Source organism: Pseudoalteromonas sp. AS71 (genome assembly GCF_038900275.1).
Classification (GTDB): Bacteria; Pseudomonadota; Gammaproteobacteria; order Enterobacterales; family Alteromonadaceae; genus Pseudoalteromonas.
Map to the genome: position 1 here is coordinate 57,672 of NZ_JBBMQZ010000004.1, position 57,671 is coordinate 115,342.

62 protein-coding genes and 1 pseudogene (2 of these 63 cut by a window edge) are annotated in these 57,671 nt (G+C 38.7%); 48 read left to right on the forward strand and 15 right to left on the reverse strand.

Annotation, left to right across the window (positions count from 1 at the left end):
* The 16 genes and pseudogenes from tssI to WNY98_RS04205 all read left to right on the forward strand — a co-directional run.
* Positions 1 to 1,166, forward strand: the 3' portion of a protein-coding gene (gene tssI, locus WNY98_RS04130) for a type VI secretion system tip protein TssI/VgrG (RefSeq protein WP_342877203.1). 712 nt of this gene lie to the left of the window's left edge; 1,166 of the gene's 1,878 nt are visible here — the last part of the coding sequence; its start codon lies beyond the left edge, outside the window; the stop codon is at positions 1,164 to 1,166.
* A 7-nt stretch (positions 1,167 to 1,173) separates the two neighbouring features.
* Positions 1,174 to 1,530, forward strand: a complete 357-nt coding sequence (locus tag WNY98_RS04135) for a hypothetical protein (RefSeq protein WP_342877204.1) — start codon at positions 1,174 to 1,176, stop codon at positions 1,528 to 1,530.
* A 35-nt stretch (positions 1,531 to 1,565) separates the two neighbouring features.
* On the forward strand, positions 1,566 to 1,856 hold the full coding sequence (locus WNY98_RS04140; protein ID WP_024595244.1) for a PAAR domain-containing protein: 291 nt from the start codon (positions 1,566 to 1,568) through the stop codon (positions 1,854 to 1,856).
* Positions 1,857 to 1,858: 2 nt separating this feature from the next.
* Complete coding sequence (locus WNY98_RS04145; RefSeq protein ID WP_342877205.1) at positions 1,859 to 2,887, forward strand: hypothetical protein; 1,029 nt, start codon at positions 1,859 to 1,861, stop codon at positions 2,885 to 2,887.
* On the forward strand, positions 2,884 to 3,735 hold the full coding sequence (locus tag WNY98_RS04150) for a hypothetical protein (RefSeq protein ID WP_197184750.1): 852 nt from the start codon (positions 2,884 to 2,886) through the stop codon (positions 3,733 to 3,735). The genes WNY98_RS04145 and WNY98_RS04150 overlap by 4 nt, the downstream gene beginning before the upstream one ends.
* Complete coding sequence (locus WNY98_RS04155; RefSeq protein WP_342877206.1) at positions 3,735 to 8,393, forward strand: RHS repeat-associated core domain-containing protein; 4,659 nt, start codon at positions 3,735 to 3,737, stop codon at positions 8,391 to 8,393. The genes WNY98_RS04150 and WNY98_RS04155 overlap by 1 nt, the downstream gene beginning before the upstream one ends.
* Positions 8,386 to 8,850: a hypothetical protein gene (locus WNY98_RS04160; protein WP_154946061.1), complete on the forward strand. Its 465-nt coding sequence runs from the start codon at positions 8,386 to 8,388 to the stop codon at positions 8,848 to 8,850. The genes WNY98_RS04155 and WNY98_RS04160 overlap by 8 nt, the downstream gene beginning before the upstream one ends.
* A 99-nt stretch (positions 8,851 to 8,949) precedes the next feature.
* Positions 8,950 to 9,431, forward strand: a pseudogene (locus WNY98_RS04165) (transposase); the annotation flags it as partial.
* A 163-nt stretch (positions 9,432 to 9,594) separates the two neighbouring features.
* A complete protein-coding gene (locus WNY98_RS04170) occupies positions 9,595 to 10,092 on the forward strand; it encodes a DUF6795 domain-containing protein (protein WP_197184751.1) in 498 nt (165 codons plus the stop codon).
* A 14-nt stretch (positions 10,093 to 10,106) separates the two neighbouring features.
* Complete coding sequence (locus tag WNY98_RS04175; protein ID WP_182716258.1) at positions 10,107 to 11,279, forward strand: lipase family protein; 1,173 nt, start codon at positions 10,107 to 10,109, stop codon at positions 11,277 to 11,279.
* Positions 11,280 to 11,396: 117 nt separating this feature from the next.
* Positions 11,397 to 12,170, forward strand: a complete 774-nt coding sequence (locus tag WNY98_RS04180; RefSeq protein ID WP_197184753.1) for a ChaN family lipoprotein — start codon at positions 11,397 to 11,399, stop codon at positions 12,168 to 12,170.
* Positions 12,171 to 12,187: 17 nt separating this feature from the next.
* Entirely contained in the window at positions 12,188 to 12,745 is a 558-nt protein-coding gene (locus tag WNY98_RS04185; protein ID WP_331459313.1) for a hypothetical protein, read from the forward strand.
* A 70-nt stretch (positions 12,746 to 12,815) separates the two neighbouring features.
* A complete protein-coding gene (locus tag WNY98_RS04190) occupies positions 12,816 to 13,082 on the forward strand; it encodes a hypothetical protein (RefSeq protein ID WP_342877207.1) in 267 nt (88 codons plus the stop codon).
* A gap of 90 nt (positions 13,083 to 13,172) precedes the next feature.
* A complete protein-coding gene (locus tag WNY98_RS04195) occupies positions 13,173 to 13,952 on the forward strand; it encodes a hypothetical protein (protein ID WP_342877208.1) in 780 nt (259 codons plus the stop codon).
* Positions 13,953 to 14,189: 237 nt separating this feature from the next.
* On the forward strand, positions 14,190 to 14,621 hold the full coding sequence (locus WNY98_RS04200; RefSeq protein ID WP_342877209.1) for a DUF6795 domain-containing protein: 432 nt from the start codon (positions 14,190 to 14,192) through the stop codon (positions 14,619 to 14,621).
* Positions 14,622 to 14,644: 23 nt separating this feature from the next.
* Positions 14,645 to 15,811, forward strand: a complete 1,167-nt coding sequence (locus WNY98_RS04205; protein ID WP_342877210.1) for a lipase family protein — start codon at positions 14,645 to 14,647, stop codon at positions 15,809 to 15,811.
* A gap of 14 nt (positions 15,812 to 15,825) precedes the next feature.
* Here WNY98_RS04205 and soxR read toward each other — a convergent pair whose 3' ends face one another.
* Positions 15,826 to 16,287: a redox-sensitive transcriptional activator SoxR gene (soxR, locus tag WNY98_RS04210; protein WP_342877211.1), complete on the reverse strand. Its 462-nt coding sequence runs from the start codon at positions 16,285 to 16,287 to the stop codon at positions 15,826 to 15,828.
* A gap of 77 nt (positions 16,288 to 16,364) precedes the next feature.
* Between soxR and WNY98_RS04215 the strand changes: the two genes are divergently transcribed.
* The 6 genes from WNY98_RS04215 (at position 16,365) to WNY98_RS04240 (ending at position 21,185) form a co-directional block, all read left to right on the forward strand.
* Positions 16,365 to 16,838, forward strand: a complete 474-nt coding sequence (locus WNY98_RS04215) for a flavodoxin family protein (protein WP_197184759.1) — start codon at positions 16,365 to 16,367, stop codon at positions 16,836 to 16,838.
* A 65-nt stretch (positions 16,839 to 16,903) separates the two neighbouring features.
* On the forward strand, positions 16,904 to 17,416 hold the full coding sequence (locus WNY98_RS04220) for a DsrE family protein (RefSeq protein ID WP_121954180.1): 513 nt from the start codon (positions 16,904 to 16,906) through the stop codon (positions 17,414 to 17,416).
* Between the two features lie 8 nt (positions 17,417 to 17,424).
* Complete coding sequence (locus WNY98_RS04225; RefSeq protein ID WP_342877212.1) at positions 17,425 to 18,060, forward strand: SGNH/GDSL hydrolase family protein; 636 nt, start codon at positions 17,425 to 17,427, stop codon at positions 18,058 to 18,060.
* Positions 18,061 to 18,136: 76 nt separating this feature from the next.
* The gene (locus tag WNY98_RS04230) at positions 18,137 to 19,675 is read left to right on the forward strand and encodes an EAL domain-containing protein (protein WP_342877213.1); all 1,539 of its coding nucleotides are present in this window, start codon (positions 18,137 to 18,139) and stop codon (positions 19,673 to 19,675) included.
* Positions 19,676 to 19,732: 57 nt separating this feature from the next.
* On the forward strand, positions 19,733 to 20,254 hold the full coding sequence (locus WNY98_RS04235; protein ID WP_342877214.1) for a hypothetical protein: 522 nt from the start codon (positions 19,733 to 19,735) through the stop codon (positions 20,252 to 20,254).
* A gap of 241 nt (positions 20,255 to 20,495) precedes the next feature.
* Complete coding sequence (locus WNY98_RS04240) at positions 20,496 to 21,185, forward strand: response regulator transcription factor (RefSeq protein ID WP_342877215.1); 690 nt, start codon at positions 20,496 to 20,498, stop codon at positions 21,183 to 21,185.
* A 155-nt stretch (positions 21,186 to 21,340) separates the two neighbouring features.
* Here WNY98_RS04240 and WNY98_RS04245 read toward each other — a convergent pair whose 3' ends face one another.
* The 4 genes from WNY98_RS04245 to WNY98_RS04260 are packed head-to-tail and all read right to left on the reverse strand — an operon-like array spanning position 21,341 to position 24,471.
* Positions 21,341 to 22,114: a CsgG/HfaB family protein gene (locus WNY98_RS04245; protein WP_342877216.1), complete on the reverse strand. Its 774-nt coding sequence runs from the start codon at positions 22,112 to 22,114 to the stop codon at positions 21,341 to 21,343.
* Positions 22,114 to 22,539: a curli assembly protein CsgF gene (locus tag WNY98_RS04250; protein WP_024598529.1), complete on the reverse strand. Its 426-nt coding sequence runs from the start codon at positions 22,537 to 22,539 to the stop codon at positions 22,114 to 22,116. The genes WNY98_RS04245 and WNY98_RS04250 overlap by 1 nt, the downstream gene beginning before the upstream one ends.
* Positions 22,529 to 22,927, reverse strand: coding sequence for a curli production assembly/transport protein CsgE (locus WNY98_RS04255; RefSeq protein WP_024598530.1), 399 nt, complete (start codon positions 22,925 to 22,927; stop codon positions 22,529 to 22,531). The genes WNY98_RS04250 and WNY98_RS04255 overlap by 11 nt, the downstream gene beginning before the upstream one ends.
* Positions 22,928 to 22,968: 41 nt before the next feature.
* A complete protein-coding gene (locus tag WNY98_RS04260; protein ID WP_342877217.1) occupies positions 22,969 to 24,471 on the reverse strand; it encodes a curlin in 1,503 nt (500 codons plus the stop codon).
* Positions 24,472 to 25,052: 581 nt separating this feature from the next.
* On the opposite strand from WNY98_RS04260, the gene WNY98_RS04265 reads away from it, so the two are divergent.
* Positions 25,053 to 27,554, forward strand: a complete 2,502-nt coding sequence (locus tag WNY98_RS04265; RefSeq protein ID WP_342877218.1) for a S8 family serine peptidase — start codon at positions 25,053 to 25,055, stop codon at positions 27,552 to 27,554.
* Between the two features lie 91 nt (positions 27,555 to 27,645).
* Here WNY98_RS04265 and puuE read toward each other — a convergent pair whose 3' ends face one another.
* From puuE to xdhA, 8 genes are read right to left on the reverse strand one after another with little or no spacing between them, the layout of a single operon-like run.
* Positions 27,646 to 28,578, reverse strand: a complete 933-nt coding sequence (gene puuE, locus WNY98_RS04270; protein ID WP_342877219.1) for an allantoinase PuuE — start codon at positions 28,576 to 28,578, stop codon at positions 27,646 to 27,648.
* Between the two features lies 1 nt (position 28,579).
* Positions 28,580 to 29,791 carry a urate hydroxylase PuuD gene (locus WNY98_RS04275; protein ID WP_342877220.1) on the reverse strand — a complete coding sequence of 404 codons (1,212 nt, stop codon included), beginning with the start codon at positions 29,789 to 29,791 and terminating at the stop codon, positions 28,580 to 28,582.
* Positions 29,792 to 29,796: 5 nt separating this feature from the next.
* Positions 29,797 to 31,161, reverse strand: coding sequence for a guanine deaminase (gene guaD, locus WNY98_RS04280; protein WP_342877221.1), 1,365 nt, complete (start codon positions 31,159 to 31,161; stop codon positions 29,797 to 29,799).
* 2 nt (positions 31,162 to 31,163) lie between these two features.
* Positions 31,164 to 31,514 (reverse strand): hydroxyisourate hydrolase, encoded by a 351-nt coding sequence (uraH, locus tag WNY98_RS04285; RefSeq protein ID WP_342877222.1) that lies wholly within the window; start codon positions 31,512 to 31,514, stop codon positions 31,164 to 31,166.
* Entirely contained in the window at positions 31,511 to 32,011 is a 501-nt protein-coding gene (gene uraD / locus WNY98_RS04290) for a 2-oxo-4-hydroxy-4-carboxy-5-ureidoimidazoline decarboxylase (protein WP_342877223.1), read from the reverse strand. The genes uraH and uraD overlap by 4 nt, the downstream gene beginning before the upstream one ends.
* Positions 32,008 to 32,898 carry a xanthine dehydrogenase accessory protein XdhC gene (xdhC, locus tag WNY98_RS04295; RefSeq protein WP_342877224.1) on the reverse strand — a complete coding sequence of 297 codons (891 nt, stop codon included), beginning with the start codon at positions 32,896 to 32,898 and terminating at the stop codon, positions 32,008 to 32,010. The genes uraD and xdhC overlap by 4 nt, the downstream gene beginning before the upstream one ends.
* On the reverse strand, positions 32,891 to 35,230 hold the full coding sequence (xdhB, locus tag WNY98_RS04300; protein ID WP_342877225.1) for a xanthine dehydrogenase molybdopterin binding subunit: 2,340 nt from the start codon (positions 35,228 to 35,230) through the stop codon (positions 32,891 to 32,893). The genes xdhC and xdhB overlap by 8 nt, the downstream gene beginning before the upstream one ends.
* On the reverse strand, positions 35,217 to 36,725 hold the full coding sequence (gene xdhA, locus WNY98_RS04305) for a xanthine dehydrogenase small subunit (protein ID WP_342877226.1): 1,509 nt from the start codon (positions 36,723 to 36,725) through the stop codon (positions 35,217 to 35,219). The genes xdhB and xdhA overlap by 14 nt, the downstream gene beginning before the upstream one ends.
* 200 nt (positions 36,726 to 36,925) lie before the next feature.
* On the opposite strand from xdhA, the gene WNY98_RS04310 reads away from it, so the two are divergent.
* From WNY98_RS04310 to WNY98_RS04365, 12 genes are all read left to right on the forward strand, one after another.
* The gene (locus WNY98_RS04310) at positions 36,926 to 38,485 is read left to right on the forward strand and encodes an ABC transporter ATP-binding protein (RefSeq protein ID WP_342877227.1); all 1,560 of its coding nucleotides are present in this window, start codon (positions 36,926 to 36,928) and stop codon (positions 38,483 to 38,485) included.
* Positions 38,482 to 39,585: an ABC transporter permease gene (locus WNY98_RS04315; RefSeq protein ID WP_342877228.1), complete on the forward strand. Its 1,104-nt coding sequence runs from the start codon at positions 38,482 to 38,484 to the stop codon at positions 39,583 to 39,585. The genes WNY98_RS04310 and WNY98_RS04315 overlap by 4 nt, the downstream gene beginning before the upstream one ends.
* A gap of 3 nt (positions 39,586 to 39,588) precedes the next feature.
* A complete protein-coding gene (locus WNY98_RS04320) occupies positions 39,589 to 40,515 on the forward strand; it encodes an ABC transporter permease (protein ID WP_024600002.1) in 927 nt (308 codons plus the stop codon).
* Between the two features lie 72 nt (positions 40,516 to 40,587).
* A complete protein-coding gene (locus WNY98_RS04325; RefSeq protein WP_342877229.1) occupies positions 40,588 to 41,655 on the forward strand; it encodes a BMP family ABC transporter substrate-binding protein in 1,068 nt (355 codons plus the stop codon).
* 74 nt (positions 41,656 to 41,729) lie between these two features.
* On the forward strand, positions 41,730 to 43,106 hold the full coding sequence (locus tag WNY98_RS04330; protein WP_342877230.1) for a nucleobase:cation symporter-2 family protein: 1,377 nt from the start codon (positions 41,730 to 41,732) through the stop codon (positions 43,104 to 43,106).
* Positions 43,107 to 43,135: 29 nt separating this feature from the next.
* On the forward strand, positions 43,136 to 43,870 hold the full coding sequence (locus WNY98_RS04335) for a DUF5020 family protein (RefSeq protein WP_342877231.1): 735 nt from the start codon (positions 43,136 to 43,138) through the stop codon (positions 43,868 to 43,870).
* Between the two features lie 139 nt (positions 43,871 to 44,009).
* Complete coding sequence (locus WNY98_RS04340; protein WP_197184779.1) at positions 44,010 to 44,606, forward strand: RDD family protein; 597 nt, start codon at positions 44,010 to 44,012, stop codon at positions 44,604 to 44,606.
* A gap of 14 nt (positions 44,607 to 44,620) precedes the next feature.
* A complete protein-coding gene (locus tag WNY98_RS04345; RefSeq protein WP_342874993.1) occupies positions 44,621 to 45,085 on the forward strand; it encodes a hypothetical protein in 465 nt (154 codons plus the stop codon).
* Between the two features lie 21 nt (positions 45,086 to 45,106).
* Positions 45,107 to 45,592 (forward strand): hypothetical protein, encoded by a 486-nt coding sequence (locus WNY98_RS04350; protein WP_248280118.1) that lies wholly within the window; start codon positions 45,107 to 45,109, stop codon positions 45,590 to 45,592.
* Between the two features lie 75 nt (positions 45,593 to 45,667).
* Complete coding sequence (locus WNY98_RS04355) at positions 45,668 to 45,982, forward strand: hypothetical protein (RefSeq protein WP_342877232.1); 315 nt, start codon at positions 45,668 to 45,670, stop codon at positions 45,980 to 45,982.
* 11 nt (positions 45,983 to 45,993) lie between these two features.
* A complete protein-coding gene (locus WNY98_RS04360) occupies positions 45,994 to 46,413 on the forward strand; it encodes a hypothetical protein (protein ID WP_342877233.1) in 420 nt (139 codons plus the stop codon).
* Positions 46,414 to 46,585: 172 nt separating this feature from the next.
* A complete protein-coding gene (locus WNY98_RS04365; RefSeq protein ID WP_342877234.1) occupies positions 46,586 to 47,221 on the forward strand; it encodes a trimeric intracellular cation channel family protein in 636 nt (211 codons plus the stop codon).
* Between the two features lie 2 nt (positions 47,222 to 47,223).
* Here the strand turns inward: WNY98_RS04365 and WNY98_RS04370 are convergent, their stop codons facing one another.
* Both WNY98_RS04370 and WNY98_RS04375 read right to left on the reverse strand, forming a co-directional pair.
* Entirely contained in the window at positions 47,224 to 47,658 is a 435-nt protein-coding gene (locus WNY98_RS04370) for a GNAT family N-acetyltransferase (protein ID WP_342877235.1), read from the reverse strand.
* A gap of 114 nt (positions 47,659 to 47,772) precedes the next feature.
* Positions 47,773 to 49,239: a DASS family sodium-coupled anion symporter gene (locus tag WNY98_RS04375; RefSeq protein ID WP_342877236.1), complete on the reverse strand. Its 1,467-nt coding sequence runs from the start codon at positions 49,237 to 49,239 to the stop codon at positions 47,773 to 47,775.
* Positions 49,240 to 49,522: 283 nt separating this feature from the next.
* Between WNY98_RS04375 and WNY98_RS04380 the strand changes: the two genes are divergently transcribed.
* From WNY98_RS04380 to WNY98_RS04440, 13 genes are all read left to right on the forward strand, one after another.
* Positions 49,523 to 50,362: a DUF417 family protein gene (locus WNY98_RS04380; RefSeq protein WP_342877237.1), complete on the forward strand. Its 840-nt coding sequence runs from the start codon at positions 49,523 to 49,525 to the stop codon at positions 50,360 to 50,362.
* Positions 50,363 to 50,372: 10 nt separating this feature from the next.
* Positions 50,373 to 50,624 carry a Rho-binding antiterminator gene (locus tag WNY98_RS04385; protein ID WP_342877238.1) on the forward strand — a complete coding sequence of 84 codons (252 nt, stop codon included), beginning with the start codon at positions 50,373 to 50,375 and terminating at the stop codon, positions 50,622 to 50,624.
* 303 nt (positions 50,625 to 50,927) lie between these two features.
* On the forward strand, positions 50,928 to 51,575 hold the full coding sequence (locus WNY98_RS04390) for a hypothetical protein (RefSeq protein WP_182753787.1): 648 nt from the start codon (positions 50,928 to 50,930) through the stop codon (positions 51,573 to 51,575).
* A gap of 578 nt (positions 51,576 to 52,153) precedes the next feature.
* On the forward strand, positions 52,154 to 52,330 hold the full coding sequence (locus WNY98_RS04395) for a hypothetical protein (RefSeq protein ID WP_171972314.1): 177 nt from the start codon (positions 52,154 to 52,156) through the stop codon (positions 52,328 to 52,330).
* A gap of 270 nt (positions 52,331 to 52,600) precedes the next feature.
* Complete coding sequence (locus WNY98_RS04400; RefSeq protein WP_342877239.1) at positions 52,601 to 52,897, forward strand: GNAT family N-acetyltransferase; 297 nt, start codon at positions 52,601 to 52,603, stop codon at positions 52,895 to 52,897.
* Between the two features lie 664 nt (positions 52,898 to 53,561).
* The gene (locus tag WNY98_RS04405; protein WP_342877240.1) at positions 53,562 to 53,960 is read left to right on the forward strand and encodes a hypothetical protein; all 399 of its coding nucleotides are present in this window, start codon (positions 53,562 to 53,564) and stop codon (positions 53,958 to 53,960) included.
* 580 nt (positions 53,961 to 54,540) lie between these two features.
* A complete protein-coding gene (locus WNY98_RS04410; RefSeq protein ID WP_342877241.1) occupies positions 54,541 to 54,888 on the forward strand; it encodes a hypothetical protein in 348 nt (115 codons plus the stop codon).
* 254 nt (positions 54,889 to 55,142) lie between these two features.
* The gene (locus tag WNY98_RS04415; protein WP_342877242.1) at positions 55,143 to 55,376 is read left to right on the forward strand and encodes a hypothetical protein; all 234 of its coding nucleotides are present in this window, start codon (positions 55,143 to 55,145) and stop codon (positions 55,374 to 55,376) included.
* A gap of 566 nt (positions 55,377 to 55,942) precedes the next feature.
* Positions 55,943 to 56,299 carry a hypothetical protein gene (locus WNY98_RS04420; RefSeq protein ID WP_008168323.1) on the forward strand — a complete coding sequence of 119 codons (357 nt, stop codon included), beginning with the start codon at positions 55,943 to 55,945 and terminating at the stop codon, positions 56,297 to 56,299.
* Positions 56,300 to 56,375: 76 nt separating this feature from the next.
* Complete coding sequence (locus WNY98_RS04425) at positions 56,376 to 56,600, forward strand: hypothetical protein (RefSeq protein WP_007584351.1); 225 nt, start codon at positions 56,376 to 56,378, stop codon at positions 56,598 to 56,600.
* A gap of 87 nt (positions 56,601 to 56,687) precedes the next feature.
* On the forward strand, positions 56,688 to 57,005 hold the full coding sequence (locus WNY98_RS04430; RefSeq protein WP_170071257.1) for a hypothetical protein: 318 nt from the start codon (positions 56,688 to 56,690) through the stop codon (positions 57,003 to 57,005).
* Complete coding sequence (locus WNY98_RS04435; RefSeq protein ID WP_342877243.1) at positions 57,006 to 57,275, forward strand: hypothetical protein; 270 nt, start codon at positions 57,006 to 57,008, stop codon at positions 57,273 to 57,275.
* Positions 57,276 to 57,437: 162 nt separating this feature from the next.
* A protein-coding gene (locus tag WNY98_RS04440) for a hypothetical protein (RefSeq protein WP_342877244.1) crosses the window boundary here: on the forward strand, positions 57,438 to 57,671 show its 5' portion. 285 nt of this gene lie beyond the right edge of the window; 234 of the gene's 519 nt are visible here — the first part of the coding sequence; the start codon lies at positions 57,438 to 57,440; its stop codon lies off the right edge, out of view.

A 57,671-nucleotide genomic window follows, 5' to 3' on the forward strand; every position in this document is an offset into this window, starting at 1 on the left:
TTAAACAGCCATCTCGATACCCTGATGGCGAGCAAGCAAACCCTGAGCTTCCTACTCAATCGGTCTCTGAAATTTTTGAATACACGGGCGAGCAAGAGTGCCACCCGCGCGCAGCTAATTTAGCATCTGTACAGTTAGAGTCACTGCAAAGAGACATGAAGCTTTCCAGTGGGCGTAGTGATTGCCGCTCATTTACTGTAGGTAAGTTATTTAGCTTTAAAAAGCATGAAGACCCACGCCTTGAAGGTAAAACATTTGTTATTACCTCTATGATGACCTCAATTACAGTGCCAAACCAATCAGGTTCGCAGCAGTCATCGGTAGAGGAAGTTTATTCAAATCACTTTGAATGTGTCCCAAAAGAAATCCCTTACAGAGCACAAATAAATAAGAAAAAGCCTGTAATAAATGGGGTTCAAACGGCAATTGTAACTGGCGACAGCGCTGATGAAATTATGATTGACCAATTTGGCCGTGTAAAAGTGCAGTTTGATTGGGATAGAGAAGGCAAAAAAGATTCTAAAAGTTCGTGTTGGATCCGTGTTGCGCAAAATTGGGCGGGTAAAAAGTGGGGGGCGTTTTTCTTCCCTCGTGTAGGCCAAGAAGTTCTTGTGGACTTTATAAATGGCGACCCAGATCAACCCATAATAAGTGGGGCAGTGTATAACGCTGACTTAATGCCTCCGTACGCATTACCTGCTGAAAAAACACAAAGCGGTATAAAAACACGTTCTACAAAAGAAGGCGGGGCTGATAATTTTAATGAGCTTAGATTTGAAGATAAAAAAGGCAGTGAGCTGGTTTATCTTCAAGCAGAAAAAGACAAGCAACTGTATGTTAAAAACGATCAAAACGATAAAACAGATCACGACCATAATATTGAAATTGGCAACGACAGAAAAACAGATATTGCTAATAACGACAGCCTTAAAGTTGCTAAAAATCGTATTGCCGAAATGGGCGACAACGATACTTTAAAAGTTGGCAAAACATTAAATATAGAAGCTGGTGATGAAATTATTATTAAAACAGGTTCAGCACAAATTAAAATGAGTAGTAGTGGTAATATAACTATCGAAGGTACTAATATAGATATTAAAGGTAGTAATGTTAAAGTTGACGGCAGTGCTATAACTTTATCAGCCGGAATAATTAAATTAAATTAGTGCAAATATGGAAATAATAAACAGTTATTACACAGGGCTAAGAAACGGGATTAATAATAACGGATATGTTGTATATTGCCGTTATGGGTTGGCATATTTAATATGCTTACCAATTAATAGACCCGACGATCCATTGCTAAATCCAGCATTAAGTCATTTAAAAGCAATGAATGGTTATTACACTAGCCAGTTTTTAAATAATTTACACCCAGCATTAAATAGTGAAGATATTGTGTCGGGATTATATCAATATGCTATGCAAAGCCCAGTTGCACTTTCAGACTACTCTCAAAGTGAATTAATAGAGTCTTTATCGCTTTTAGTGGCGCACAGTAAGTTATTAATAATCCCTTTATTTGATTAGTTTATTATAAAAATATAAACAGACAAGGAGTCTTTATGGGTAAGCCCGCAGCTACAATTGGTCACATGCATGTGTGCCCTAAAACAACCGGCACAGTGCCGCATGTAGGCGGCCCTGTAGTTATTGGCTCAACTAATGTGTTAATTGGTGGTATGCCCGCTGCGCGTAAAGGCGACATGATGGTGTGTATTGGCCCGCCAGATAGCATTAAATCGGGTTCTGGCTCAGTTAAAATTAACGGTAAGCCAGCCGCTAGAATGGGTGATGACAGCTCCCATGGTGGTAAAATTGTTGTTGGCAATCCTACAGTGTTAATAGGTGGCTAACCTTGCTATCTACATACCTAAGTAATCATAAAGCGCAACTGCTAGCAATTAGTGAAGCACAATATTGCCCTTTTACATGCGTAGGTTTTATAAAAACGCTCAAAACAAAGTTACTAGAAGCTTGTTGGTTAACGGCTAAAAAAAATAACGTAACACAAAAATTCAGCCAGCCAGATTTAGCACAATTAATTGCTTTTTTACAAAGTGACACCAACATTGATTCCACAGCACAAGCATGTATTGAAGTTATGGCTAATTTGCCTCAAAACATTAACCTAGCGTTTATTAACGCTTTAATGAATGAGCCCACCTTACATAGCCTAACTAAATTAATTATTTATAAAGTGTTATTACAACAGCATAGCTTTAATTTAATCGCTTATATTGATTTAAAAACACTGGGCTTTGCATTAACCACTAATCAAGAGTCGCTTGAGCATTTGCAGCCTGCGTTGGATAAAAATTTTTTAGTAAGCAGCCAAACAAAAAATACCGATGTAATAAATACGTTTAAACACTTATGCAATGCTGGGCTTATTAATTCCCCGTTAATGTCGCTTTTTTTATTATCACTAAGTTGGGAACAAGTAAACGTAGTTGGCAACCATGCAAGTAACACCTTAACGGTTGATCAAACCATGCAGATATTACTGCAAAGTAGCTTTGCAAAACTTGTTCCTTTAGCTAATACCTTTTTAAATAAAGTTGAAGATCCAAGTGCCATTATTGCTTTAGTAAGACGTTTGCTTGGTGATAAGCTTGATTTATTGGTGAGTTTTGAAACGCAATTACAAGCGTGGCAAGGTGATGCGCTATCCCGCAGTGAATTTAAGCGCCAGTTACAAACTAACTGGCCAAAGTACGAAAGTGAGCTTTCACCTTTGCGCTTAATAGCTGGAAAGGCATTAAATATTAAGTTAAATGCGATAGAGATGTATGCTATGGATAGCTATAGCCAAGCTGTATTTAACTTATACAGCTATTATCAGCACGCTACAGCTAAAAAGCTAGATGCGAAGGCACCGCTATGAATGCTTTTAATATTAATATGGAGTGTTTTTTAGCACCATTTTCACAAGACATAGATGAGCTTTTATACGGCGAAGTATCAGTGTTAAATGAGTGTAAAGTATGGCAATCGTGGAATGCATGCATTTACGATTGCGTATTAAAGGCAAAAGAATTATTTGCAAAAGTTGAAGACCTACAAGCGCCTTTAGTTTGGTTGCTTCCTGCGCTTGAGTATCAAGGTGAGCTCAAGCAACTTTTAGCAAATAGTTTAAAGCAGTTATTTCCACAGCATGTAAGTCATATTTTGTTTTATGGCGCTACAGGCGCTAATGCAATGATTGAACTTGTACAGAAAAATCAGTGGGAGAAGGTGAATGTACTTGCAGTAGATGCAACATACAAAGCTAATATTAACAGTGAATATACCTATCAAGGTGTTGGTGGTGCATTTGCAACGGTTACAGCAGGTAAAGCGGGTTGGATGCAACAAAGCCACGAACTAGCTCCATCTGTAGATTTTATAAAGCATAATCAGTTAAGTGGGATGTTTTCTAACATTGCGCTTAATAGCAAAAAACAAATAGATTTTATATGTGCGCCAGGTAATGGCGTAAACCACGAAAGCGATGTGTGGTTAACAAATTTACAATTGCTCAGTAGCTTAATTAGTGAGCATACACATTATGAATTACCTAATTACAAATTGGGTAAAATTGGTGCGCTTGAAGGACTCGTCAATTTATATCAATTGACCTCAAGCCCAGCTATTGTAAATCACTTTAAACACGCGTTAGTGATTTCTCAAGAACAATCAAAATACCAAGCTGCAGCATCATACTTATGGATAAGTGAGGAAGTACACAACTAATGCAAAGTAATACAGTTGTTTTACAAGGAACGAGTTACCCCATTTGCCTAGTTGCTGGTGCTGCAAAAGCGCCTGCAGGCTACGAAGCTGTTGTAACTAATACCAACGAAAGTGCGAATCAATTGGTTGATCAAGTTAGTGAAACGCTCACGAATGATCCCTCTAAACGTATTGATACTATTAAGCTACTTATAAATATAGGTATTGGAGCTTCTAAAGCAGACGACCAACGTAAAACTGCTAACTCGCTTATTAAAGCAATTGCTGCAGGGACTATTAGGTGTTTCCGTGAAAAAGTTAAGTCTTCTATTCAAGTTAGTGATAATACTAATAGCAGCTCGGCAGGTAAAAATTCTAACAAAAAAACTAAAACAACAGCATCAGGTAAAAGCGCATCGCAAGCACCCGCTAAAAACACTGGCGGCGCCAGTAATAACACCGCAAGCGAAGAGCCCATTACAAACCAAGAATGCCGCTCAGATCCGGTTTCAATGCTTTCGGGCGAAGAAATCCTCCCGCTTATCGACTTTACCCTAGCAGGGAGTCGCCAATTAATATGGCGACGTTTGTATCGCTCATCTCATGCTGATGTGTGCACAACAATGGGTAATGGTTGGCGCCACGACTTTATGGCAAGCCTTAGTGAGCATTATTTGCCACCGCCAAAAGTGGGCCCTAAACAAAAAGGGACATACTGGTTAGAGTACCAAGACGAGCACGGCGCTAAACATAGATTTGAAAAGGTAAAACCTGGTCAATCGAGCTATCAGTTAAGTAGTAACCTTGCGCTACATTACCAAACAAATGGTAAGCAAGTACTTGTAACACCAGACGACCAACACCTTACGTTTAAACCAGGCGAAAGCGCGTGGCTGCTTGAAAAAATAATTAACGAAAAAGGCCAAAGCATCGCGTTTTATTACGATGCTAAAGAGCGCCTACACCGTATAGAAGTAAACAAAGTCCGTGGCTGTATAATTAGCTACAACGCGCAAGGTTTATTAAGCAAAATAGCAGCGTACTACACCGATAAAAACAACAAACAGCAATTGCTATCACCATTGCTTGCTAGCTATGAGTACGACGAAAACAAAAACCTTGTTCAGTCTACTAATCAGCAAAACGAAACTGAGCGCTACGCGTATAACGCCGCTAATTTATTAACAAAGCGTACCCGAGCCAGTGGCTTTAGCCATCACTTTGAGTGGGATAGTTACTCACCCAGCGCTAAATGTATAAAGCAGTGGGGCGATAACAACACCTATACCTACCAGTTTGAATATAACTTAGAGGCTGGTGAAACAACCTGTATAGACTCTCGCGGCCACAAAGAGCACTTTGTACATAACGCACAAGGTAAATTGGTAAAACATACCGACCCTAACGGCAATGTTTGGCAATATACATACAATGCGCAAGGCCAAAAGCTCAGTGAAATTAAGCCTGATAGCAGCACAACGCGCTATAGCTACACACCTTTCGGCCAGTTAGAAACATTAACGCAGCCAGATGGTAGCCAAACGCATTTTGCCTACAATCAACTTGGGCAACGTGTATTAACTACCCTACCTGATGGGCAAACCATTACGCGTAAATACAGTGTGGCTGGCTTATTACAAAGTGAAACCTTTGGTGATGGCCGCACCACATTATACAGCTACGATAAGCTCGGCCAGTTAACCCAGCATATTAATAAAAATGGTCAAATCACCAAATTTATTTGGAACGAGCAAGGCGAGCTTTTAGCAAAACACCATAACGATGAGTTAATACGTTACAGCTACGACAGCCTAGGCCGCGTAAATGCCACACTGAATAACGCAGGCTTACTCACTCAATATAAATACAATGAGCACGGCCAGCTTACACAAACCATTGCCTTTGATGAAAACGAGCCTGAAAATAAACAGCATCAATATTTTAGCTACGACGAAGCAGGGCGATTAATTAGCTCGCAAAACAGCAAAGGCGACACCACAGAGCAACATTTTGAAGGGCTAAGCCAACCACATTGTGTTATTCAGCCCGATGGCAGCGCACTGCATTTAACATACGACAAAGAGCGAAACTTAACAGCCATAGAGCGAAGCGACGGCCACGTATACCGCATAAGTTACGACGCGAACGAAAACCCAACACAAATAACCGGGTTTGATGGCACGCTCCAGCAGTATAAATACGATGCCTGTAACCGTTTAGCCTCAGTAACGCAAAGCAACAAACGCCATGTAAAAATAGAGCGCGACAGCCTTGGCCGTGTAACTGCGCAGCATGCAAGCCTTGCCAGTGACTCACATATCATTAATAACGCCAATTACTACAGCTACACAAAGCAAGGTAACATTGCGCGTGCACATAATGCGCAATCAACACTTAAACAACGCTTTGATAAAGGCGGGCGATTATTGTGTGCTGAGCAAGTTAATAACCAGCAACAAGCGCATACCCTAAAGTACAGCTACGACGAATACGGCAGAAGGCAAAGCCTTACGTTGCCAGACTCAACCACACTTAAGTACAGTTACAACCAGTTTGGCCAGCTAAGCGGTATTAACTTACAGCAAACCAACAGCAAAGAGCTTGAACTTGCAAAGCCGCTTGTAACATTAGGCTACGACAGCCAAGGTAATATTAAAACCCAGCAGTTTGGTAACAGCACTACCCTTACTCAGCAGTTTGATGTATTTAACCGTTTAACGCAGCAACAGCTTACACACCCAGCGCAAGCATTATTTGATACCTGTACGTACAATTACGACAGCGTAAACCAGCTGATTGCCCGTAAAAACGAAGGCGTAAGCAGCCAAAATATCAATTTTGAATACAACAGCTTGGGGCAGTTAATACAACAAACACTGGCAAGAACGGGTGCTGATACAACCACACACTACCAGTGGGATAGCTTTGGTAACCCACAAAGCCAAACAGTAAAATCAAACACAAGCGATGCAGACACTAGAGATATAAGCACGTGTGGTAAAGAAGCTAGCGATACAGCTAACAGCGACCAAGGTGCAAAACATAAGGCTGTAAATGCTGAGCATACAGTCAGCTCTTCTATTGATTTAACACGCGCCACGCATAGCGAATACAATGAGTTAGCGCCAAATAGTAGTGAAAGTAGTAGTAAAAATAGTAGCAACGTTGACTCAGTAGCAAACAATGAAAGTACTAACAACACCACAATAAACAGTGCCACCGACGCCGACCGCCTAACACAATTTGGCGACAGCGACTTTTACTACGACGAGTTCGGTAACCAAATACGCGAAACCGGCAAAGGCATTAAAACCCGCCGTGAATATAACGCATTTAACCAGCTAAGCTGTTTTAATAATAACGGCACGCTCACTCAATACGACTACGACCCACTCGGTCGTCGTATTGCTAAGCACACCGAGCACGGTAAAATTGACTACATTTGGGATAACGACCAGTTAATCGGCGAATGCCAGCACGGTGAATATACGTGGTATATCAACCTGCCAAACCAATTTCACCCAGTAGCACTGATTAAACAAGGTGAGGTGTACTACTACCACCTAGACCAACTTAACACCCCACGCTTTGTAACAAATAACAAATCAGAAGTCGTATGGGAAAACCAAGCCGATGTATATGGTTATGAAGAACCAGAAGCCGAGCCTGACACGAATAAAGAAAACACCTTCACTCAGCCAATTCGCTTTCAAGGGCAATATTTAGATGAAGAAAGCGGCTTACATTACAACCGTTATCGCTACTACAGCCCCAAGCAGCAACGCTTTATAAACCAAGATCCGATTGGGTTAGTGGGCGGCATAAATCACTATCAATATGCACCCAATCCTGTTAATTGGGTGGATCCATTTGGGTTAATGTGTGAAGAGGGTGAAAAGAGCTTAAAAAAAGCGTTAGATACAAGTGTAGCTTCTGGGTGCATAAGTCCAAAACTATCTGAAAAATTATTTAAAGCAGCTCAAGATGGGCAATTAACGCCTAAGGAAATTAAGGATAATCTGAATTCAATACCACAAGAGGAAGGTTTAAAGCCAGTAAGTATTTTTCCGATAGAATGGGCTGTTGAAGGCGTCGCTGATATTTTCGATGCTGTAATTACTATGGTTGATGAAGGTGTAACTGCCGCCGGTGCTGCAACATTAGCGGTAGAAGCTATTCCAGGTAAGTTTGCAGATGAAGCAATTGAACCAATTGTTAAAAAGCTTGGTAGCGGAACTGGAGCTTTAAAAGTTGGTGAAGCAACCACATACAGTAATCATAATAAGAGAGCAAAAGTAGGCGACGATCTTGAAGGTAATCATATTCCAGCTATTAAGCAGATTATAAAAGCTGAAGAGATAAAAAGGGAAAGAAAGCTAACGAAAGCTGAAAAATCTGAACTAAAGAGGTTAACTGGTGTTTTAGTGGAGCCTAAAGAAGTTCACGCTGCAGGAGCGACATTTAGAGGGAGAAATACAAAAGTAAGGATTAGTGAAGATGCCTCTGATTTAGAAAAAGCGGCTTTTAGAGATACTGAAACAACAAAGGGTGAGCTGCTCAAGCGAGGTTATAGTGAAAATGAGATTAATAATGAAATAACTAAACTGCATAACTATAATAAGTCTATAAATGTTTATGATAAAAAAGAACCTATTAAATTGAGTACCGATAATGATTGATTTTAATGTGATTAGTGAGATTGTAGAATCGACTTTAAAGAGTGGTATCGAAGAGCTATGCCATTCTATTTTTAAGGAAAAGCCGGAGTTTCATCACGATGATGATTTGGATGAGACTTACCTAATTATGAAAGATAGCGGAGTTTCGATCTTATATAATGAAGATGAAATTTTTGAATGTTTATTTTTTCATTTTGAAGGTGACTCAGATACTAAGGCGTGTCAATTAGAAGTTGTTTACCTTAATCAATTCTTTAGCCCATACAAAGTGAAAGAAACACTATTAGGGGCAAATTATAATTATATTAAAGAAATAATGATGTCTTCTGGTAAATATTTAAAAGTTAAAAGTGCTCTGGTTTTTGAAAAAGATAAGATTTACTTCAATGCGGAGTTTAATGAAGATAATGGACTTTCTTTATTAAGCGTTATGAGTGAAAAAAGCTTTCCTGGTTGATTTTTGATTCAAAAAGATATCCTAGATAACAAAGACACATATCTTAATTTTGAAGCAAGTACTTGGTCTTATCAGTGTGAAAAACAAGCAGGGTGTTTAATGGTATTCGCAAGTAAGCGTCAAGTAAGTTTGTTTGATACAAAATATTACCACTGTATCTAGCGTTGTGTTCGGCGTGCATTTTTATGTGGAGAAGAATATTTTACTGGCAATTCTTACGTGCATCGAAGAGGCTGGGTTGAAGAAAAGTTACTTATGCTTGCCAAAGTGTTTTGTATTGACGTGTGTGCTTATGCAGTAATGAGTAATCACACCCATTTAGTGCTGTATGTAGATGATAAAAAAATGACAAAGCGATTGTTATTCGCTGGCATAAGCTGTGCAAGGGCACCGAACTTACGCAAAAGGTCATGCAAGGTGAAGAGCTAAGTAAAGCTGAATCTATTTTTTAATCGAACGGTCAAACAGTATCGCGAGTAACTGAGAGGTATTATTTGGTTTATGCGTTGATTTAATGAAAACAAGATAGTAGAGCAAAAAATAAGGTAACGTTACAGGTTTCTTTTGGAAGCCAATTCAAATAGTAAGCACTATCCGATGAAGCTGCACTTGCTGCGAGTATGGCGCGCATTCAACATGCTATGGCTAATGAGGTAACGGTTGAAAGTCATTTACTTTCACGTTTTTAATTAGTGGTACTTATTTTAAATAATTAGAAATATAGGTAAGGAGGCCCAAACCACTATGTTTGGTTTAATAAAAAAATATGACGTACACATGTGCTCTGAAGTTAAAGGAATTATTACTTTAAACGGCAATCCCGTTGAAGGTGTTTTAATTAATCGCAGCCTTAAATTTGCACATAAAATTGAAAAAGAAGATCAGGTTATCACAGCTTCCGATGGCACGTTTAATATGCCAGAAGTTGTTGTTGAGTCAAAAATTCCCGGTGATATGTTTTCCCATGAAGTTACTTATCAACTTATTACTGCAATTCATGGCGGTGAAGAGTATGAGCTTTGGAATAGTGAGCTACGTGGTATTGATGAGCCCGACGAGTACAAACAAAAGCTAAACAGTCTAAACGCTGATTTAGTATCACCTAATGTGGATTTTATATTTCCTAACCATGCTCATGAAAACTTAGATTTTTATGGCTCGAGTATTTGTAGATGGAAAAGTGACTTTGAAATCTATGAAACTGAAGACGACGATACGGATTACTTTAAAGATTTTAAATAATAAAAGGATTTTACATGAAAATTTTATCTCCTAGCATAGCGGCACAACTGGCTGATTTTGCGTACAAAAGCATTGCGGTTTCGGCAGCTGGTGATCAGTCAAAAAAAATAAAGTCGAATCCAATTATTAGTAAGCATTTTGCATTTGATTCAAAAACATCAACACTAACAGGTGTAAGTGGCACAACAGCAGAGCATGTATTGAACCAATCTACTGGTTTTGGCTTTTTTGGTGTAGGCAAAGGTACCGGTAACCATGCGGGCGAGATTGTTATAGCAATACGGGGTACTGCTGGGCTTGCTGATGCGTTAACAGATTTACACTGTGGTGTTACCGTTGGCCCAAATTTAGCTCCGGTACATTCTGGATTTAATCGTACTTTTGAAACTATTAAACCGCAACTAGCAGCAATATTGAGTAAGGCAGGTGGGCGCCCTGTTCACTGTATTGGCCATAGCCTTGGTGGTGCTTTAGCAACGTTAGCAGCAAATTGGATTAAAGCTCAATATAAGGTGCCTGTAAAACTTTATACTTTTGGATCTCCAAGGGTGGGTCTTAACCCTTTCGCAATTAAAACAGAGACAAGATTAGATGGCATTTATAGGGCTGTTCATCGTAGCGACCCTGTAGCTATGGTTCCTGTTTGGCCGTTTGTACATGCGGGGAGCGAATATAGGCTAAGTACGTGTGTTTCATTAACGGGTGCGGCGCATAAAATGGCAGGTAATGCGCCAGGTTATATTAACACTGCAGCTAGTTACCCTGACTATAAAAGTATGCAGAAAGGCTCGATATCTAACTTAACGATGACACGTCTGAAGTACTATAACCGACATCATGCTTCTTTTAATGCACATTGGTCTGAAAAAATCACAAGTGCCCTTATCACTTTATTACGTGAGAGCGGTAAGTTAGCAAGTATTATGGGTCAAATAGGCACATCAGGTGTTTTAACTATTTATGATTTATTAGCTCGGTCAATTGTAGAGATTTCTCAAATGTCGATTAAGTTTGCTGAAGATAGTAAAGGGCTAATTGGGCATATACTTAACTTTGTAGGAAAGCCATTTGTTGCCGTTGATATAACTTATGCAGGTGTAAAAAAAGCTTTAACTTGGATGTTAGAAAAACTTAAAACACTAGTAATTGCTGCGGTCAAAGTTTCACCTCATATCGCCTTTGGCTAGTAATTAAATTAAGGCTCAGGTAACTACTGAGTCATTTTTATAAAGCGGGCCACAATTAGTAAATGTAAAATATCTAGTTTAAAAGCCCTTCGAAGTTATTAAACATAAGGAAATACAGTGAATAAAATAAACACGGATGTAAATTATAAAACAATGGCCGGTAATGCGCGCTTAGTGATGCTTGGTGAATCTAGCCATAGTGCTGCTGGGTACAAATATGAGGCTATAAAGGCTATTAGGCAGTTGAAAGCAGCGGGCTTTACACATTTTGCTATGGAAATGTTGCCCCGTTACATGCAGGAAAAAATAGACTTTTACCAAAGAACAGGTAAAGGCTTTGACAGCATACAACAGTTTTTCGATAAATACTGGTTTCATGGTTATTTTACGGCTCATGCATATGCTGAGCTTGTAAAGGCTTCTCGTGATTTAGGATTAAAAATTGTAGCGCTAGATGTTTATATCGAAACTATGGAGGTAATGGATAGTGTATGCCCATCAGCTAAAGCTCTTACTGGAAAATGTTTTGATGCACATACATTTAGAAATGCTCTTTGGGCTTATAATTTAGCTAGAATCCTTAAGAGTTCTAACCAAAATAAGATTGTTGCTTTCATGAGTCGATGGCATGCGGTTAAGAATTTAAAGTACCAAATAGGAGTTGATTCATTAATTAAAGAACATGGTATTCAAAATGTTCGCTTTATTGATTTTATCGGTGGTTTAGCTTGTTACAGTGACAGAAGTTGTGAGGGTATGTCTAGTCAGAACGAGGACTTGAAAGCGAAGTACTTTTACAAGGAAGGCTTCCCACATGAAAATACTGTTAAATCTTTCCAGGTACACTTACCCGAAAAACGTATAAATAGTGATGGGTCTTTCCAATGGTAAAAGGATTAACTTCGTTTGTGTTCGCATTATCTTTATTGACTTTTGTACATGCTAACGCATCTATGTTTCCTGATATAGATATTAATGATTCAAGTTTGACATCAGATACTGCTGCAAAGCAATGTGCAAAAAGTTTTATGCATGCCCCACATAAATTATTACTTTGGTGTGAAAAAGCCTATGTAATGGGTCACTGGGAGTCTTTGTATTATATAGGGATGTATACTGGGGATGGCTCTCGTTATTTAGATGAATTAAATACGCGAATGAATCAAGGTGAAGCTAATGCTATTAATACATTAGCTTGGCTATACCAAAGTGGTCGCTTTGTTAATAAAGATATAAGAGAAGCAGCACGTTTATATGAACTTTACTTGGCCCAAGAGAGTAACCAAGTAATCTTTCTTAAAGCTTCTACCCATTATGAATTGGCAACAATATATGAAAAGCTGGCTATGTGGGGAAAAGTAATAACCCATACACAATACGTCATAGATAATGCCGACAGAGATGGCCGCATAGCAGTTGCAAAAGATTTACAAAAGCAAGCCAAAGCCTCGTTAGCTGAAAATTAAACTTTAAATGTATTTACCTAGAAATATAAAGGAGCTATGAACGCCTAAGCTAAGGCGCTATAGAAATGATATGGAACAACAAAACCAACAAACATTAACTAACCTTGTTTACGATATATACGAAGACCCAACTTTAATAGAAGAGCATCAAGTGCTTATAAAACCTTTGCTGTGCGATTTAGTTGCTAGTGCGCCAACTGGGTTTGAAGGTATGGCGACGATGATTAATACCCATATTTCTAATGGGTTTAAATTCAAAAATCCTAAAATACAAAAATTTGAACTTGAGTCGGGGCTTTTAAAACTTAAAACGTATTTTCAAAAAATAAACCTATAACACCTACCTCTCTTTATTATTGAGCACCCACATATTTAATTTTAATGCAGCACGTGTGCTGCATTCGTTTCTTCTCATTAAGGATGATGTATGAGCCTTATCACCACGAGTATTTTAATGCTGTTTTTGCAGCCTTTATTTGTATATTTAGCTTTTTTTAAAGAGTCTGAGCGGAGTGCCCAAAACCGTTCACTTGATAACGAAGATGCTATGTATCTATTTATAGCACCAGGGTTAGCTGTATTTTATCCTGATGACTTTTGGCAGGCAGTACTTTATTTAGGAAGTGTATGCCTATTAGGTTTAATGCTTGCCATTATTGTAAAAAGCAAAGCTAAAAAACGATTAACAAGGGATGACGCTATCGGGTTTACTATTGCCAGCTTTTTATTTTTTTGGATTATAAAATTAATTATTGGTGGGCTAGGATATTTTTTTAGCGAAAATGCCGCGAATGCTTCAGCGCCTGTCATAGGTGAACAAACTTATTCATCAACTACAGGTGAGCTTTTAAACTGGGGGTATTTATATTATCAGTTTTGGCCAACGCTATACTTTTTACTCTTTATGTTAGCCACATTAGTTATAAAAATAATTGAGAGCCGGTTTAATAAACATTCATTTTCAGGCTCGCTCTTAATATTGGGCGCAGTTTTGGCAGGTGTATCACCTTTATTTGGGCATGCTTTTATTTTAGGCGTTATCGCAAACTTTTTTATATTTTTTGTTGTGTGCACGGCATGTATAGAAATTGATAAAAGGAGCGATCCTTCAGCTGGTGCTATTAGTTTTATATATGGTTTTTTGCTTGTGGGCGGTATCGCGTTTAGTAGTTTTGGTAAATTAATATATACGCTATTTTATAATTAAATTAGGATTGTTTTTTGATTAAAAAACATGCAGTATAATTGTACCTAATTAGTATGTTCCCCTACTTTTTTTAATATAAATATGGTTGGTGTAATTAATTGGCCATAAACATTAAGTAGCTTATAGCTAGGTCTTGGGAGAGTGTTTGCTTTGTTTTTATCGCGTTTAAAAATTTTTGTGTTGGTAATAGTCTCTATTACTGTTGTTTTTTTTACTACATCACAGGCTTGTGCGGATATGTTTGGCTTTTTTAATAAACAAGAATTTTATTTATCGGCTCCAGTAAAGGGGCAGTTATTAGATAATGGGCAGCCAGTTGCAAACACTAAAGTAATGCGCTCACTCACCTATGGCGATGAATACGTTGACGAAACCAAAACAGATGAACAGGGTTATTTTACTTTTACAGAAAAAACAATAAAAACAGGTAAGCCCTCTAATATGTTTGATAACGACTCGTTGGTTCAGCATATTTATTTAGAAAACGGCACGCCAGAAGGAATTGTTTTATGGTACACGCTTGTTTCAATTCATGAAAAAAGTGACACACTTAAAGAGCTTCTTGCACACTTGAAGTGCGATATTTCTAAAGAGCCGCAAACATACGATATTCCAATTAAAGAAGATACCAGCCACGCTTTTGCGATTTACACATCATGTAAACTTTAACTATTAATTTAAAGGGAACTTATATGAATACTTTGACGCCAACCCAAGCCGTACAATTAGCTAACCTTGCTTATAAAGCAAAAAGCATTAAAACCACTAACTTACTTCATCGTTCACTTCATGCATCTTTGCGCGACAATTTTAACTTTTCAGTTAACCCTGGCGCAGTACAAGGTGTAACGGGCGGTTTTTTCTCCCATTTATTTAATTTAAGTACGGGTTTTGCTTTAGTAGGGCATGGGCTTGGCGATTATCAGGGTGATTCAGTTATAACAATTCGAGGTACTAACTCGCTAAGAGATGGCTTAACTGATGGCCATTTTGGTTTAAGTGGAGGCTCAAACGGCAGTATGGTGCATGCTGGGTTTAATAAGACCTTTTACAGTATGAAGCCCGCGTTACAGGAGTTTGTTGAAGCTAATATTAAAGATAAAGTAACCGATTGTATTCATTTAGTTGGCCACAGCTTAGGTGGTGCATTAGCGACGCTTTCTGCCGATTGGATTAGAGCTGAATATTCAATACCTGTAAAGCTATATACGTTTGGCTCACCGCGCGTTGGGCTTGAAAACTTCTCTCGGGCTGCGACATCAAGAATTGATAAAATTTATCGCTGTACTCATGGTGCAGACCCAGTTGCTAAGGTACCTTTGTGGCCGTTCTCGCATGCACCTTATAGCGGTCAAGAAATACGCTTAGATAATGGGCAAGGTTTAAAAGGTGCTGCCCATACCCTCAATGGTACGCCTGGCTATATAAACACAGCCAATAGTAATAATTGGAATAACTTAACCATTCAAGCTAATCATTTTTTGAGTACCCCTGTGCGTCTAAAATTTGAAGATAGAAATCAAGCCTCTTTTACTTCTCACTGGGCTGATAAGCTAGGGGCTGCGTTAGTCACACTTATAAAAGATGCGGGCTATTACAGTGCAGTAGCAGCTCAAGCTGCTATTGGTACTGGGCTCACTTTTTACGATATGTTGGCGCGTACTTTAGATAAAATAGCTAAAGCGTCAGCCTCGTTTGCAACACAAACCTTAGGTTTACTAGGGCATATGTTAGTGTTTGCTGGCAAAGTAATTAGTAAAGCGGTGGAGCTTACATATAGCTTTATAAAATCGGTATTCGATTCAACCCTAGGTGCTTTATACCGAGCGGCGAGAGAGGGGCTAAGTGGCTTAGATTAACTTTAATCTAGCCCTCAATCTCGCTCTAACAAAATAGCACCACTTTGGTTTTCGCCTAAGTGGTCGTTTTTGTTATAAATAGGGCATTTACTCATAGATAAGCACCCACAGCCAATACATCCATCAACGCGATCGCGCAAACGCTGCATATATGCTATTCCCTCGTCCAGCTGTGCTTGCCATTGCTTTGAAAGGGCTGCCCAGTCTTTTTGCGTAGGTGTGCGCTGATCAGGTAATGTTGCCAGTGTTTGTTTAATTTCATCAAGGGTTATTCCCATTGCTTGTGCGGCTTTTATTACCGCTATACGGCGCAGTACATCTTTTTTATAGCGGCGTTGATTGCCGCCATTTCGCCAGCTACGTATTAGTCCTTTGGTTTCATAAAAATGCAGGGTTGATACTTTTACGCCGCTACGCTTTGCTACATAACCCACGGTTAAGTTGGCCTCTGTTAGTTTTTTTTGATCTATTGGCATTATTTTTAATTTCCGATTGACCTCAATATAACTTGAGGTTTTAAGCTTCTTTCAACATTAAAAAAGGAGCTAACTAAATGCAACAAAAACTTGAGCGTAGTACGGTTATTATTTATTCAAGCGCACGCAAAAATGGTAATACACAGGCGCACGTTAACGGATTTGCAGAGCAAAATAATGTGCGTGTAATATGTTTGGATGATTATAAAATAGCGCCGTACTGCTATAACAAAAACTATAATAATGATGACTTTTACGCTGTGTTTGAAGCACTTTTAACGTATGACCATTGGGTGTTTGCTTCGCCAGTTTATTGGTACAGCACCACAGTACAAATGAAATTATTTATTGATAGAATAACCGATTACATGGACGATGAAGCATTAAAACCTAAGCTTCGTAGTTTACGTAGTAAGCATTTTTCAGTGCTTTCGAATGCGTCATCAAGCGAAGCTCCCGCCTGTTTTGTCGAGCAGTTTAAAAATACGTTTAGCTATTTAGGTATGCAGTTTATTAACCACAACCATAAAAGTACCCAAAAGGTTGCTTAAATTGCAGCCTTTTTTGGTTGTCTCTGGTAGTTTAGTAATACGCTTAAAAAACAAAGGATAGTTTAATGAAATATTTACTATGGTTAGTACTAATTTTTAGCCCGTTTATTAATGCTAATGAGCAACCAATTAAAGGGTTTGGGAATTATTACAATGTTCCTCAACATGATGAAATAAATGACTCTACGGTATTTAAAATAGCCTTTGATGTTGCAGATGGCGCTAAAAAAGGTGAGCAGAACAATTCAATGAACTCACTTGCACGTTTTATTAATATGCATGTAGCACACGGTGTAAAGCCAGATAACATTCAATTAGCGTTAGTTGTGCACGGTAGTGCAAGTGTTGATGTGTTAGCTAATAGCGAATATAAAAAACGTTTTGACGCTGACAATAAAAACCAAGCGTTAATTGAGCAGCTACTTGCTAATAACACGAAAGTGTATGTTTGCGGGCAATCGGCTACTCACTTTAAAGTAACGCCAGAGCTTTTAATTGATGGCGTAAAAATGTCACTTTCTGCGATGACAGCACATGCTCAGTTACAACAACAAGGTTATACACTTAACCCATTTTAATGACTCAAATGATAAAAAATATACTCTGCTTTGGTGATTCTAATACCTGGGGATTAAACTCTATAACGGGTAAACGCTTTGGTGAAAATACCCGTTGGACATCGCTATTAGCTAAGAATTTAGAGTGTGCTTTTGCTATTATTGAGGCGGGGCAACCTAACCGCACGTTAGTGCATAACCCGCCTTTTGATGGTGTGCTGAGTGGTGTTAGCTATTTAAAGCCTTATTTAGAGGCGCATCGAATTGACTTTATTATTATTGCCCTTGGTACAAACGATCTTAAAAAACGTTTTAATTTAACTCCTAGTTTAATAGCAGATGGCTTGAATGATTTAATTAACTCAATACATAGTTATTATCAGAAAAGTAGTACTTTAAAATCACCTAAAATTATTATTGCTAGCCCACCTAAAATAAGAATTACCGAGCAGTATTCGCGTATTTATGAAGATGCAGATATAAAAGCAACAGAGCTCTCTAGTGCATTTAAAAGTGTTGCGGCTAATAATAAGTGCGCTTTTATTGATTTTAACTCGTTTATTAATATAACAGATGGTGATGGGATTCATTTTGATGATATCCAACATTTGGCAATAGGCTTTAAAATAACGCAATTGGTTCAAAACTCACTCAACAATTCTTGAATCTATCTATTTGAATTTAGTACGACTTATGTAATCATCTAAAAAAAGCGACATAAATTAACAACTTCGAGATGCTATGAAAAAGTACCAACAAAAATCTATTATAGCCATTTTAACCGGAGGGCTGGTATTTGTAGCTGGCTGTTTTATTTTGCTCAACTTTGCAGCTCAACAATTAACAGCACAAACAAAATCTGATGCTGAGTATATTCTCACTCATATAGAAGGTGCAATTGCAGAGAGGCGTCGAATACTTACCCCATTAAATAAGCTTGCGTTTAAACAGTGTGACAACACAACTCTTCTTGAGATGCGCCGCGCTTTATTTGATGCAAAATATGTAATTGATATAGGTTTTTTTAAAGGTAACCAGCTAGTTTGCACTACGGGTGCAGGCTTATTAAGTAAACCAATTAACGACAAACAGCCTGACTTTATTCGAGATGATGAACAGGTGAGGGTTCGTTTTGAGCCAGAGCTTTATCTATTATTGTTTAGTGAACGCCCTATGGAGGTAATTATAGTCAGGCAAGGGGACTATAATTTAATTATGCAGAGTACGCCTTTTACCAACATTGGAATTACTGCGCCAGATTGGGAAGTTATTTATAAAACACCAAATACTTTGCATCATTTAGCAGGTAAAGAAGGGCTGTATCAGCAGGTAAAAAGTAATATTTTTTTTCCTTACGAAACTAATTCAGTTTGTAGTTCTACAAGTAGTCAATATTGTGTAGTAGTGCGCTTACCTTGGAGTCTGTTTTTTTCTAATAATCACTTATTATTAATAATTTCGTTAATTTTAACGTGTTTAGCGGGCATATCGAGTGCGTTAATAGTTGATGCGAGAATTGCTGCACGCCGCTCTACCAATCAGCGTATTCGTAAAGGACTTAAAAAGGGGTCATTTTATTGGACTTACCAGCCCATTATTTGTTTGCAAAGTGGCAAGCTGATTGGTTGCGAGGTACTTGCACGTTTTGAAGATAAGTACGGTGTTTTATTTCCTGATGAGTTTATTCCGGTTATCAGAAAAAATAATTTAACATGGACTTTTACTGAAGCAATGATTGCAACGGCAATAAAAGAGTTAACCTCTATAGAGGTATTGCCAGAAGGCTTTAAAGTGTCGCTTAATATATTTCCGTGTGATGTAGAGCTGGGTAATGTGTCGTTACTGCCGCAAATTACAGAGCTTACCAACTCACGCTTTATTATTTGTTTAGAGATAACTGAAGACGAATACCTTGATACAAGTATCGCGCATGCTCATTTTAGAACCTTGGTTGAGTCGGGATTTAACTTATCATTAGATGACTTTGGTACGGGTTACTCAAATTTAAGAAACTTACAAAATTTGAGTTTTCATCAACTAAAAATTGACCGTACATTTGTACAAGATATAGCCACTGAGGGCTTAAAAGCCTCTATGATCCCAAATATTATGGAACTTGTGCATAAGTTTAATTATACCTGCGTAGCAGAAGGGATTGAAACTACAGAGCAAGAAGCTATTTTAAAAATGGCGGGGGTACATTACGGACAAGGTTGGAAGTATGGCAAGGCCATGACCGCGTCTAAATTTAAAAATTACATAGCTAATCAACATTTTTAGATCTCAGCTGCCATACTAAGCGTATCGTTATGAAATTTAAAAAATATTAGGTTTATTATGATCAAATTAATATTAAGTGCTTTTGCATTTTTACTACTTAGTGCATGTACAACACAATACCCAAACCAACAATTAACAGGTAAACAGTTTCCAAGCATTAGTGGCGAAAGCTTAGAACAAAATATGGTAAATATACCTAGCGACTTTAAAGCAGATAAAACACTACTGCTTATTGGTTACAAACAAGATAGCCAATTTGATATAGATCGTTGGTTAATTGGCTTAGACATGGCAGGCATTAAGCTTCCTACTTACGAGCTACCTACTATTGCGGGCATGGCACCACGCATGTTCAGCACATTTATAGACAGCGGTATGCGCAAGGGCATCCCTAAAGAATTATGGGGTGGAGTAATCACTATTTATAAAGACGGTGAAGCGGTTCAAAAATTTACAGGTAATGAAAGCCCGAATAACTCACGTGTTGTACTTATAAATAGCAGCGGCGAAATTTTATATTTTTATGACCGAGGTTTTTCGGTAGATGCGTTAAATAAATTAAAAGCGAGTATAGAATAATTGATCCTAAAAGTTAGTTTAGGCTAATGCATATTTAAGGCTTTATAAGTTACTAATCCGATCTGTTATTTATCTTATAAAAGCAGTTTTTAAAATGAAATAAATGATGGTTATATGCTGATTTTATTCGTCTTTATTTATTTTAGGATGAAATATAAGAATATCGCTTTAATACCAAAATCTGATTGTAAGTTGTATTTGGTTTCGGTAATGTGGGGTAAATGTTTCAAGGACGAAATTTATGCTAGATAAAAGCTCAGTATTTGTAAAAACAACATTTCAAACATCTTTTCACTCACATAATTACACCGCTATTTTAAGAACGCTTCAAGCATTGTTTAGTGATGTTAAAATGGATGATGCTGTGCCTAAAGCAGAACAGCGAACTAATTATGATTTGTTTTTAATCGATGGTGCTAAAAGCAAATGGCAAGACCTCATTCCTGCAGATCTTATTTGTTTAGCTAAACACTATAACGTTGTCATTTTTAATGTTGATAGAGAAGATGTATGCGAGCAAAACTTATTGCTTAACCATTTTAATGGCGTTTTTTATAAATCAGATGCACCAGAAGAGATTTTCAAAGGATTACTTCGGGTTAATACTGGCGAGCTTTGGTTTACTCGCAAAGTGATTTCAAAAGCATTTAACGATATTTTAGCCGTAGCATCATCGTTTAATAGCCTACACGACGACATCGAATTAAAGCAGGACGATTACGATCATTTAACAAAGCGTGAAAAGTCTGTTATTCATTTAATTGCACAAGGTGCGAGTAATCATACAATTGCTGATAAACTTAATATTAGTGATCATACTGTAAAAACACATCTTTATAGCGCGTTTAAAAAAACGAACTCACGCAATAGAGTAGAACTTGCTAATTGGGCTCAGCGCTATATATCAGTTTTGCTGCCAATGGCTAAATAAGAGTAAAGCCACCAAGATTTTATCTAGGTCAATTAAGTAAAATTTTATCCTCTAGATTCTTATAAAGTTAGGGTAAGCGAGTTACTTTCAACTAACTAGCCACATAACCTATAAAGGCTACAATATGTAGCCTTTAGTTAATTCAGGAAATCAGTTTACGCTGATTTTTTAGCCCATAAGCCTTTATCAATACCTTTTGTTATAAGATCTGTAAGCGCTTTTTCTATTGCTTGTGTTACACAAATACTCATAGGTTCGTTGTCGCTAAAGCCAGCTTCAGCTTCGGCTAAACGTTTGTAGCTCACGTATCTAAAAAATCCTGCACGCATTTCTTGGCTTAATACTTTTTTGCTGGTGGCTACACTCAGTAATACTTGCCCTGTTCGAACATCAACAGCACGTAGATATATTGAAATAGCATCTTCGCGATAAAGCTCAGAGGCGCCTATACCAAAGTACTCCATACCTAAACCACCTGTTTTTACATTGGTGTCGTAGCTTATAATACCGCCTTCTAAAATAATTTTGGCGGTGGTAAGCGGTGGTAAATCAGCTTGGTTAGGGTTATCGGCTTGACCTGCACGAATGATTTTTCGCTCAGTTAAAATATTTTGTAAACCCTCACGTTCTACTGGCGTAAACCAATCTGATTCGTGTAGTGCTTGGACAAGTATTGAGTTAGCACCTTGAGTAACAGCCGTCGAAAACGAGCTTACGTTAGTTTGTGGCTTATATTGCCCGGTTTGATCTCTAAATGAGTAAACCGATACAGGAATACTACCGACAGGTTTAGGTAGGTTTTTTAGATCCGCAAATAATTCAGTTGGCTCTAAGCTAATAGCTTTTTGCTGTGATGGTGGAATAAGAATTCCCAAACTTGCACAGCCGCTCAAACCCAGTAATGTTATTGTTATTAGTAGTTTATACATTATCCAAACCTCGGTACTTCAATTATTACAACAGAGTCATCTAATATATTTGTTATTTTTACTGTAATAGAATCGGTTGTGCTGGTTATAACTTCAATTTGATAATCACCACTCATAAAAATAGAGTCCTGATTAAAAAGGCTATCTTCTATGTCCTCACCAAATGCCATATCGGTAATTTCTCTTACCATGCGGTTTAAATAGGTGCGCTCTAAAGAATCTTGAAATTGTTCAGCGTAACCTTTTTCGATTACTGGCGCTTTATGCTTGTTTTGAGCTTGCGCTTTGCTCAGCAACATATTTGCGTTTAGTGGGTTTCCACCAAAGCTTGGGTTGATTGGGGTATAAATTATTTCAGTCGCTTGGGACGAAAAGCTTAATGTTGTTATTATTATAAGGGCTATTTTTTTCATTTTACCATCCATCTTTAGCCATATCAGGGGTTGATGCAGCCATGTTTGAGCGAGCCATTGCATCTATTACTGTATAAACAGCTTGCTCTACACGCTCATCAAGGGGTTCTAATCTGCGACCTAAATAAGTCGCGTAAACAAGCTGGTTATTCATTATTAAAGAAAGCTGTGTACCTGCTTTTGGTATTACGGTTTCTTTTATTTCTATATTAAAACCAGCCGTTGAGGGGAGATCTCGCCAATAGTTTGAAAATTCATAATAAAATTGATGACCAAAGCGGCTAATACTTCTATCTAGTAATAAGCCATCTATTTCTAGTTCATCAGCAGCATGAGTTGCCCCAGAAAAACATAGGAAGAGTGTGAGTAGGTAACTATTAAAGCTAATGTTTTTTTTCATAATTTAAAATGGGGAGAGGGTCGCTCTCCCCACCTCAATAATTACATTTGAGTAATTGTTGCTGTATTTCCATCACCCATTTGGGTAACAGATACAGTGCTGTTAAAGCCAATTACAGAGCCTTCAACAATGTTATCGTTACCAATTTGAGTAACACTAAATGATACGTTTTCACCGCCAACTAAAAATGCTGATTGTTCAACGCCAGTAACCCAGTTACCTTCGCCTGTTTGTGAAATATCAATACTATGGTTGTTGCCTTCAACCATCATATCAATAAGATTTAACATGCCATTTTGTGCAATATCAATTTGATTATCGTTACTGTCTAAAATGCCTGCAAGTGTAACAATTGCTTCGTTTTGCGAGCCATTTTGGGTAATATCGATATCGTTATTATTAGATGTAAGTGATACATCGGGGTATGACGATTGCACTAGCATTGCATTTTCATCACCAGACTGAACCAAATCAACATCGTTACCTGTGCCATTAAAGTTAGCTAAATGAACAGAGTTTAAATCGCCCACTTGATTGGTCATAAACTCATTATCAGAACCAATAACACCCATATAAGTTTCGTTTAAGTCACCCATTTGGATGGCAGTAACTTCGTTATTATCACCAATAATATCGGCAGTTGTTAAGTTTTCAGAGCCAACTTGTGTAGCAGAAACTTCGTTATTTGAGCCTTCAAACAAGTTAGATTCAATAGTATTCATTGATCCTTCTTGATCTAAATCTATTTCATTATCGTCGCCAATAACGGCTGCAAATGTTACTGCGTTTGTATTACCATCTTGTTCAATTGAAAGCTCATTAGCATCACCAGAAATAGAGCTAAATGTTGCTGTATTGCGATCCCCCAATTGCTCAACTTCAAGTTCATTTTCATTACCTTGAAGACTACTTACTTTGAACGTACTCCAATATCCATCTTGTACTAAATCGAGAACATTTTCGTCGCCCGTAAGCATGGTTATTTCAGCTTCATGCCATTCACCTGTTTGTAGTGAGGTGATTTCATTTGCGTTTCCTTGCATATCCATGTTGTAGAACCAGTGGCCACCAGTGCCTTGTTCAACATCAATGATATTATCATCGCCAGTTACAATATTAATTGCTTCGTTATTTACAAAAAAGCCTTGGCCAAATTGCGAAACAAATAACATGTTATTATTGCCAGTCACCTCAGTAATAAAACCATTAGCAACACCATCTTGGGCGTATACTTGCGCGTTGTTATCGCCAATAGTTGTAACTTCACCGTAGTTTCCAGATTGAAGTTGAGAAACTTCAGTTTCATTGTTGTTACCTGTCGTAGTAACAAGCATGGTATTGCTGTCGCCGTCTTGAGTTAGTAGCGCAGTATTTTCATTAAAAGTTTGTGTTAGAGTCATCGAGTTTTCAATACTTGCTACAGAAACGTTAGTAGCAAGTTCTGAGTTTGATGCTGATTTGCTTGGCGTATCTGCATAAGAGGCAAAGCTAGTACCCATTGCAATTGCTACTGCGCAGCTTAAAAGTGATTTGTTCAACTTCATTATTTTCTCCTTGAAATATTAAAACCAAACACCTTAAATTTTATAGGTTTTATAAGGTATTTGCTGTGTCAGCATGCCGTGCCGATATAATGTTTTGTGATCCACCTGAAAAGCTCTAAAGTAAAATTTACGATGTCATTAATAATTATTACTAAGCGTTTTGTCATTATTCTTAACTTACGTTTAATAACTGTTAACTATTAAGTACCCAATTACTGTATTCCTCTAATGTCATTTCTTAAATCATCATTTTTTACCAATTATTTAGTTTTTATTTTTCAGTTGCTTATGAGGGTTTTTGGTTTTTTTTATTAATTTGATATAAAAAGCAGTAAAAATTAACGGCCCTGTATTAGGTAAGTTGCTGAGTGTTAATTTCATTAAAAGGTCTGTATTTAATGTTTTTTTAATACATTAACTGGTCAAAATAGTTGGTTTTTACAGCGTTTTCATTTTTTAGCTTGTTTAATGATTCGTTTGGTTGTTTCCTAAACATATGCCATGTGATCCCTTGTACTCGAAATAGTGAAAGAACGTGCTTAGAGCATCTAAGCTAACCCAACAAAACTATGGATAGAACAATGAAAACAAAATTATCTATTATTACTCTTGCTTTACTACCGTGTTTAGCTGCAGCAAAACTTCCTGATGTGGGTGTAAAGCAATCTGTAGCTGCTAGCAGTGATTCAATAATTGTTAAATATAAAAGTAATGCAACGAAAGAAATGCGTAAGCAGGCTCGTTCATTAGTTAAAGCTAAAATTACTGATATAAATAAAGATGAAATTGACGACAGTTATACGTCTTTACTTTCAGGGCGTTTAGCTAAGTTTAAAGTGTCGGGAATGAGTACTAAAGACGCTATTGCTCTTTTAAAGTCTCATCAAGCAATTGAATACGTAGAACCTGATTATCGTGTAAGTATAGCAAGCGCACCAAATGATCCTCGCTTTGACGAGCTTTGGGGCTTAAATAATGAAGGTCAGACTGGCGGTACAGCCGACGCTGACATTGATGCAGTCGAAGCATGGACGATTTCTACAGGTAGCCGAGATGTAGTTGTGGGTGTAATTGATACAGGTATTGATTATAGCCATAGTGATTTAGCGAGCAATATGTGGGTAAATACCTCTGAAATTGCAGGCGATGGTATCGATAATGACGGTAATGGCTTTATCGATGATATTCATGGTATTAATGCGATTACCGATAGCGGTGACCCTATGGATGATGAAGGTCACGGAACGCATGTGTCTGGAACTATAGGTGCCAGTGGTAATAACTCTGTGGGAGTAGTGGGTGTAAATCATGAAGTATCACTTGTAGGTTGTAAGTTTTTAGATGCTGCGGGTAATGGTTCAACATCAGACGCTATTAAGTGTATTGATTATATGGTTGGCCTTAAAAATTCTGGAGTTAACCTACGCGTATTAAACAATAGCTGGGGCGGTGGTGGTTACAGCCAAGCATTAGCTGATGCTATAGACTCTAGCGAAGCGGCTGATTTACTATTTGTAGCTGCAGCGGGTAACGATACTATTGATAACGATGTTAACCCTCACTACCCATCAAACTATGAAAACGCCAGTGTGTTATCGGTTGCTAGTACGAATCAAACTGATGATATTTCGTGGTTTTCGCACTATGGTTTAACAAGTGTTGACATGGGCGCACCAGGCACAGCTATTTTATCTACTACACCGGGTGAAAGTTACGCGTCATACTCAGGTACTTCAATGGCAACCCCCCATGTTGCAGGTGCTGCAGCGTTAGTGTTATCGGTTAATCCTGAGCTAAGTACTCAAGAGCTTAAAGAACTACTAATGAGCTCTGGCGATGCGAATGCTGCGCTACAAGGTGTAACTGTTGCAGGTACTCGTCTTAATGTAAACCAGGCACTTATTGATGCCGATCCAACACCAGGCTTTAAAATTTCAGCCGATCCACTTACGCAACAAGTTGAGGCCGGCCAGGCTACATACTACACATTTACAATTGGCTCTATTGCCGAGTGGGATGAAGAAGTAACGCTTGAATTATCAACAACATTAGCTGGTGCTTACTTATCAGCAGTTACAGCGCGTCCTGGCGATGAAGTAAGACTTAACGTTGAAACAGACGTTGACACTCAGTGGGGTGATTACGAGCTGATGGTAACAGCTACGGCAGGTGATATTGTTAAGCAGCAATCAGTTGATTTAATGATTCAGCCTGTAGGATTAAACGACTTTACTTATAGCAGTAGTCAAAGCGTTGAAATTCCTGATAACTCACCAGTAGGGGCTGTATCAGTAATTAACATTGGCGATGATTTAACCGTATTTGGCACTACAGCAGATGTTGATATTTCTCATACTTACTCTGGCGACTTAGTGGTTAAGTTAGTATCTGCCCAAGGCACACAAGTAACACTACAAAGCAATGTAGGTGGTTCAGCAGATGATATTGTTAGAAGCTTTACGTCTGAATCATTTAACGGTGAAGTAGCTACCGGCGATTGGACACTACAAGTAGAAGATACTGCCGCAGCCGATACCGGCACAATTAATGGTTGGTCATTAACGCTAAGCGCTATTGGCGAAGTTAGCCCACAACCACCACGCGCAGATTTTGAGGCTGAAACACAAGGTCTAACAGTTAATTTTACGGACTCAAGTACTGATGCTAATAACGATATTACACAGTGGAGCTGGGACTTTGGTGATGGTGCAACATCATCTGATCAAAACCCTATGCATGTGTATGCAGCATCAGGTAATTACGATGTTGAACTTACGGTAACAGATAGTGAAGGCAATACAAGTACATCAACTCAAACGGTTGTAGTAAGTGATGTAGAGCTAGAACTGACCTTAAAGCGTGCTAATAAGTCTCGCCTTGATACTATGCGAGTAGATATAAGTTGGGAAGAAGTTGGTGCTGAATCTCTAAGCTTATACCGTAACGGTGAGCTGGTAGATACAACATCAGATAGTGGTCGTTACCGTGATTACGTGCGTGGAGCTACTTTACCATCGTACGATTACCAATTATGTGTAACAGAAAATGTGTGTTCGAATATCATCACAGTTTCTTTTGAATAAATTTCACTACTCCTAAAGTGACCTTAAGCCCAGCATTGCTGGGCTTTTTTTGTTTAAGCTATTAGAGTTTATTTTGAATGGTATATCGGAACTAAGCTTTTTTATACGGGTGAGTTTTAAGCCAGTGCTCGGCGATTTGCTCCCGCGTGGCAAACCAAACCTGCTCATGCGAGCGGGCATATTCTAAAAACCGTGCTAATGCTTTTATTCTTCCAGGTCTGCCAATTAAGCGACAATGCAGCCCTATCGACATCATTTTTGGGGTGTTTTCACCTTGTGGGTCGCCTTCCTCGTATAGCGTATCAAAGGCATCTTTTAAATAATTATAAAACTGATCGCCTGCGTTAAAACCCTGCACGGCAGCAAAGCGCATGTCGTTTACATCAAGCGTGTAGGGCACTATTAACTGTGGTTTACCTTCTTTAATACTGTAAAAAGGTAGGTCGTCGCTGTAATCGTCGGCATCATATAAAAAATTACCATTTTCAACTACAAGTGCTGCGGTATTTGGGCTAGTTCGGCCGGTATACCAGCCTTTGGGCTTTTTACCTGTGAGCTTTTTAATTACATCAATGGCTTGTTGCATATGCTCGCGTTCGGTTTGCTTATCTATATTTTGATAATTAATCCAACGCAGGCCATGGCTTGCAATTTCGTGGCCCGCTTCAACAAGGGCTTTAGCTACATCGGGGTGGCGCTCAAGGGCCATCGCCACTGCAAAAATGGTGACCGGTATATCGTATTTTTTAAATAAACGCAGTAGCCTCCACACGCCAGCGCGTGAGCCATATTCGTAAATAGACTCCATGCTTATATGGCGGTCTTCAACATGCGGGGCACTGACTATTTCAGATAAAAATGTTTCAGCGGCTGCATCACCATGCAGCACGCAGTTTTCGCCGCCTTCTTCGTAATTTAATACTACTTGCACTGCAATGCGGGCTGTATTAGGCCAGTTTGCATGGGGTACATCTGGACCATAACCAATTAAATCGCGCGGGTAGTTTTTAAATTGCTCGCTCATTTTATTGCTCCTTTTTAAGTGCTGTGAGCCAAGCGCCGAGCGTTTCGCGCTCTTTGTCTGTCATTTTGGTCATATTAGCCAGTGGCATATCTTTGGTTATAACCGCGCGGGTATGAATAAGCGTACTGGCTTTTTTTACATCACTGATAGAGTCGAGCTTAAAACCTAGCGGCGCTGTTTGAAAAAGCTTTGATGTAGGTGTTTCGCTGTGGCACTGTGTACAGTGCTTACTAATTATATCCCACGCTTGTGCGTCGGTAATACTTGCTTGTAAAGGTGCGCTTTCGCCTGCATTTGTTGGTGTACTGGGCCAAGGGGCTATGGCGAGCATAAGGGCAAAAAAGGCGGCAATACCGCTTACAAGTACTGAGGGCTTATTAACACCTTGATGCTTTAAGTTAAAGTAATGGCGTATCCACATACCAATACCAAACAGCGCAATTAAAATAAGCCAGCCAAAGTTGTGGCTATACGTGTAAGGAAAGTGATTGCTAAGCATAATAAATACCACAGGTAACGTGGCGTAGTTATTATGAATAGAACACAGCTTTGCCTTTAAACCTGGCGCTGAATCAGGGATTCTACCCGCTTCTACTTCACTCACCATATAGCGCTGCCCTGGCATAATAATGTGATACACATTACCCACCATACACGTGCCAATAAGTGCACCTACATGAATATACACAGCGCGGTCACTAAATAGCTGATCGACCCCGTAAGTCCAAAGGGCCAATATTCCAATAACGACAGCAATAAACACTTTGCCGTTTTCAACCAGTGGGGTTTTACACAATAAACGATAAACACCATAGCCTAAGCCAATAAAACCAAGGGATGCGCCAATAGCTGCAAATTTACTTAGCTCACTTTTGCTGTTATCAATTAAATACACATCGGCACCAACATAATAAAGTAAGCTAAATAGTAATATACCGGTGATCCACGTTGTGTAGGCTTCCCACTTAAACCAATGCAGGGTGTGAGGCATTTGTTCAGGGCCATTTTGATACTTAGCCACTTCGTAAAAGCCACCGCCATGCACGGCCCATAAATCGCCTTTTATGCCTTTATCTATTTTCCACTGCGGTGGTGTTTGTAGGTTGTTATCAAGCCATGCAAAATAAAATGAAGCGCCAATCCATGCTATACCAGCAATAACATGAAAATAACGTAGTACTAAATGAGCAAGCTCAAATAAATAGTTTTCCATAACGGTTAAGCCTCTTCTAATACCGGTGAGCGGGTGTCTGAAAATTGATTGTTATCATCGCGCTTATACACACTTTTACCCATGATGTAGGTTTGCTCAACGCAGCGGTCGTCGCCTAACATCATCATTGCAAATAGTTTTTCATGCAGGGTTTTGGCATGTTGTATTCTAAATTTTAAAAATGGGGTTGCTGAACAATCCATTACAATAAAATCGGCTTCACAACCGGCTTCAAAATTACCAATTGTCCCTTCTAAATCAAGTGCTCTAGCACCGCCGAGAGTTGCTAAATACAGCCCTTTAAATGCCGAGAACTTTTGCCCTTGTAATTGCTGAATTTTGTACGCTTCGTTACCTGTTTGTAGCATAGAAAAACTTGTGCCTGCGCCTACATCGGTACCCATGCCTACGTTAATACCGTGCTCTTCACAGGCTTTTAAATTTAAAAGGCCCGAGCCTAAAAATAAGTTAGAGGTAGGGCAGTGCGAAATAGCCGCGTTGTTATCTGCAAGGCAGCAAAGCTCGCGCTCAGATAAATGAATACTATGAGCAAATACCGAGCGTTTACGCACCATTTTAGCTTGCTCGTACACGGCAAGGTAATCTTCGGCTTCAGGAAATAACCCTTTTACCCATTCGCACTCGTCTTTGTTTTCAGATAAGTGGGTATGCAGGTAGGTGTCGGGGTATTCTTCTAATAATTGAGTACATTTTTGTAGTTGCTCTGGAGTAGATGTGGGCGCAAAACGTGGTGTTACTGCGTAGCTTAACCTATCAACATTGTGCCATTTTTCGATGAGTGCTTTTGATTGATCGTAACTAGTTTGCGGGCAATCTGATAAATCGTCAGGGCAGTTTCGGTCCATCATTACCTTACCGGCAATCATACGTAAATTACGTCTTTGTGATTCTTTAAAAAACGCATCAACCGATTGTGGGTGCACAGTGCCAAATACCAATGCGGTGGTGGTGCCGTTACGCAGTAGTTCGTCTAAAAAGCGATTAGATATGTCTTTTGAATAGTGCTCACAGGTAAACTTTTTCTCTGTCGGAAACGCGTATTCGGTGAGCCAGTTTAAAAGCTGCTCGCCATACGCGCCGACCATTTCGGTTTGTGGCAAGTGTATGTGCGTGTCTATCATGCCGGGCATAACCAGTTTGCCATCGTGGCGTATAATAGTGGCTGATTTATCTAAGCTTGGCAGTATGTCTTGCTCGTAACCAAGTTTAATTACTTTGCCGTTTTGAATAACTAACGCGCCTTTTTCAAAATAGCGATGGGCGTTCTCGCCGGCTATGGCTGGGTCGTCAACAAAATCTAGTATGTTGGCACAAATTACGGTCATTTTATTATTGTTTTGCGTGCTCATTGTTAGCTGCCTCTGTACGTTGAGTAGCCAAATGGGCTAAGCAATAACGGAATGTGATGGTGTTTTTTGTCTTGTAATCTAAAGGTTATTTGCGCCTCTGGGTAAAACGCTGGCATTTCTTTATTTTGATAATAACTATCTAAATCAAACTCCAGTTTGTAGGTTGTAAATTCTACGTCTGTATCTAGCCAGTCGGTAATTCGCCCATCAGTATCTGTTTTGCCTTGAGCAATTAAATGCCACTCGTTATTGCTCTGTACAAATAATTTTACTGCTACATTTGCAGCCGGTTTACCAGTGCTGGTATCGAGAATATGGGTAGTGATAGGGCTTTTTTTCATACTTTTATTCATAGCAATGACTCCAATCTTATTGTTGTTATTTTGGCTTGTTCGCCCGCGGCAATATTTAGCTCTGTACTGCGGGGGTTGTGTATGCGCTGCTCTATGAGTTTAAGCATTTGTTCGGCCGTTTTACCGGTGGCGCACACAATAAAAATAAAACCAAACGTGCTGAGGTACTCTTTATTGAGAGCAATCATTTTTGTAAGTACGGCTTCGTTTGCTTTGCTCATACCCGATTGCTCATGGCCCGCTTTTTGAGCAGTGGCGGCGTATTTTTTGCTAAGGGTTGATAAATCTCCTATTTGCGGGTGACCTTCAAAGGCTGCTAAATAGTCGCTCTCGCCTAGGCTATCCCATACGCTTTGCGCGCTTTGATATAGGTGCTCTTTACTTTCAAATGGCATGATATTTAGCATACCGCTTACCCAATTTGGTGCTGCGCAGCAATGCTCTAATGCTTGGTGGGCTTGCGCTGCATTTAGATTATTAATTTTTAAGCTACTCATGCGCTTTCTTCCTCGTGCGTGGTGCTAATTAAGGCATTTTTAAGTGCGCGCCATTGCAAGCCTTGGCGTTTGGGTGCGTGGGTTTGCATAGCTTGATAAAGGCCAATTAACTGCCCGCTAATTGATATTGCTACTTCCATAGGTAGCTTGCCCGTAATATTTTTAAGCCCAACAGGGCAGACCATTTGTTTTATTTGATCGGTGGTAAAATCGCGATGAGCTAGGCGTTGTTTAAAACGTTTTGCTTTAGTGTCAGAGCCAATAACGCCCAGCCAATTGGCATCAGCGCGTTTAATAATGGCTTGGGTGAGTGCAAAGTCGAGCTGGTGGTTATGGGTCAGTATTAAGTAATTGTTAGCTTTAGGCGCACGCTCTACTTGTTCTGTTGGCTCTTCATCAACCACTTTTACTACGTTATTTGGCATGGCCTGTGGAAATACATCTGCGCGGCTATCTATCCAGCGTATGCGCATAGGTAGTTGTGCCAATATACCAATGAGCGCTTGTGCTACATGGCCTGCGCCGTAAATGTCGAGGGTAAAGCGCTCGCATTGCATGCACTCAAGCATAACGGTGGCAGCTCCCCCGCAGCATTGGCCTAAATTTGCACCTAGGTTAAATTGCTCAATTACTTGGGCGGCTTCGCCTTTGGCAAGTAGTTCGCGGGCTTTTTCAATTACTACGTATTCAAGGTGACCACCGCCAAGGGTGTCGTAAATATGCTCGCCGCTTATTACCATTTTAGAGCCTGTGCCGCGTGGGGTTGAGCCATTTGTGCCAAGCACTGTGGCAATAACATAATTAGTGCCGCTTTGTTCGTACTCGTTTATAGCCTGCGCCCAATTTTGAGTATGAAAACCCTGAAACGACTCATTTAAATTAGCCATGTTGATGCTCCTTAAACCAGCTAGCGGTTTGCTCAATTGCATTTAATACACGCTCAGGTGTCGCAGGCGTATCAAGTGGAGCAGTGTATTTGTAATCGGCCACACTGCTTATGGCATTACGAATAGCACTCCACACACTAAAGGCCAACATAAACGGCGGCTCGCCAACCGCTTTTGATCTAAATACGGTGGTTTCTGGGTTGGCAGAGTTATATAAATTTACGTTAAATTCGGCGGGTGTATCGCCAATGGCTGGTATTTTGTAGTTAGCAGGACCAAAGCTTGCAAGCTGGCCTTTATCGTTCCATTGTAAGTCTTCGGTGGTAAGCCAACCCATGCCTTGTACAAAGGCGCCTTCAATTTGGCCTATATCAAGTGCTGGGTTAATTGAGCTTCCCACATCGTGCAAAATATCAACGCGTGTTACCGTGTTTTCGCCCGTAAGTGTATCTACCTCAACTTCACTCAGTGCTACGCCGTGAGCGTAGTAAAAAAACGGCCGGCCTTCGCCTTTAGCTCTATCGTAATGAATTTTAGGCGTGGCGTAATAACCGGTTGATGAAAGCGATATACGATTCATGTAAGCAAGGTTTGCAAGTTCACTAAAGCTAATTTCGCCTTTACTAAAGGTAATTAGGTTATCTTTAAATACAATAGTTTTGCTCTCAACTTCAAAGTGCTCGCTTATAAAGTGTATTAAGCGCTCTTTTATTGTGTTTACTGCATTTAGTGCCGCCATACCGTTTAAGTCGGTACCACTTGAGGCAGCTGTAGGCGAGGTGTTTGGTACTTTGTCTGTACGGGTAGCGCTAATACTTACTGCGTTAAAATCAACCCCAAAACCATGAGCCACAATTTGTGCAATTTTGGTGTTAAGCCCTTGGCCCATTTCGGTGCCGCCATGGTTTAAATGTATCGAGCCATCGCTATAAACATGCACGAGTGCACCAGCTTGATTTAAGTGTTGTACAGTAAACGATATACCGTATTTAACCGGTGTCATCGCAAGGCCTTTTTTGATAATAGGCGACGATGCGTTAAATGCTTTAATAGCAGTTTTGCGTGCCCAGTAGTCACCCGACTCCTCAAGCTGGCTTATCATATCTATTAAAATATGTTGCTCTACGGTTTGATGATACGGCGTGGTGTCGCGGCCTTTTTTGTATAAATTAAGTTTTCGGATCTCAAGCGGATCTTTACCTAATTTGGCTGCTATATCGTCCATTATTAGCTCGCCCATAATCATCCCTTGCGGGCCACCAAATCCTCTAAATGCGGTATGGCTTACGGTATTTACTTTACAGCGATTACCTTTAATTGTGGCGGCTGGGTAGTAGTAGGCGTTGTCGGCATGAAACATGGCGCGGTCTACAATTGCATCCGATAAATCGGGCGAGTAGCCACAAAATCCGTTTACGGTAATGTCGGCACCTTCTATTAAACCATATTCGTCAAAACCGACATGATAGTGGTTATAAAAAGGGTGGCGTTTACCGGTTAATTTAAAGTCGTCGCTACGGGCTAGGCGCATTTTAACTGCGCAACCAAGGTAGTAAACCGCAAGGGCTGCAAGGCATGCCCATGGTGCGCCTTGAGTTTCTTTACCGCCAAAAGCACCGCCCATACGGCGGGTTTCTACGTTTACAAAGCTAAATGGCTTTTTTAAAATTTTAGCAACTAAGTGCTGAACCTCAGTAGGGTGCTGAGTTGAGCATTGAACATGAATCCCGCCGTCGTTATCGGGCTGAGCGAGTGCTATTTGCCCCTCAAGGTAAAAATGTTCTTGCCCGCCTATGTGTATTTCGCCTTTAAGCTGGTGGGCTGCGTTATTAATTGCGTGCTCGCTGTTACCACGGTTAAGTGAATGAGGCGGCCTTACCCAATGCTCTTTTTTTATTGCTTCTTTAATATCAAGTATTGGCGTAGTTTGCTCGCACTCTATAACCACTAAACGGGCCGCGCGGCGCGCTATTTCGTAGCTGTCGGCAACGATTACTAATACAGGTTGTCCGTGGTATTGAATTTCATGGCTGGTGAGTAATACATCACCAGGAAATACCGGGCCAATATCTAATTTACCCGGTACATCTTCGGCCGATAAAATGCGTTTAACGCCTTCAACTGCCAGTGCGTGACTAGTATCTATTGATTTAATAAAGCCGCTTGTAACAGGCGCAAGTACAGGGTAGGCATGTAGGCAACCGTAAGGCTCAGGGTTATCGTCGGCAAAATTTGCACTGCCACAAACTTGTTTAATAGCGCTTTCGTGATATTTAGATTGTCCAACGCTACCACCTTGGGCTTTTAGTTTATCCATTTCAAAGTGACGCATGTGAGATCCTCGTAATGGCAATGTCGTTATTGTTTTTACTGCTACTTGGCTGTGCATCGCAAAACTCAATTCCAATACGCTGTAGCAAATTTTTGCTTACCGTACTGCGGTAATGTGCGCTGCTGCGTACATCGCTCATGGGTGCAAAGTCATCGTTTACAGCGGTAGCTGCATCTATGAAAGTGCTCACTTGTAATGATTGAGATATCAGCTTTTTCTCAATATGCTGCGCGCGTTTAGGAATAGCCGCCATCCCACCCATAGCGCAGCGAGCTTGAGTGATCATGTTTTGTGAATGCTCTATAGCAAGCACCAAGCAAACGGTAGATATATCGTCTTCAAATCGTTTTGATATTTTATGACATGCCAGTTTTAGTGACTCTGGTCGCTTTGGGATGGTGAACTTACTAATTACTTCATCGCTTTTAAGAACCGTTTTTTTGTAATCAATAAAGTAGTCGGCAACTTTAATAGTGCGCGTGCCTGCGCTGCTCAATAAATCCATTGATGCATTAAGAGCGATTAAAAGGGGAGCTGGATCGCCAATTGGTGAGGCATTCCCTATGCTGCCACCCAGTGTGCCGCTGTTTCTTACTTGGCTTGATCCTAAGCGTTCAAATAGCTCTTTTGACTCAGGGTAATGGTTATAAAATGCCTCAACAAATTGGCTATAAGGTAGTGCTGCACCAATATGTAACTCACCGTTATTATCTGCCAAGGTACAAAGCTCCTTTACTTGGCTAAGGGAGATAATTACATCCGGTAAGAGCATGTTTTGGCTAAGCTCAATGGCAAAGTCGGTGCCACCAGCAACTAAATGTGCATAAGGATAAAGCGCTTTTAGCTCAACAAGTTGTTGGGCAGTTTGTGGTAAATAGAACTTGCGAGGACCATTTTTTAAAAATGGAACATCGTCATCATATTGCGTATTAAGTGACGCTTTAAATTTTGCGGCCATTGTTGAGTACGGTTCAGCTTTACGCTCATAGCTATAGGCTTTTTCGGCTGCAAGTAATATTGGGCTATAGCCTGTACAACGGCATAAGTTACCGCCAAGTGCATGAATAACCGCTTTTTTACCGGGGTACGTAGGCTCATTAATATAAAGAGCCAACAAACTCATTATTATACCAGGCGTACAAAAACCACATTGCGAACCATGGCACTCTACCAGCGCGCGCTGCACAGGGTGTAAATCGGTTAAATTTGGGTATAAACCAGTAGTCACAGCTTCTACTGTTACTATATGTTTTGCATGCGCATTACCTAATAACAATAAGCAACTGTTCATTGTTTTGTATTGCCAGCTAGCTTGCCCGTTTGCATTTATACGCTCTTCACCCACTAAAATAGTGCACGCGCCACAGTCGCCAGTTGCACAGCCTTCTTTGGTGCCCATTTTCCCTTTTTTGGTGCGAAGCCAGTCCAAAATGGTGAGACTTGGCGAACATTCTTGTATTTCAATTGGCGTGTTATTTAATAAAAATTGAATCACACAGACCCCCTTAATTTTTATAAAGCCCTGATACATAAAGGCTTGGCATATGTTTTTTCTTGTTGTTTGCGCACGGGTAAGAAAAATACTTTTTAATCTTGGTAAGTATATTGCAGTTACCATGCCATTGTTGACCGCTCGGTCAGCTGGTTGTTGTTAGTATGCTTATTAACTTAATAAGCACTGAAAAGGTGTTAATAATGAATAATAAATACCGCCTTACTATGCAGGGAATGACAAAGAAGTATCCCGGATGTATAGCCAATAACGGCGTAACCTTAAAAATTAAGCATGGGGAAGTGCATGCCTTATTAGGTGAAAACGGTGCCGGTAAAAGCACACTAATGAAAATGCTTTATGGTGTAGTTAAACCTGACCAAGGGGACATGTTTTTTAATGGCAGGATAATGAATATAAAAGAGCCTGCTGATGCGCGTGATTTAGGCATTGGAATGGTGTTTCAGCATTTTTCGTTATTTGAAACACTTACGGTTGCCCAAAATATTGAACTAGCGTTAGGTGATTTAGCAGGGCATAGCAGCACGCTTGCGGGTCGAATTACAAAAACATCAACACGTTATGGTATGCCATTAGATCCACACAGATTGGTTTCAACACTTTCAACTGGCGAGCGTCAACGAGTAGAAATTGTGCGGTGTTTGTTATTAGATATTCAACTACTTATTTTAGACGAACCCACCTCAGTACTTACCCCACAAGAAGTCGAAGCATTATTTAAAACTCTAAAATCACTTAAAAGAGAAGGCTGCTCCGTGCTGTTTATTAGCCACAAACTGCACGAAGTGATTGAGTTATGTGACAGTGCGACCATTTTGCGAGGCGGGAAAGTAAGCGGGCATTGTATTCCTAAAAACGAAACTAGTGAGTCAATTGCCAGGCTGATGGTAGGCGACAACACGCCAATTAGTAACCAAACCCGCAGAGCCTTGGGGACGGCTGACTTTTTAACCGTTAATAGTTTAACCACCGCGGCACAAGCGTTATTTGAAACACCCCTTAAAAACATTAACTTTGCAGTGCAGCAAGGTGAAATAGTGGGTATTGCAGGTGTTGCTGGCAACGGGCAAGAAGAGTTATTAAAAGTGCTTTCGGGGGAGCGAATTCAAGCTAGTAGCCGTGCCATTAAATTTAAAAACACTGTTGTTGATGCATTGTCGCCCCTTAAAAGACGCCGCCTGGGACTTGCATGTGTGCCAGAGGATAGGCTTGGGCGAGGAGCCGTGCCCACTATGGATTTAGCGCAAAATACACTGCTGACTAGTTTTGATAGTGGACTAGTTAAAAATGGCTTTTTAGTAAAACAAAAAATTACCGAGCTTGCTAATAAAATCATAACAAAATACAAGGTTAAAACGCCAAGTTTTCGCACTCATGCGGCTAGCCTTTCAGGTGGTAATTTACAAAAATTTATTATTGGTCGCGAGGTAGAGCAAAGCCCAAAACTACTCGTTATGTCGCATCCTACTTGGGGAGTAGATATAGGCGCACAAGTGGCGATACATGAAGCTATTTTAAAGCTTCGCGACGAAGGGTGTGCGGTACTCGTTATTTCAGAAGATTTAGATGAACTTTATAAGATTTGCGACCGCATTGGCGCAATTTGCGATGGAAAACTGTCTCCTATTTTAAACACCGATACCGTACCGCTTGTGCAGTTAGGACAGTGGATGGCTGGCGATTTTAGTGACGACCTTAATAATCTGCCTACATTACAAACATCAAAAGGGGCTCTAGCATGATTAAGTTAGAACCACGTGTTCAGCGCTCGCCGGCTTGGAGTTATTTCTCTCCTGTTTTAGCTATCTTACTCACATTAATAACCGGTTACGTGGTGTTTTCCTTATTAGGGCATGACCCGCTAAATGCCTTATATACATTGCTTATAGCACCTGTTGCCGATTGGTATGGTGTAACTGAGCTACTTGTAATGACCATTCCTATTTTGCTATGCGCCTATGGTTTAGCGCTTTGTTATAGAGCATCGGTTTGGAATATAGGCGCAGAAGGGCAACTGCTTATTGGTGGTGTATGTGCAAGTGCTGTAGCCATTAACTTTGTTGACTCATCAAGTGCTTTTGCAATGCCACTAACATTACTTGCGGGTATTGCTGGTGGCATGTTGTGGGCGGGGCTTGCTGCTTTTATGAAGCTGCGTTTAAACACTAATGAAATTTTAGTCACCATAATGCTCAACTACATAGCAGTAAATGTATTGCTGTGGGCTGTTCATGGGCCACTCAAAGATCCTCACGGTTATAACTTTCCTGAAAGTGCGTTGTTTGGCGATAGCACGTTATTGCCTGTTTTATTTGACGGTACTCGATTGCACTTAGGCCTAGCGTTTGCGTTATTAGCGCTATGCGCCACTTGGGTGTTTATTAGTAAAACCTTTATAGGCTTTCAAATACAAGTACTTGGGCTTGATGCATCCGCGGCCAAAATGGCGGGTTACAAGCGAGCATTATTAATTACGGGAGTGTTAGTTATTAGCGGTGGCTTAGCGGGGCTTGCTGGTGCGGGCGAAGTAGCAGGGCCTATTGGACAGCTGGTTCCACAAATATCACCTGGTTATGGCTATGCCGCCATTATTGTTGCTTTTTTAGGGCGATTGCACCCAGTAGGAATTACGTTTGCGGGCTTACTAATGGGGCTTATTTATATGGGAGGTGAGCTTGCGCAAATTAACATGGGATTACCAAACGCCATTACCGGTATTTTTCAGGGGTTAATGCTGTTTTATTTACTCTCGTGCGATGTGCTTATTACTTATCGCCTTAGATTTTCGCTGCCATTTAAACAACAAAAAGCGCAGCCAATACATATTGCACAGGAGTCTTAAATTATGGATTTAGATGTAATTACTAATATTTTATACGCCACTATTCGTACAGGCACCCCCTTATTGCTGGTGGCGCTGGGTGAAATGGTATGCGAAAAAAGCGGCACCTTAAATTTAGGGCAAGAAGGCATGATGCTTTTAGGCGCGGTGGCAGGGTTTATAACCATGTACCAATGCGACAACCTATTTATTGGTTTTACGGTAGCAGCTTTGGTTGGTGTTATGGCCTCACTTATTTTCGCTTTTGTAGCGCTTAATTTAAATGCTAGCCAAGTGGCTGCAGGTTTGGCGCTGACTATTTTTGGTACTGGCCTTTCGGCATTTTTAGGTGCCGACTATGAAGGAAAAACGATTAATGCCTTACCTACATTAGCAATAGCTGGGTTTGAGCATATTCCGGTTTTAGGCAAGGCGCTATTTTCGCAAGACGCCATTGTGTATTTAAGTTGGAGTTTAGTGCTTGGTGCGTATTTGTTTTTTAAATACCACAGAGCAGGGCTTGCAGTACGGGCTATTGGTGAAAACCCAAGTGTGGGTAATAACTTAGGATTACCTGTAATGCGTACACGTTATTTAGCCGTTATGTTTGGCGGCGCACTGGCTGGTATTGCGGGCGCTTACTTGTCGTTGGCTTATACACCACTTTGGACTCAAAACATGACGGCAGGGCGAGGTTGGATAGCCCTTGCACTCGTGGTGTTTGCAAGCTGGCGTATTGAGCGCGTAATGCTAGGCGCTTATTTATTTGGCTTTGCCAGCATTATGCACTTAGTTGCACAAGCGTTCGGTTTAGCGGTTGATTCTAACTTATTAGCCATGCTGCCTTATGGTGCAACACTTATTGTATTGATTATGCTCAGTAAAAATAAACAAAAGCTAAAAATGTACGAACCCATGTGGTTAGGTAAACCTTGGCACAAGGGTCATTAAATTGATTACAAAATCAATAAGGTAAATTACCTGCTTCAACAGGATATTAAAAATATAACACGGAGAATAACAATGAAAAAACTTATAACAACACTCGGGGTTGCATTGAGCTTGTGCATAAGCGCATCAGCTATTGCAAAAGATAACGTAAAAGTAGGCTTTGTATATGTAAGTCCAATTGGTGAGGCCGGTTGGACGTATACACACGATGTAAGCCGGCAGTACCTAGAAGACAAATTTGGCGACAAAATAGAAACTACTTTTGTTGAAAGCGTACCAGAAGGAGCCGATGCTGAGCGTGTTATTACGCAACTAGCCAAAAGCGGGCACGATCTAATATTTACAACGTCGTTTGGCTACATGAACCCAACACTTAAAGTGGCTAAACGGTTTCCTAATGTAAAGTTTGAGCATGCTACAGGCTATAAACGCGCAAAAAACGTAAGCACTTACTTTGATCGCATTTACGAAGGACGCTACCTAACAGGTGTTATTGCAGGGCACATGAGTAAAACCGACAGCATTGGTTATATTGCTGCGTTTCCTATTCCGGAGGTAATACGCGGTATAAATGCATTTACGCTTGGCCTGCGCTCAGTTAAGCCTAATGCAAAAGTAAAAGTAGTGTGGGTTAATAGCTGGTTTGATCCGGGTAAAGAGCGAGAAGCTGCCGATAGCCTTATAGATCAAGGCGTTGATATTATAACTCAACATACTGATTCGCCTGCACCATTGCAAGCAGCTGAAGCCGCTGGTATTTACGCTATTGGCTACCACTCAGATATGAGCGGATACGGAAAAAAAGCACATTTAACGGCGGCGGTTCATCATTGGGATGAATTTTACGCAGACCGTGTACAGCAGGTACTTGACGATAAATGGCAATCGCAAGATATATGGAAAGGTATAGGCTCAGGTATGACTCGCTTAGCGCCGCTAAGTAAAGACATTCCAAGTGATGTTGTGAGTGAAGTGAACGCGATTTCAGACAAAATTGGTAAAGGTGAATTCCATCCATTTACTGGCCCTATAAAAAATCAGCAAGGTGAGCTGGTTATTGAGGCGGGTAAAACAATAGACGACAAAACGTTGTTGGGTATGGACTTTTATGTTGAGGGCGTTGAAGGGCAGCTTAAATAAGCCGTTAACGCAATAACAATGAGTTGGTCACTTAGACAAATACAGTGGCTAACTCGCAAAACGTAGAGGTTTATATGTCAATAAATACAAGCTCGTCTGACGATATTATATATGCGGTTGATGACACCCCAGGCGCAACCGAATCATTTTTTGCAGGCTTGCAACATGTACTAGCAAGCTTTGTTGGCATTATTACGCCCACGCTTATTATTGGTGGGGTGCTAGGCCTTGGCAGCGAAATACCTTATTTAATTAGTATGGCATTATTTGTATCTGGTGTGGGCACGGTTATACAAGCGCGGCGTGTTGGCCCGGTGGGGTCAGGATTGATATGTGTGCAAGGTACAAGCTTTGCCTTTTTAGGAACTATTTTAGCGACAGGCTTTACCGTTAAAGCAACGGGTGGCAATAATGACGAAGTCCTTGGCACTATATTTGCTGTGTGCTTTTTAGCCGCTTTTGTTGAAGTATTTATTAGTTTTTTTATTAGTAAATTAGGCAAAGTAATAAAGCCAGTAGTCACTGGTGTGGTGATCACCACTATTGGTATTTACCTAATTAAAGTAGGCATGACTGATATAGGCGGCGGGCAATGGTTACTTACTAACATGCCTGAAAAATTTGCTTCAACGAGTAACTTAATTGTTGGTTTTTCGGTTGTTGCTTTAGTAGTGCTGCTTAATGCCAGTAAAAATCAATGGGTAAGGCTAACGGCTGTCGTAGTTGCAATGATAATTGGCTGGCTACTAGCCTTTGTATTAGGTATCGCTAAATTCAAATTAGGTGAATTTGATTTAATTGCCATCCCACTGCCCTTTAAATACGGCTTTAATGTTGATTTTGGTGCACTCATAGCCTTTGGCTTTTTATACCTTATTACTGCAATTGAATCGACTGGTGATATTACTGCCAATTGTGCTGTTTCTAAGCTACCTGTTACAGGACCTAGTTACTTAGCACGTATTCGTGGTGGTATTTTGGGTGATGGTGTTAACTCGATGATTGCCGCCTTATTTAACACTTTTCCTAATACTACTTTTAGTCAAAACAACGGCGTTATTCAGCTAACCGGCGTTGCCAGTAGACATATAGGCCTGTGGATCGGCAGTATTTTAATCATTCTTGGTTTGTTTCCTGTGATTGGTGCTGTATTACAAAATATACCTAAACCTGTTTTGGGCGGTGCAACGCTTGTAATGTTTGGCACCGTTGCCGCCGCGGGCGTAAAAATACTCGCAAGCGAAAAAATAAATCGCAGAAGCCTACTTATTATTGCAGTGAGTTTAGGGCTCGGGCTAGGTGTTAGTTTTGTACCAGAGTTGTTTGCAAACGCACCTAAGTTAGTTACCGCTATATTTGGTAGCGCAGTGACGGTATCGGGTATCACCGCAATAATAATGACGTTGGTACTACCAGAGAATTACTCAGCAAGTACAGATCATCTTAACTAAACTAATAAAAATCATTAAAGGGATTAACAATGAAAATCAAAATAATAAAAAATATAGCGTTCGTAACTGCAATTACAATGTGCTCTACAGGTGTATCGGCTAAAGAGCTTTGGTCAGATTTTAGTATTACCGCAATGACCGGAGCCGACTACCTAGAGCCATTTTCAGGGGAGGAAGACGACAGAAGTGTGGTAACCATTGAGCATGCATCGGGCCATACTTGGGGCAGTACGTTCTTTTTTATGGATAGACTAAGTAACCCCGATGAAGTGTATGGGGAGCTAAACATAAACCCTACTCTTTACAAGCCGCAAGATAGCTTTGTTAAAGAGGTGTTTTTAGGCCTACAAACAGAGTATGGCTCGGGAGATACGAATCAAAATAACTATTTATTAGGGGGCGGTGTATCACTTGATGTACCTGGCTTTCAGTATTTTAATGTGGCTTATTATCGTCGTTTTCAAGATGAAATAGGTATAGAGCGTGAAGATAATAACCAAATAACAGTCACATGGGGCTATAACAAAGGTAACTTTAGATACGATGGCTTTTTAGATATTGTAGATAGCACCGACACAATATTTGGTAAAAGTGAAGGCGGCTTTAACTTTACCTCACAGATTAAATACAATATTGCACCTATGCTCGGCTTAGATACAGGCCGCCTTGATGTGGGTATTGAGTATGTATATTGGAAAAATAAATTTGGTGTAGATGGTCAAACAGAGCACAACCCAAACCTGTTGGTTAAATGGCATTTTTAACAGCTAATTGAATGGTATTTGATTAATAATTAAAGGCTACTTTTTAGTAGCTTTTTTATTTGATAATCTTAAATAATTGAATGGCTTAAATTAGTTGTGTTAAATTACTTTTTAATAACACTATATGGATTTTGTTTTCATGGACTCTGAAATAGACTTTTCTACCTACACTTTAGATGAGCTTTACTCATCAGCGAGAGCTATCGATCGCGAAACCTACCCAGATCGAGCAAAAGAAATAGACGACTTAATTAAAACGCGAGAAGCACAGAGCCCATCTGAAAATGTTGTATCAAAATTAGCAGGAGAAAAAGCAACGCGCTCAGATAGGCTAGTGGCTGCTATTGTGGATGGCATTTTAGGTGTTGTTTGTTTTATTCCTGTATTCATGCTCGTAGGGTTTGATAATTTAAGCCAACCAACACTTACTTTATCTGGAGGTTTGCTAGGTTATGGCATATTAAGCACGTTAGTGCTTCATGGTTACCTTATGTACCAACGCGGACAAACAATTGGTAAATCTTTAATGTCTATCCGTATTGAAAATTTAGATGGTACACAAGCTAGCTTTACTACAATTTACTTTAAACGCATGCTTTCTATGCAACTCTTATCACTTGTCCCTTCGGTAGGTCAGTTTATAGCTGGTTTTGTTAATCCATTATTTATATTTGGAAAAGATAAACGATGTTTACATGATCATTTCGCGGGAACAAAAGTGAGTTATGTAGATTAATCAGGATATTAATTATGGCAGCTTTGCCTAGGCAAAAAAAATTACCCGGATTTAAAATAATCTACAGTTTGGCTTTATCAGCATTATTTATTGTCATTTTGCTATTTTACATGGAAGTAATTAACGAAAAGCCTCTATTGCATCAGTTTTTATATTTGTTTGGATTATCTTCTTTAGGAGTGGTTATTGAATGGCTATCTACAAATAATAAGCAATCACAAGCTATTGATATTGCGAATGGTGAATTTAAATTACTTGGTATAAATATAAAGGTGTCTGAGCTAGAAGAAGTGCTTTATTGTCAAACGAAACGGTTTGAGCATACCTTAAGGTTTAAATTTAGAGACGCGACTTACCGAGACATAGAAATATCAGCCCCTGACCTGATTGATGATTTGCGTTTTTATCACTTTATGGTTGGTAACGGTTTACCAGTAAAAATGACAGACGATAGAGGGCGTTTTTTTGAGGGGAATTAACATTACAGCAAGGAGCGAGTGATGATTAAAAAAGCTTTTATGCTAGCAAGTGCGGTCTTTAGTGAATATTTACATGCAGGCTCATTTGAAGGATGCTATTCAAGAACAGACAAAATAACTAGCGCGATCCCTATGCTCAACGACGATGGGAGCGAAAGTAATGAGCGTTTTAAATTAAAAACGAGCTATATAAATGTATTCAAAAAAGACGATAAATATTTTACAGAAGGTCTTATCTGGGGCTTTAACTTTCATATTTGCACTATCACAGCCCCGTTAGAAGGGACGACAGAACCATTACCTTTAGTACTAAAGGGTAAAAAACTGGTGTTTGAAGAACAAGAGCCCGAATACGATATTAACTGTAAGTTTGAGCTGGAATTTGATGAGAATGGTTTGAATATTAAGGATGAAAACTATCATTGCTCTAGCTACATGTTTTACTGTGGAGCACACGCAAGTGTTAATAATATTCAATTAGTTAAAACCTCTAAAGGGTGCAATTAACAAAGCCATTTTTAATATTTTATAGATTAGTCAGTTTGTATTTTAACTTGCTGAAACTGCTAACAAGGACTTACCATGCGCGGCTTTTTATTATTTATAGGCTACTCATCTTATATTGGCAGTGTGGGTGATGCTTTGCTTGGCTTATATGCCTTATGGGTTTTAATAAGTAATGAATTAGCACTTTTAAGCTTATCGCTTAATGACTTTTTAGCGCAGTATGTTGAGTTTATATTTTGGGTGAAGCGGGTCGCATTTTATGTAATGCCACAAGGCTTTGCCAATTGGTTATTTGGCTTTCCAGCTATTATTTACTTTCCTGTACGTATATTAATGAGCTTAGTGATTGGTTGGTGGGCGTTTAAAAAGGCAGCTCAGTTAAAAAGCTGAAGGGTATAAGAGTGATTGCACATAAAAAATTAGACATACTCTACCTTGACGGTATTGCAGGTCTACTTGCTGGTTTAACTTTGTTTAGTTTTCAATCTTGGTTCTACGAAATTTATTCTTTACCTTCGTATGCACTTCAATTTATTACAGTGGCTAATATACTTTATGGTGTATGCGCACTTTTATTAGCATTTAAAAGAACAAGAAGCCTATTAGCCATTAAAGTATTAGCTATAGCTAACTGCTTTTGGGTAATAATTTGTATTTTCTTTATTTTTGAATATGTTAATTCTGCAAGTTGGATAGGTATTAGCCTATTAATCTTTGAGTCAATTTTTGTAGGCTATCTTGCTTACTTTGAGTGGGTAAATAGCGCTAGCTTAGTTTATGGGCCTGCTTATAAACAACGTGTAAAAAATACCTACTTTTAAAATAATTACCTTCTCAAGTATTACTTTTCATAAAACCTAACCTTAAACTGCATTCAGTGTAAATTACAGCGTTGTTTTTAAATGTATTTTTTAAAGTTAATTCAAATTTTAAGGGATGCTTTTTGGCACGTAAGTTGATACAACCCCTTATGAATTTTAAAAAGGAATTACCATGACTGCAGAATACTTTATGGTACTAGGGTTACTCGGTGTCGCATTTTTTGCTGTTGCAGGGGCATTGCTTGGGTATGAAAAAAACATTAGTGGTTTTGGCGTAGTAGTGGTTGCAACCGTTACAGCACTAGGGGGCGGAACCCTCAGAGATATACTTTTAAACAAACCGGTATTTTGGATTGCCACTCCAGAGTATTTATATTCGACCTACGGGGCCGTTATAGCAACAATTGCATTTATTCGATACTTACCGCGCGTTAATAACTACTACTTTTTATTGGTAGACGCTGTTGGTATGGCGCTATTTAATATTATGGGGATAGAGAAAGCACTCATTAATGGCTCCGGCATGGTGGTCGCGATTACCATGGGTATCACTACAGGCATATTTGGTGGTTTAATACGTGATGTAATTTGCCGTGAGGTGCCAACGGTTATGCGCAGCGAACCTTACGCCTCTGCGTGTTTAGCGGGTGGTGCAGTTTATGCCGCTTTATTTAGCCTTAATGCAGATTACATTTGGTGTATTTTAGGATCATTTTTCACGACTATCTTTTTAAGATTAGGCTCTTTGCATTGGGGTTGGCATTTAACTATTTTCAGAAAAAAAGACTTCAGAGATCAAAGCGATTAATTTTAGCTACGAGTAGCCCGCGTTTGCATGTAGTACTCGTAATTATTCTCATCAGTTATAGTAAAACCCAGCCGCTTATAAAGTCCTAATGCTGGGTTGTTTTTAAGCACAGTGAGTTTAATGGGTTTTGATTGCGCACTTGTAATAACTTGTTCAATAACAGCTCTCCCATACCCTTTATTTTGATGCAATGGATGTATTTGTAATTGCATTATTTCAATGTATTGAGCGTGCGTTTGGTATTTTAAAGTACCAATTTGTACCTCATTTATAACTATAAGGTGAGAGCAATCATATTGATCATCAAGCCTTAAAACATGCTGTTGCTTAGTTAAAAATAACCCGGCATTTTCTAAGTGTTCTACCATAGTCAGTTTTCTGAGGCTTAATAAGTAGTCTCGGTCTGAATATGCTGCCTTTATGAATTTAAAAACCATAGTGCTCCCTTGCAACAGCCTCAATGTTTATATTTGTAGGGCTGAAGCACTTGAACTTGTACTAAACTCAAGTGCGCAGTATTAAATGTGCAAGCAAAACTAACAAAGGCAATACTACCAATACCCAAGTGCTTTCCACCAAAGCCCGCCGATAATTCCCCATACACTTAAATTAATAATACTCATTATAAGGCCCATTACCCACCAATCTTTTAATGATACATAGCCTGAGCCAAACACGATGGGAGATGTGCCTGTTGCGTAATGCGTTAACGACATCATGAGTGATGAAGCGCCAGCTAACAGTAAACCTAAAAATAAAGGTGGAGCGCCAAGCGCTAAACCTGCGGCGTAAAATGCGGCAAACATAGCAGTAATATGTGCTGTAGTACTGGCAAAAAAGTAATGAGCGTAAAAATACACCGCGACCAATATAATGGCCGATACAATCCAGTCAAAACCCAGTTGTGCAATATTGCTCTCAACAAGCGTTGAAAACCACGTTACCAAACCTAGTTTATTTAAAAAAGTGGCCATCATTACTAATGCTGAAAACCAAACAACGGTATCCCACGCAGACTTTTCTTTAAGTACATCGTCCCAGCTTAATACACCCGTTACTAATAAAACCGACAAACCTAAAAAAGCCACTGCGGTTGTATTAACTGCGTAGTCAGCCCCTAAAATCATTGCAGGTACGCCGGCCCATAAAACAAGCAGCATGGCAAAAACTCCCACCATTATTTTTTCGCCATAACTCATTGGGCCCATTTCAGTTAATTTAGATTCTGCGTAGGTTTTAGCGTCGGGCGTACTTTTAACTTCAGGTGGGTAAATGGCATAAACAACCAAAGGCACAAGGGCAATACACAGCAAACCAGGAACAAGCGCTGCCAGCGCCCACGTACTCCAAGTAATACTGATATTTGCACCAGTAGCATCTGCAATAAGTTTTACAATTAGAGGGTTTGGCGCAGTCGCTGTAATAAACATAGCTGATGTAATAGGGTTTATATGGTAACTCACTAAAGCAAGGTAGTGCCCAATTTTACGAGAGGTGCCTTCCTCAGGGGTTGAGCCAAAGCTTGTTGCTATAGACTTCATTATTGGGTGAATAATAGCGCCGCCTCGCGCGGTATTACTTGGCGTCACAGGCGCTATAACAAGTTCAGACAGCGCGAGTGCATAGCCAATACCAATAGTTTTTTTACCAAAAAAAGAAATGAAATTATAGCCAATACGATTACCTAAACCGGTTTTAGCTAAACCCCGAGAAATAATAATAGCAATACCAATCAGCCAAATTAATGAATTAGAAAAGCCACTTAATGCATCTTTAATAGCGCCAGATGGGCTGTCATTAGTTACGCCCGTTAATGCAACAGAGGTAATAGCTAAAATAGCAATGGCGCCGATAGGCATTGCTTTACCAATAATGGCAACTACAGTACCAATAAATAAAGCGAGCAAATGCCATGCGTTTTCGGTAACACCTTGCGGAGGTGGTACAGCAAACCAAAGTAATAAAACAATGGCTATAGAAATCAGTCCAGAGGTAATTCGAATATCAGTACCTTTCATTAAAATGTCCCTAAGTTTTAGAAATGCATGCATTCAGTGTATTGAAAAGGCAACGTTATTCTACTTCATTTAATAATAAAAAAGATGACGCACATCATATGAATATTAGACTTATTTAATTTTATTAATAAAGAGGAAATAAACTATAAACTAAAGTGATTGATTACATTACCCGATAAGAGCTTACAGTGTGCTTAATTAACTCTGATTTTTAAGAGTTAGCTTGAATTGTTTTATAGGTTCGTAAGGTCTTTATAAACCTCAACGAATACTTGGAAATACAATGAACTTAAAACTAACCAATAACGTGATTACTTTTTTATTAACGAGTAGCTTTTTACTACTTGGCTTGTCGTTTGCGTTAGGAGCAAACCCTAATACGTTAACGGCTACGTTTAGTTATTATGGCGTTGATTCGCTAATGTCTGTATCTGCGTTAGGTTTAATTAGTGGCTCATTTATGATTGCCTTAGCGTTTGCCACCGTGCTCGCTCGTTTTAAACTAATGAAACCTACACCAGCACTTTTACTTGCAGCAATTATAAGTTTAGTAGCATTACTTACCTTGTTTGCCAGTAACCGTTGGATGGCGCAACTTGGTGGCTTTCCAATCATTGGTAGCGGGCAGGGCATAATTAAATACTTTGCTGTAGTGCCTTTGTATTTGTTTTTGTTTTATAAAGACAAACTTACCGACAAACAACACGTACTATTAAACTTTATACCTGTTGCTATGGTTTTATTATGGATTGGCGGCATGAAGTTTTATGAGTTTGAAGCAAAAGGCATTGTAAGTTTAGTAGAAACCTCACCGTTTATGTCGTGGTTATACACGGTATTTAGCGTACAAGGCGCGTCTAACATGATTGGCGGGTTTGATGTATTATTTGCTGTGTTATTGGGCTTAGGGCTATTTTTAAATAATAAAAAGCTAATTATTGTAAGTGGCTTAGCGTGTTTAAGCGTATTTATGATGACCCAAACATTCTTAATTACCGCAACCGGTGCATTTAGTTCTTCCACTTTATTGGATCGTTTAGGGCAATTTGTAATTAAAGATTTGTGGTATATAGCCAACCTTGTTGTTATTGCTTTTTTAATGATTTTTAAGCCGACTAAATAAAGAGAGCGTTATGATCAGTTGCAACCAATACGACTACATCGAAATTGCTTGTATGCACCATTTAAGCATTGAGCTTATATTAAAAAATGGTGATGGTGTATGCGGGATAGCAACTGACACAAAACGCAATGCTAATAGAGACGAATGCATAGTTGTTAACGTAAATAGCGAGCTAAAGCTTATAGAACTTACCAGCATTAGCGTAATTAAAGCCCTCACACAAAACCCGTATTTTAATAAAGTACACTTTGAGGCTAAGTAAACATAGTCCAATAGCTTTATTTACTATGGTGCGAAGGCAGCGCTGTAAACTCCTTTTAAAATGCTCTATGTACCTGACTCGTGGCGTTAACCCTCATTCTCAACACTTACTGATACAAATAACCTTAATTAACACGGTTTTAGTTCCTTATCACATATCACTTTTATAATAGGGCTAATTACTTGTTTACATTAAAGTTATTAAGTGGAATTATTGAACACTGTAATATACGCCGTTTTGGGGTGTTATAAATCCCCTGAGTGGTGTTCAATAAGTTGTTATATTTCAAATCAAGGATAGAGTTTGATTCACAATTATTTAGAAGCGGTCGAAAGTGTAGTTAAAAGGTTGTTTGAAGCGAGAGCTGATTATCATGTAATTATAAACGATCTGTTTAAAGACTCTATGCCTCCAATTTTTGTCCATAACCGAAACAATCCGAAAGAAGTAATCGCTCGAGACCACGCAGCATGGCTTGAACAAAAACAAATAAAACTAAAGAAAGAAAAATCGGATGCTGCAATTGAAAACCTAACTAATGAACAATTCGCTTTATCAATTATTGACGGTTCTCTTTTGCAGATAGCTTGTAAAGGAATTGAGCTGTATTCAGAAAGCAACCAAAACACCTCGCCACTTCCTAACCTTTCAGAGAAGGCGTGTAAATTTTCTGTTGGTGAAATAATTAGAGAAATACCTGCGGGCTTAATTATTTATGCAGGCAGAAATCACTATAACCATCTAGAGGATGGAGAAAGACTTAGAAAGCCGACGAAAGAAATAATTAATTTACTCAACGTAAATTCCCAACAATATAAACCAAATATTGTATTCGACTTTGACACATATAATGAATTACCTAGAAACTTAACAACGAGCTTTATTGGTATACTTGGTTGGGAAAGTACCAAAGATTTCAGAGAAACATTAATGAGTATCAATGAAATATAAAGAAGAGTTAGGATGACACCCATTCTAACTTTTACTTAAATTATTATAGATAGCAGTCAGTTAGGCTAAATTAATGAAAATGAATCACGTAAAAAGCTGAACTACACTGACAAGATAAAAGTAATAAGGGATAGCCCGATAGGCGACAAAAAACTTCATAAAAAAGTAAACGACTCGGGTTTATTAAGTCTGGTTTCATTTAAATAAAAAGCGGAATAATACAGTCAAGAAAGACATGAAAAAGTTGGCCTTACAGGGTAAAACGAATATGAACGCCTTTGTTTCCTGCTGCGACAACAGTATTGCCTTGTTCATAATTGAGAAAGCGGCAAAACATGATGCATTAAAAAAAGGGGAGCCCATTTATACCAAAATACGCCAATCAAGCACCTATAACTTCCTATAAAACGTCCATTAAAACAGCCGCAAATTCTCTTCTTATATTTTATGTGAAATATCTATAACGGATTGAACCAAAATAGGAACTCGGCTATGGTTGATCCATTAATAAAAATAAATTTAAAACGAGTTAATTTACAAGCTCGTTAGCAGTATTAGTTCTATATGGAATGTGTATTATGGATAGAGGTCAAAAAAACAAAATTAAACAGCCAAGTCTGCTTGAGCAAGTATTACCGACTGAAATGGGATTAATGCAATCATTAGGTGAATCCAAAACGCTGATTATAATGTTGGTGGTATTTTTAACTTTATTCGGCGGGTTAGGTTTGTTTTTATTAAAAATTTCTACGTGAGGTTAGTGGTATAAACTACTAACAAGCGACTACTAACTGTTTGCTTAGTTCTCTTCGCTACACATTACGACAAGTTATTATCAGCCCCTCATGTAAGCATTGAGATTGTAGAATTACTTTTTTAAGAAAACAGCTTTTTAATAGGTAATACATTTATTACACATTGCATTAAAATGCTTAGAGTTAATTAAAGAAACTAATTAATTGAATTTGGCTATAGGAGTTATTCTACAGCCTCGTTGTATGCCTATGGAGGCTCTGCAAAATCATATGGAAATTCGCAATATTTCCTGGGAGCAAACAATCCCGCTTCGACAGAGTGTTCTTTGGCCAAACAAGCCTCCTGAATATTGCCATGTTGATGGCGATCATGACGCAATGCATTTTGGTGCCTTTGTTAATGACGAGCTTGTTTGTGTTGCCTCCGTATACATAAAATCAGATAAAGCTCGCCTACGTAAGTTTGCTACTAAAACTGATTATCAAGGGCAAGGCATTGGCTCTCAAATGCTAAAGTTTATTCTTCACTCTCTTAATAATACGGTTGTAAATTTTTTTTTGGTGTGATGCTAGAGAATCAGCTTTAAGTTTCTATCAGCGTTTCGGTATGCAGCCATACGAAGAACGTTTTTATAAGGCTGATGTTTCTTACTTTAAAATGGAAGTTGCTTTATAGTTAGTTTAAAGCGGCATATAGCAACACGCGCTGAGGTGGGCAGGAAACGCTAAAAGTTAGGATGACACCCATTCAAAATTTTACGTTAATTATCAATGATAGCAGTGAGTTAGGTTATATCCATGAAAGTGCATCACGCAAAAGTCTGAGCTATATTGACAAGATGAAAGTAGTAATTGATAGCCCGATAGACGACAACAATTTTTATTAAAAAATGGTAAACAACTCGGCTTCATTGAGCCTAATTTCCTTTAAAATAAAAGCGGAATATTACCAACGTTATGATGATCCCCAACTGCTAGGTTTTTTCTGCTGCATCGCTTATTTTAACAAATATATTTTGCCCACCAGAGTAAAAAAACACCCACACCAAATTTCCAGTAATTCCTTCCAAAACGTCAATTAAACAACACCAAATTCTTTTTATATTCTGCGTAAAAGTACAGTAATCGATTGAACCAAAATAGGAACTCAGCTATGGTTTATTTATCAATGAAAACAAATAAAAAACGAGTTAATCTACAGGTTCGTTATATAACTACGTGAGGAGAGATGATGAACAAGGAAACTATAGGGAAATACGTCGCAGTTTTGGGATTATTGCTTTTCTGGGCACCACTTTGGGGAATTGTTGATTCGTATTTAATTATGTCATCTTCATTTCAAGAGATAACGCTGTTTGGAAATAATGAACCTAAAATATCACAAGAAGAAATGTCATCAACAGCTTTGTCTACAATAACAGGGTTCATCTTATTTTTAGTTGCGCTTTGCTTTTTAACATTTTCCGTTGTGGGCTTAAACTATCGAACCAAGTGGCTTTTTTGGGTACTAATGATATATTCAACATTGTTACTCTTCATGTTCCCTGTTGGTACAGTGCTAGGAGTAACTCTGCTGGCAGCGCTAGTTTTGAACAGGAAAAAATTTGGACTTGACGGTGACGTTACATAATAAAACCATTAACGAAATAAGTTAGGATGACACCCATTCTAACTTTACGGAAATAATTAATGATAGCAGTGAGTTAGGTTGAATCCATGAAAGTGTATCACGCAAAAAAGCTGAGCTAAGTTGACAAGATGAAAGTAGTAATAGGTAACCCGATAGACGACAACAATTTTTATTAAAAAATGTTAAACAACTCGGCTTTGTTAAGTCTGCTTTCCTTTAAATAAAAATCGGAATAATACGGTCAATAAAGATATGAATAAATTGACCTTACAGGGTAAAACGAATGTGAATGCCTTTATTTTACGCAATGGCAACTGTATTGCCCTGTTCATAATATAGAAAAGCTGCAAAACACGATGTACTGAAAAGGGAAAGCCCTTTTAACCTAAAATAAAGATACTCAAGCACTCGTAACTCCTTCCAAAACGCCAATTAAAACAACACCAAACTCTTTTTATATTCTGCGTAAAAGTACAGTAATCGATTGAACCAAAATAGGAACTCAGCTATGGTTTGTTCATCAATAAAAAATAAAAACGAGTTAAGTTACAGGCTCGTTAGTAGTTTAAGGAAATTCGACATGCAATTAATAGATTGGGTAATATTATTTTGTTTTATCATTAGTGCAATCTCTCTTTACTTTAGTTTTGGTTCAAAGTTTTACGATCCTGAAAAGGTTTTAATTGATATGGGCGATCACGTGTTTATTTCGCACTTGCCTAAAGCTAGGTTACATAAAAAGTATGGTAAAACTATTTCTAAATCTTTTGTTACTAAAATTCAATTAGCTGGAAATTATGTAACTTTATTCAATAACAGTGGTAATGCGATAGATATTTGGGCGCCTAAGGATAAATTAGCTAAACCTATATTTGAGCAAGCAAAAAATATATTTAAAAATGCGGAAACGGTTGAAATAAACTGTTAATAAGCGGTTTAAGCAAAGCGGCTACTAACTTTTTGTTTAGTTGTCTTTACTACATATTACGACAAGTTATTATCAGCCCCTTATGCGGGCGTTGAGATTGTAGAATTACTCTTTTTAAGAAAACAGCCTGTTTAATGGGTAATACATTTATTACACATTGTATTAAAGTGCTTAGAGTTAATTAAAGAAACTAATTAATTGAATTTGGCTATAGAAGTGATTTTACAGCCTCGTTGTATTGCTAAAGGATTCTCGTGAAATACTCTAGGATTGTACTCTTTTCAGTAGGCTTGTATTTATTGCTAGTTGCTTTATCAACAATAGCAACGTTGATCGTTGGCTTTGATGAAATGATTCAAAGTACATCATACAATTTTACTCATTACGTGCTCGGATTTGTAACCTTTTTAATCGTGTATTGTTACTTAGGCTATAAGCAAACAGTGAGTCCCTATAAACAAGCCTTTTTAGTTATGGCGGTTTATTGATCTAAGTGTCGGTGCTTTACTATACATTTTATTAGAGATATCAATGGAGCCTTTAGTATATTTGGTTTCGGCTTTGCTGCATGTTATTGCTGTTTTATTAGGGACATTGCTTGGTATTCAATTACGTCGTAAAAGAGTTGAGCGTAAATAAATCTTAAAGCAGAACAAAAACAGCTGATTTTTCGCTTCTTCATTCAAACCTTAACCAACAATTTTTATCTTCTAAACGAGGCGAAAGCTAAAATAAATTTGAATTTGCTCTTTGATTGGTTGATCTCTGAAAAGCCCACAAAATCAGATGTTTTTATAGTTACTCTACATGGTGGTGATGCTATTAGTGTAATTAAAGCTCTCGCACAAATATATATTTTAGTGAAATGAGGTTGGAAGCTAATAAAAAAGTAAATGAACCTATTTTTGCTTAATTATATTTCTATAATTTTTAATTATTTATTTACATGAAAGTTATTTAGTGGAATTATTAATCAAAGTAATATGTGCCATTTTGCAGAGTAATTCACTCAGGGTATTAAATAGAAGTTACAACAATAATTCAGGAAGATGTTATGAAGTATGGAAAAGTTTTACCTTATTTTTATTTAGGGGTTGGTTTAGCTGTTGTTTCTTTTATTTTTGATGCGCTAATGGGTCGTACTGATTTTAGTTTATCTAATTTTACCACCTTTCTTGTTTCTGCAGCAATGGGAACTACTTTAGGTGCCTTATATTATCAGTTTATTGGATATAGATTTCCAAAATTTAAATTTTTGTTTTCAATCATTTTTTCATTGGCTATAAGCACAGTGATAAAAATTATTGCTGTAGAGCAAAGCTGGATAATCCATGATCTTACAATACTCGTGTCTTGCTGCTTGGCTGTTTTATATTCTTTTGACAATAAAAAAGTCAATGTTGAAATCTAATATTGCGGGAAAATAAACGCGGCATTTTTTTAATGGTATAAGTGTTTATAGTAAATTAATAAAAAAAGATTTAAGAATGAAAAAATTTATATACGCAGCTGCAGCTATTTTATTGCCTACCATTCTTGGGGTTTTATTTGGTGGCATTATAAGCGAGAAAAGTGGTTTTTTAGAAAGCTTTAAAGCATACGGTTTTATTTGCTTACCTATAGCTGCGGTAACTTATTTTGCAGGTTTACGTGCAAACCAAGGTAAAGCTAAATATGAGGTTAGCAATAAATTAACCAAGAACAAAAAGTAGTTCGCTTTGCTGCCACAATGCTTATTTTTACAAATATATTTTGTCTATTTAAGGCAGCACTAGATATAAAAATACAAGGATGCATAATTGAATTATTTAAATTGGTTACAAAAGACATACCCAGAGCTAAATGAGATATCAAATGAAACTATTAACTCTCATATTGACAAAGCAAAGTCTGATACAGAGCTTTTTAGGGAATTCATTAAAGTATTAGGTAGCTTATTTTTTATTATCCCGTTTAACTTATACCTTTATATTTCGGGTATTCAGGCATCCAATAGCTCTTTATATTGGTTGTTGGTTATGGCTTCAATTGCTGTTGGTGGTTTTATCGGGCTTTATTGCGAGCAAAAGGTCATTAAAAAACGTCTTAAAAAAATAATACAGTTAAAGGCGTTTTAAATGACTAATGATGAAGTGGTTTCAAAGCTACGCAGTGCAAAAGTTAAAGTTGTACTTTATGTCTCGGGCTTATTTTTACTTTTGACCTATGTTGATTTTTACTTGGCCGCCACTTCAGAAAACACAACACAAAGTATGCTATCAAGTTCACCGTTCTCCATTATTATTTTTGTTTGCCTACAATTAGCGATAATGCTTATTTTTACTTATTTGGAGAAAATCCTTATTGGTATAAATCGAACAAAAGATAATGCCGATATATTGAATTGAGATGACAGGCTTTTGGATTATTACCAGAGCCGTTTTTGAAAATTTATGCATAACTGAGTTACCGATTGAACCAAAATAGGAACTTAGCTATGGTTTGTTTATCAAAAAAAAAAATAAAAAACGAGTTAATCCATAGGCTCGTTATGTGTTTCTGGAGTTGTGGTGAATAATTTAATAGAAGATACCGAACTATCTTTCAAATTACTTGAGTACTCAATAAGAAACATGTGTTACGCAGAGTTAGGAGAAATTGATGCTGATTTATTTGGACAAGATCTTCAATTGAACCTTGATGAAGAAAGTGTTTCTTATTCCTCTGGTGAATTTAAAAATCAAGATAGTATTGTTCGTGCATCTCAAATGGCAGTAAGTACAGCTTTTGGCGCAACGGCTATT

What these genes read in the sequence shown, in the direction of transcription:
- guaD (WP_342877221.1), bottom strand. Translation starts at nt 31,161, where the DNA reads ATGAGCACGCAAAACAATAATAAAATGACCGTAATTTGTGCCAACATA.
- WNY98_RS04310 (WP_342877227.1), top strand. Translation starts at nt 36,926, where the DNA reads ATGAATAATAAATACCGCCTTACTATGCAGGGAATGACAAAGAAGTAT.
- WNY98_RS04230 (WP_342877213.1), top strand. Translation starts at nt 18,137, where the DNA reads ATGAAAAAGTACCAACAAAAATCTATTATAGCCATTTTAACCGGAGGG.
- uraH (WP_342877222.1), bottom strand. Translation starts at nt 31,514, where the DNA reads ATGAATAAAAGTATGAAAAAAAGCCCTATCACTACCCATATTCTCGAT.
- WNY98_RS04325 (WP_342877229.1), top strand. Translation starts at nt 40,588, where the DNA reads ATGAAAAAACTTATAACAACACTCGGGGTTGCATTGAGCTTGTGCATA.
- WNY98_RS04315 (WP_342877228.1), top strand. Translation starts at nt 38,482, where the DNA reads ATGATTAAGTTAGAACCACGTGTTCAGCGCTCGCCGGCTTGGAGTTAT.
- WNY98_RS04410 (WP_342877241.1), top strand. Translation starts at nt 54,541, where the DNA reads ATGCAATTAATAGATTGGGTAATATTATTTTGTTTTATCATTAGTGCA.
- WNY98_RS04260 (WP_342877217.1), bottom strand. Translation starts at nt 24,471, where the DNA reads ATGAAGTTGAACAAATCACTTTTAAGCTGCGCAGTAGCAATTGCAATG.
- WNY98_RS04345 (WP_342874993.1), top strand. Translation starts at nt 44,621, where the DNA reads ATGGCAGCTTTGCCTAGGCAAAAAAAATTACCCGGATTTAAAATAATC.
- WNY98_RS04420 (WP_008168323.1), top strand. Translation starts at nt 55,943, where the DNA reads ATGAAGTATGGAAAAGTTTTACCTTATTTTTATTTAGGGGTTGGTTTA.
- WNY98_RS04265 (WP_342877218.1), top strand. Translation starts at nt 25,053, where the DNA reads ATGAAAACAAAATTATCTATTATTACTCTTGCTTTACTACCGTGTTTA.
- WNY98_RS04350 (WP_248280118.1), top strand. Translation starts at nt 45,107, where the DNA reads ATGATTAAAAAAGCTTTTATGCTAGCAAGTGCGGTCTTTAGTGAATAT.
- WNY98_RS04355 (WP_342877232.1), top strand. Translation starts at nt 45,668, where the DNA reads ATGCGCGGCTTTTTATTATTTATAGGCTACTCATCTTATATTGGCAGT.
- WNY98_RS04150 (WP_197184750.1), top strand. Translation starts at nt 2,884, where the DNA reads ATGAATGCTTTTAATATTAATATGGAGTGTTTTTTAGCACCATTTTCA.
- WNY98_RS04275 (WP_342877220.1), bottom strand. Translation starts at nt 29,791, where the DNA reads ATGGAAAACTATTTATTTGAGCTTGCTCATTTAGTACTACGTTATTTT.
- WNY98_RS04365 (WP_342877234.1), top strand. Translation starts at nt 46,586, where the DNA reads ATGACTGCAGAATACTTTATGGTACTAGGGTTACTCGGTGTCGCATTT.
- WNY98_RS04435 (WP_342877243.1), top strand. Translation starts at nt 57,006, where the DNA reads ATGACTAATGATGAAGTGGTTTCAAAGCTACGCAGTGCAAAAGTTAAA.
- WNY98_RS04215 (WP_197184759.1), top strand. Translation starts at nt 16,365, where the DNA reads ATGCAACAAAAACTTGAGCGTAGTACGGTTATTATTTATTCAAGCGCA.
- WNY98_RS04190 (WP_342877207.1), top strand. Translation starts at nt 12,816, where the DNA reads ATGGAACAACAAAACCAACAAACATTAACTAACCTTGTTTACGATATA.
- WNY98_RS04235 (WP_342877214.1), top strand. Translation starts at nt 19,733, where the DNA reads ATGATCAAATTAATATTAAGTGCTTTTGCATTTTTACTACTTAGTGCA.
- xdhC (WP_342877224.1), bottom strand. Translation starts at nt 32,898, where the DNA reads ATGGCTAATTTAAATGAGTCGTTTCAGGGTTTTCATACTCAAAATTGG.
- WNY98_RS04320 (WP_024600002.1), top strand. Translation starts at nt 39,589, where the DNA reads ATGGATTTAGATGTAATTACTAATATTTTATACGCCACTATTCGTACA.
- WNY98_RS04195 (WP_342877208.1), top strand. Translation starts at nt 13,173, where the DNA reads ATGAGCCTTATCACCACGAGTATTTTAATGCTGTTTTTGCAGCCTTTA.
- WNY98_RS04375 (WP_342877236.1), bottom strand. Translation starts at nt 49,239, where the DNA reads ATGAAAGGTACTGATATTCGAATTACCTCTGGACTGATTTCTATAGCC.
- uraD (WP_342877223.1), bottom strand. Translation starts at nt 32,011, where the DNA reads ATGAGTAGCTTAAAAATTAATAATCTAAATGCAGCGCAAGCCCACCAA.
- WNY98_RS04385 (WP_342877238.1), top strand. Translation starts at nt 50,373, where the DNA reads ATGATCAGTTGCAACCAATACGACTACATCGAAATTGCTTGTATGCAC.
- soxR (WP_342877211.1), bottom strand. Translation starts at nt 16,287, where the DNA reads ATGCCAATAGATCAAAAAAAACTAACAGAGGCCAACTTAACCGTGGGT.
- WNY98_RS04245 (WP_342877216.1), bottom strand. Translation starts at nt 22,114, where the DNA reads ATGTATAAACTACTAATAACAATAACATTACTGGGTTTGAGCGGCTGT.
- WNY98_RS04155 (WP_342877206.1), top strand. Translation starts at nt 3,735, where the DNA reads ATGCAAAGTAATACAGTTGTTTTACAAGGAACGAGTTACCCCATTTGC.
- xdhB (WP_342877225.1), bottom strand. Translation starts at nt 35,230, where the DNA reads ATGCGTCACTTTGAAATGGATAAACTAAAAGCCCAAGGTGGTAGCGTT.
- WNY98_RS04405 (WP_342877240.1), top strand. Translation starts at nt 53,562, where the DNA reads ATGAACAAGGAAACTATAGGGAAATACGTCGCAGTTTTGGGATTATTG.
- WNY98_RS04220 (WP_121954180.1), top strand. Translation starts at nt 16,904, where the DNA reads ATGAAATATTTACTATGGTTAGTACTAATTTTTAGCCCGTTTATTAAT.
- WNY98_RS04160 (WP_154946061.1), top strand. Translation starts at nt 8,386, where the DNA reads ATGATTGATTTTAATGTGATTAGTGAGATTGTAGAATCGACTTTAAAG.
- WNY98_RS04170 (WP_197184751.1), top strand. Translation starts at nt 9,595, where the DNA reads ATGTTTGGTTTAATAAAAAAATATGACGTACACATGTGCTCTGAAGTT.
- WNY98_RS04425 (WP_007584351.1), top strand. Translation starts at nt 56,376, where the DNA reads ATGAAAAAATTTATATACGCAGCTGCAGCTATTTTATTGCCTACCATT.
- WNY98_RS04140 (WP_024595244.1), top strand. Translation starts at nt 1,566, where the DNA reads ATGGGTAAGCCCGCAGCTACAATTGGTCACATGCATGTGTGCCCTAAA.
- WNY98_RS04370 (WP_342877235.1), bottom strand. Translation starts at nt 47,658, where the DNA reads ATGGTTTTTAAATTCATAAAGGCAGCATATTCAGACCGAGACTACTTA.
- WNY98_RS04380 (WP_342877237.1), top strand. Translation starts at nt 49,523, where the DNA reads ATGAACTTAAAACTAACCAATAACGTGATTACTTTTTTATTAACGAGT.
- WNY98_RS04250 (WP_024598529.1), bottom strand. Translation starts at nt 22,539, where the DNA reads ATGGATGGTAAAATGAAAAAAATAGCCCTTATAATAATAACAACATTA.
- WNY98_RS04255 (WP_024598530.1), bottom strand. Translation starts at nt 22,927, where the DNA reads ATGAAAAAAAACATTAGCTTTAATAGTTACCTACTCACACTCTTCCTA.
- WNY98_RS04240 (WP_342877215.1), top strand. Translation starts at nt 20,496, where the DNA reads ATGCTAGATAAAAGCTCAGTATTTGTAAAAACAACATTTCAAACATCT.
- WNY98_RS04205 (WP_342877210.1), top strand. Translation starts at nt 14,645, where the DNA reads ATGAATACTTTGACGCCAACCCAAGCCGTACAATTAGCTAACCTTGCT.
- WNY98_RS04335 (WP_342877231.1), top strand. Translation starts at nt 43,136, where the DNA reads ATGAAAATCAAAATAATAAAAAATATAGCGTTCGTAACTGCAATTACA.
- WNY98_RS04225 (WP_342877212.1), top strand. Translation starts at nt 17,425, where the DNA reads ATGATAAAAAATATACTCTGCTTTGGTGATTCTAATACCTGGGGATTA.
- WNY98_RS04135 (WP_342877204.1), top strand. Translation starts at nt 1,174, where the DNA reads ATGGAAATAATAAACAGTTATTACACAGGGCTAAGAAACGGGATTAAT.
- WNY98_RS04175 (WP_182716258.1), top strand. Translation starts at nt 10,107, where the DNA reads ATGAAAATTTTATCTCCTAGCATAGCGGCACAACTGGCTGATTTTGCG.
- WNY98_RS04340 (WP_197184779.1), top strand. Translation starts at nt 44,010, where the DNA reads ATGGACTCTGAAATAGACTTTTCTACCTACACTTTAGATGAGCTTTAC.
- WNY98_RS04330 (WP_342877230.1), top strand. Translation starts at nt 41,730, where the DNA reads ATGTCAATAAATACAAGCTCGTCTGACGATATTATATATGCGGTTGAT.
- puuE (WP_342877219.1), bottom strand. Translation starts at nt 28,578, where the DNA reads ATGAGCGAGCAATTTAAAAACTACCCGCGCGATTTAATTGGTTATGGT.
- WNY98_RS04395 (WP_171972314.1), top strand. Translation starts at nt 52,154, where the DNA reads ATGGATAGAGGTCAAAAAAACAAAATTAAACAGCCAAGTCTGCTTGAG.
- WNY98_RS04200 (WP_342877209.1), top strand. Translation starts at nt 14,190, where the DNA reads ATGTTTGGCTTTTTTAATAAACAAGAATTTTATTTATCGGCTCCAGTA.
- WNY98_RS04400 (WP_342877239.1), top strand. Translation starts at nt 52,601, where the DNA reads ATGGAAATTCGCAATATTTCCTGGGAGCAAACAATCCCGCTTCGACAG.